The following is a 47,798-nucleotide window of genomic DNA, read 5'->3' on the forward strand; positions in this document are numbered from 1 at the left end:
ATCTTATAAAGTATCTCATCTTTTTTCTATCAGGAGCATTGTTTTATATGTTGTATAATAATAAAACATTTAAACTATACCTATTTTTACTAATAGTAAGTTTTTTAATCATTAATCATGCTTTTGATTTGTCTGAATTTATTTCAGCAATAATCATGTTTTTATTATTTTTTTGCTTTATATACTATCCTGGGTCCTTACAATTTTTAGAAAACAGATTCATTATTAAAATTGGAGTGTCATCTTACTTTCTTTATCTTATTCACGACTATATTGGAGTAGTGTGGATTAAGAACATAGTTAGCTTTTTCTATCCAAACAGTTTTATCGCGCCAATCTTAATTATGATTGTAATGATTACTTTAAGTATTTTTTACACGCAAAAAGTAGAAACTAAGATTAGTAGATATTTACATAAATGTTTATTAAATAAGAATAATGACTAAGGTAGCTGTAATTTGTAATTATAAATTACTTCCGGAAAGAGTAGGAGGTATGGATTATTTTTTCTGGGATTTTGATAAGAAATGTAAAGAAAATAACATTGATATCGATTGGTTTTTTCCTAATAGTTCCAATCATGGGAATTATCCCAATCTAACTATTTACAGCAGTCAAGAACTAGCTCCTGAAAATAATTTTCTTTCTTTTTGCAAAGAACGTAAACCAGAGTACACGCATATCATTACTCATTTCGTAGAATTATGCACCTCTTTTTTTTATAAGGTAAAGAAAGTTTCAAATGCTGAGGTCATTGCTGTAGATCATAATCCAAGACCTTTAAACGGATATTCATTAAAAAAGAAAATAAATAAAAGACTCAAAGGAATTCTATTCTCAGGATATATTGATGTTTTTGTTGGGGTATCCAACTATACTGTAAAAGAAATTTTAAATGACTTTGGAACTCATATAAAAGCAAAAACGATCACGATTTATAACGGAGTAATTATAGATTCAATTTTAACAAGAGCCAACAGAGCTAACACTCAACCCGTTTTTTTAGTTGCTTCTCACCTTAGAGAATCTAAAGGAATTCAGGATTTAATTGAAGCAGTATATCTTCTGTCTGCTGAAATAAAAAAGGAGATTAAAATAGGGGTATATGGCGAAGGACCTTATGAACAGCATTTATTAGAAAAAGTTAAAGAATATAAAGTACAGGATTGTTTCATTTTTATGGGTAGTAAACCTAATTTAAATGAAATTTTTTCGCAGTACGATTATATGTTGCAGCCGACCCATATGGAATGTTTTAGCCTGTCAATTCTGGAAAGTCTTGCGGCAAACGTTCCTGTAATTACGACTAATGTAGGTGGAAATACCGAAGCAATAACCTCAGGAGAAAATGGATATATTTTTGAGACCAAAAATGTAAAAGCACTGGCAGGAATTCTTGAAGATGTTTATTCAGGGCGCAAAAAGATATCCATTAATACAAGAGAATTAATTGCTAATTCCTTTTCTTTGCCGAAAATGGTCGAAAATCATTTTGCACTACTCAAACAAAATGGATTAAAATTTTAAATTACTGTAAACAAAAATATGTTTTTTAATTCCTTAGCATTCGCTATTTTTTTGCCAATCGTTTTCTTTCTATACTGGTTTGTATGTAATAAAACAAAAAAAGCTCAAAATGCTTTATTAATTATCGCAAGCTACTATTTCTATTCCTGTTGGGATTGGAGATTTTTATTTTTACTCATTTTCTCAACTTTTTTAGATTATTATACCGGGATTCAAATCGAGAAAGGGAAATCAGAGCAAAGTCGAAAGTTTTGGTTTTGGCTCAGTATTTCAGTTAATTTAGGGTTTTTAGGAATTTTTAAATACTATAACTTTTTTGCCGCATCTTTTTCAGAATTATTAAATTCGGGGGGATTCAAAGCAAGTCCGATATTGTTAAATGTTATTCTCCCTGTTGGAATTTCATTCTATACTTTTCACGGACTATCTTATGTTATTGATATCTATTACAAACGTATAAAGGCCGAATACAACTTTGTTGATTATTCATTGTTTGTGAGTTATTTTCCATTACTTGTTGCCGGACCAATAGAGAGAGCAACGCATTTACTGCCTCAGGTAAAAGTTAAGAGAGAGTTTAATTTTCAAATCGCCAAAGAAGGTGTGTATCAAATCATTTGGGGATTGATCAAAAAAGTAGTTATTGCAGATACATGTGCTACTTATGCCAATGCTGTTTTTGACAATTATTCTTCCATGAATTCATTGTCGCTTATCTTAGGGGCCATATATTTTGCATTTCAAATTTATGGTGATTTTTCAGGATACTCTGATATTGCATTGGGAGTTTCAAAATTGTTTGGATTAGATTTACTTAGAAATTTCAATTATCCCTATTTTTCAAGGGATATTGCAGAATTTTGGCGTCGCTGGCACATTTCTCTTTCCTCATGGTTTCGAGATTACCTGTATATTCCGTTGGGAGGAAGTAAAGGAGGTATTTGGATGAAAATCAGAAATACGTTTATCATTTTTATAGTAAGCGGATTTTGGCATGGAGCGAACTGGACTTACATCACCTGGGGATTTGTAAATGCCATATACTTTCTACCATTGCTGTTATCCAACAGTAACCGCAATAATATAGACGAGATTAAACTTAGTTTTAATACTGATTCTGTAAAAGTGATATTCAATATTCTTTTTACATTTTTTATCACTTGTATAGCCTGGGTGTTTTTTAGAGCAAAAACAATTACGGATGCTGTATCCTACTTAAAGCGAATGATTTTTAATGGGGATTTTTATTCTCAATATCTTGATAACGAGCGTTACAATTATGAGGTATTGCCTATGATCGTATTATTTGTTTTGGTCGAATGGAATAACAGAACCAAAGAAGAGCCTCTTTCAGGAAAAAGAAGTATGTTGAGGGTGATTTTGGCCCTAGGTGCTATACTGGCATTTGGAACTTATTCAGATTACAAAGAATTTATATATTTTCAATTTTAATGAAACGATTTTGAATTTATACAGCCAAAATCTTAATAGCGGTAATTTTGATTGCCGTAATACTGGATGGTTTGTATACCGCTATTTTTTTTCAATCTAAGAACAGAGGGAAGGTAGAGTCTGTTTTTAATTCTGAAGCCTGTAAATATGATGTTGTAATTTTAGGTTCTTCGAGAGCCAACAATCATTTTGTTTCTCAGATGTTTGAAGAGAAAGGATTGAAAACATTTAACTATGGTATGAGCGGAGGACATTTGTTTGAAGCTTCATTGATGTTAAAATTAATGATCGAACGAAAATATGAAATCAAAAACGTAATTCTTGAAGCCGATTTGAATCTTTCTAATGATCAGGAATCAGATGGAGTTTCTGCAAAGTTTTTACCTTATATGCATAACTCAAAGCTTATAAAAGATCATTTCTCCGGTCAGAAAAATTTTAACGAACTGTATTACATCCCTTTTTACAGATACATAAAATTTGATTCAAAAATTGGCTTTAGAGAAATTTACAATATAGCAGGAGGCAAAGCAACAAATGCATTAGATAACTTAGGATATTATCCATTGGTAAAACACAAAAATGGGAATATGAAAAATAATATTGTTAATCTAAATCCTTTGCCTAAAAATAAATACTACGAAGAAATCAAAAATATTTGTAAAGCCAATAATATAAATTTTATTGCGGTAATGACACCAATGTGTGAGAATGTGGTAGGTATGAATTATTTTGATAAAGTTAAAAAAGCATATCCGGAAATTCATAATTATGAGAATGTTGTGGTAGAAAATAAATATTTTTCTTCCTGCGGACACATGACAGATGCAGGAGCAAGAATATTTACCACGCGAATCTTAAAAGACTTTTTCAATCGATAAATTATGAAAATAGCTTTTTTAACACCAGAATATCCTCACGCTGCTACTGGAAACTCAGGCGGTTTGGGAACAAGTATTAAAAGCTTAGCGATTGGACTTTTAGAAAAAGGAGTTTCGGTTCGTATTTTGGTATATGGTCAGCATAAAGATGATATTTTTATGGATAACGGGATCATTATCCAACAAATAAAAAATAAGAAATTAAAAGGATTATCGTGGTTTCTGACCAGAAAAAAAATAGAGAACATAATCAATCAGTTATTTTCTGCTAAAGAAATTGACTTAGTAGAAACGGCAGACTGGACAGGAATTACTTCTTTTATTCAGCCTCAAAAATGTCCGGTTGTAATACGACTACACGGATCTGATACCTATTTTTGTCATCTGGATAATCGTCCTGTAAAATGGATTAATAAGTTTCATGAAAAAAGAGCTCTGAAAAAAGCAACAGCCCTGTTATCGGTAAGCCAATTTACAGCAGATACAACAAATCAGGTTTTTGGTCTGAGTAAAAAATTTATAGTGATTCCCAATCTTGTTGATCTAAATTTGTTCCAGCCTTCAAACAATTCGGTCCCTGATGATAAAAGCATATTTTATTTTGGGAGTCTGATTAGAAAAAAAGGACTTTTAGAATTGCCTTTAATTTTTAATGAGGTGGTAGAGAACGATCCCGCAGCAAAACTCATTTTAGTAGGGAAAGATGTTCCGGATATTATTTCCGGTAATTTGTCGACCTGGCAAATGATGCAGGATCTTTTTTCAGAAAGAGCCAAAGCAAATGTTTCTTATTTAGGAAGTGTTTCTTATTCCGAAATTAAGAAGAAGATTGAACAGGCTACAGTTTGTATATTTCCTTCGTTTGCAGAAGCTTTTCCGGTTTCCTGGCTTGAAGCTATGGCGATGCAAAAAGCAATTGTGGCGTCTGATATTGGTTGGGCAGGAGAAGTGATTATTGATGGAGAAAGTGGTTTTTTAGTTGACCCAAAGAACCATAGTTTGTTTGCAACCAAAATTCTTCACTTTCTTGATAATTCAATGTTGACAAAAGTGACAGGAGAAAAAGCAAGAAGCAGAGTGGAACAATTTTTTAGCACCGATAAAATAACAAATGACAATATTAATTTTTATAAAAAAATAATAAATCCGGAATAGAGAAATGGAATTGAATGAGTTTAGAACAAGTAGTGGAGAGATTATTCTTTACAATGGGCAACCTGACTTAGAGAAACTGGAAGTTTTGTGTTCTGGCGCCGGAGATATTTGGCATAGTTCATTTGAACAAGGTTATAAAAATGCTTTCCCGGAATTGGTTTATCAAACGGCTACTTTTTTTTGGTATATCAATGATTTTGATAATCTGGACGAGTGCGTGAGCTGGCGGATTAATTCAAATGCATTTGCCATTCGAAAATCTGTCTGGGAAACTTTAGGCGGGTTTGATCCTGAATATCAAAATCATCAAATTCAGGCATTAGATTTTGGGTATAACGCATTACGGAATTCTGCTGCAATTCCACTTTATATAAAAGGTTTATTTACGGATAATATCAAAGAGAGAATTAATATAACAGCAAAAGACAGATACATTTTTTTTAGAAAAAACTTTAAAAAAGAACATTCATTATTCATGCTTTATCGGGAAGGTTTCTGGAAGACGAAAGAATGGAATGCTTTTTTTTATGCTGCGAAAAATTTTAAGAGAAGCTCTGAAAAACCAGTTATTAAACCCCGTGAGTTAAATTGTATCGAAGGTAAACCATCTGTTAGTTATATCATTCCAACAATGATGCGCCAGGATTTTACCTTGCAATTGTTAGAAGATTTGAGCGTGCAGAGTTATCCCGTTGCACAAGTAGTGGTACTCGATGCAACTCCCGAAGCGCTTAGAAATGAAAAATTGTATTCTGAAAAAGATTTTCCTTTTGAGTTAATTGTTAAATGGCAGCAAACAAAAGGAAGCTGCAGAGCCCGTAATGAAGCTATAGAGTTGTGTACGGGTGAATATATCGTTTTTGGAGATGACGATGTTCGTGTACAGTCAAATTTCATTGAAAATCATATCAGGTTAATGCAAACCTATAAAGTGAGTGTCTGTAATGGCTTAGATGTCAGAGCAGATAATGAACAACAGGAATTAAAAGATTTAGAAGTTAAACTTGAAAAATTAGGAGAGAAAAGATGGAAATCTGGTGCATCCTCAACTTTTAGTAATGCCAATTCTTGTGTGAAAACTGAATATGTCAGAAAGCTAACAGGCAACGATATTAACTTTGATGGAGGTTATGGTGAAGATACTGATTTTGGAATATCGTTAGCTAAATTAGGACAAGTGGTTATTTTAAACCCTTTTTCTCCAAATTTGCATTTAAAGCCACCTGCTGGCGGGTACCGTTTTTGGGGGAGTCAGGCTAAAATCACAGGGAAAAAGAGAAAAACACAGCCATGGGAATTAGATACTCCGGTAAAGACAATTCGTCCCGTACCAAGTCCGACAATTATGTACGGTATTGTAAAGCATTTTACTCCTCAGCAAGTAATCGAGTACAAGTACAAATATTTTTTTCTATACCTCTTTAAAGGTTCCAAAAAAGGTCTTTTGTATCGATTTTTTAGAATTCCGTACAAAAATCTTCAGTTTAAAAAATCACTATTTTATGCTAAGAAATTAAACGATTTGGGAGTCAGATATAAATAAAACATGAAATTTTCCTTAATCATTTGTACTTATATGCGTCCTCAGCCTTTGCTGGAGTTATTGCAATCCGTAAAGACACAAACTTTATATCCGGATGAAATTTTAATTATTGACGGTTCATTAAATAAGGAATCAGAAATTATTTTAAGTCAGAATTCATTCCAAAATTTAAAGTACTTTTTAGTCGATGATCAAAATCGCGGACTCACCAGACAAAGGAATTTTGGTATTGGTAAAGTTGGTCAGGATATGGAAGTTGTTTGTTTTTTGGATGATGACACAATTCTGGAATCAGATTATTTTGAAAAAATATTACAAACCTATAGTGCGTTTTCGGATGCTATGGGCGTAGGAGGTTATATTACGAATGAAGTAAAATGGGAAAAAGCAACAGAAAATTACATTCCTCAGATTAATGAATTTTATTTTGACGGGTGGAAACGCAAAGATGGGAGTAGATTTGTTTTGCGAAAAAAACTTCATTTAGACAGCAATTGTCTTCCCGGTTTTTCTCCTTTATTTTCACACGGCAGAAGTATTGGTTTCTTACCACCCAGTGGTAAAACATATGAAGCTGAGCAATTAATGGGAGGTGTTTCTTCCTTTAAAAAAATAGTTTTTGAGAAGCTGTCATTTTCGACCTATTTTGAAGGATATGGTTTATATGAAGATGCTGATTTTACTTTAAGAGTTGCAAAAATTGGCAAACTTTATGTAAATACAGCTGCAAGATTAGGTCATTTTCATGCCGAAACAGGAAGACCCAACCGGTATTATTACGGAAAAATGGTCGTTAGAAACGGATGGTATGTCTGGCGTGTTAAAAACCCCAATCCGAATTTTAAGGATAGATGCAAGTGGAATGCAATTACATTACTTTTGATCTTAATTAGATTTAGTAATACATTTACCTCAAATAATAAAAAGGCCGCTTTTACAGAAAGTCTTGGCAGAATTTTAGGCTGGTTTAGTTTAATTTTTAATAAACCTGGAGAATAAAATAGTTAGATGAATCTATTTCAACTTATAAAGTCAGATTATAGGAAGTACCGCAAGTATGGCGGTCATTTCTTTGTAATTGTATTTTTTACTCAGGGCTTTTGGGCTACTTTTCAGTATAGGATCGCCCATTATATTTATACTAACATTGCCTGGAAATTATTTAGACTTCCTCTGTTGTTCTCTACTTTAATGTGGCAAAAAACTATTGAAATTCTCACAGGGATTTCTATAGCATCTTCTGTAAAAATTGGACATTCCTTTTACGTAGGTCATTTTGGGGGTATTATTATCAATGCAAAGGCTATTATTGGGGATAATTGTAATATCTCACAAGGGGTTACTATTGGAGTATCAGGTCATGGTGAAAAGAGAGGAACACCAATTTTAGGGAATAATGTATACATTGGAGCTAATGCAGTAGTTGCCGGTAAAATTACTATTGGTAATAATGTACTCATTGGTGCCTGCTCGATGGTTAAAGATTCTTTACCAGAGAATGCTGTTGCAATGGGGGTTCCGGCGGTAATCATTTCTCAAAACGGTTCAAAAGGATATATTTAATGAAATTATTAATTGTCTCATCGGCGCCATTAATTTATAAAAACCAAATTCCATTTGCTTATAGTCCTTATGTGAAGGAGCTAATCGTTTTAGAACAGTTTAGCGATGATTTTATTTTCTGCTGTCCGGTTTGGGAAAAAGACAGAGGGCTTTTAATTACTGAAATCCCTTTTACTTTTAAAAAGCATTTTCAGCTTAAAGATTTTAATTTAAGTTCTTTTTCAAATATTCTGAAATCCTTTTTTTTCAGTTTTTATAATATTTTGGTTCTATTTAAAGCAATGAAAAATGCAGACCATATTCATTTGCGCTGTCCCGGAAATATAGGTTTGTTGGCATGTTTTGTTCAGGTGTTTTTTCCAAATAAACCTAAAACAGCTAAATATGCGGGTAATTGGGATCCTAAAAGTAAACAACCTTACAGTTATAAAATTCAAAAATGGGTTTTAAACAATACTTTTTTGACTCGAAATATGAAAGTTTTGGTATATGGAGAATGGAAAAATCAGTCGCAAAATATTAAGCCTTTTTTTACGGCGACCTATGCTGACGCAGAAAAAGAAAGTGTTAAAAAAAGAAGCTTTGAAAATAGGATAGAATTTATTTTTGTAGGAAGTCTTGTTATAGGGAAAAATCCTTTATATGCCATACAATTAGTTCATGAATTATTAGAAAGAGGATATAATGTAGTGTTAAGTTTATATGGTGAAGGGGCTGAAAGAAATTCTTTAGAAAAGTATATCGAAATCAATAATTTAGAAAACGAGATTGTTTTACATGGAAATCAGGATCTGGAAACAGTAAAAAAAGCCTATCAAAAAAGTCACTTTGTCATCTTGCCATCAAAGAGCGAAGGCTGGCCAAAAGCAATTGCTGAAGGAATGTTTTGGGGATGTGTGCCTATTGCAACAAAAATATCCTGTGTTCCCTTTATGCTCGATTATGGTAACAGAGGCCTTTTGTTAGAAATGGATTTCGAGAAAGATGTTAATCAAATAAGCGGAATACTGGAAAATCAAATGCTCTTTTTTAACAAAAGTAATTTAGCTGGCAAGTGGTCACAAAATTATACGACCGATGTTTTTGAAGCCGAAATTAAAAAACTCTTGTCAAAATGAGAATCGTACAAATAATAGACTCCCTGGAAGCTGGCGGAGCAGAACGTATGGCTATTAATTATGCCAATTCGTTATCAAAAAACATATCGTTTTCTGGTTTAGTTGTTTCCCGTAAAGAAGGATTGTTGGTCAATCAAATAGATCAAAAAGTTTCTTATTTGTTCCTGAAGAAAAAAAAAACAATAGATCTTCAGGCTGTTTTTAGGTTACGAAAGTATTTAAAGAAGAATAAAGCAGATCTGATTCATGCTCACAGTTCCTCGTTTTTTATTGCCGTTTTAGTGAAATTGACGTTGCCCAAAATCAAAATTATATGGCACGACCATTATGGTATTTCGCAAGATCTGTCTGCCCGGAAAAATTTAAGCTTAAAAGCAGGCTCCTTTTTCTTTACAGGTATTATTGCAGTAAATTCAGCTTTGAAAGACTGGGCTAAATCTTATTTATGGTGTTCAAACATTGTTTATTTCCCTAACTTTATAATTGATGCTGTTTCTACTGAAAAACAAATTTTAAGCGGTGTAGCAGGCAAGCGAATCATTTGTGTAGCGAATTTACGCCCGCAAAAAAATCACGATTTATTAATTGATGCTGCCAATTTGATTAGAGACAAATTCGCTGATTGGACATTTCATTTATTCGGTAAAGATTTTGATGACACCTATTCAGAAAAACTGAAAAAAAAGGTCAGTGATCTAAAACTTCAGGAAACAGTTTTCTTTTATGGAACAAGCGGTAATGTTAGCTCAGCATTACAACAATGCGAAATAGCTGTTTTGCCATCACTTTCAGAAGGGCTTCCTTTGGCTGTCTTAGAATATGGTTTGCATAGAGTACCCGTTGTGGCAACCAATGTAGGTGAAATCTCAAAAATAATTGCCTCTGAAAAAGAAGGATTAATAGTAGAACCTGATAACTTAAAAGAGTTTACCGTAGCAATCGAAAAATTAATAGTATCTGGTAAATACAGAGATGAAATGGCTTTAGGATTGTACAATAAAGTTCAGTTAAATTATAGTGAAAGTGCGATTGTAAAAGAATATCTTTTATGGTTAAAATCTTTACCTACTTTTGCATCTTGAAACAATAGACATATAAATGAAAAATAAAAAAGAATATTACATTCTTCTGCTTCTAATTCATGCAGTAATTGCCGTGGTCGTTTTTGCCATACCTTTTTTATCGAAAATATATGCGCTTTTAATTCCTGTTGTCGGTCTTTTTATTGTTTACCGGACTAAAAATGCAAACAATGAAGTACTGATAGTAGCGGCATATTTAGTTGGCGTTGAGGTTTTTCTGCGGATGACCGGAGGGAATTTTAACAATGAATATGTTAAAGTCAATGTCATTTTTTTCATGCTGTTGGGTATGATATACCGTAATTTCTCGACAAATGCCTTTATATATTGGTTTTTTTTGATTTTGCTGATCCCGGGTATCTTAATAACATCTACCACTTTTAATCCTTCTATAGATGTTAAAAAATCATTGGTGTTTAATTTATCAGGCCCCTTATGTTTAGCAATATCTTCAATCTATATGTTTAAAAGAAGAATTTTGTTCCCGGATTTGCAAAAAGTGTTAGTTGCAATGGGATTACCCATATTGAGCACAACAGTATATTTGTTTTTATTTAACCCTAGCGTTAGAGATGTAGTCACCGGAACACAATCTAATTTTGAAACTTCCGGAGGATTTGGTCCTAATCAGGTTTCTACCGCTTTGGGTTTAGGGATGTTTGTGTTTTTTACACAATTGATATTGTTTTCAAAATCGAAAATGAAAATTATTTTAAACGGAGTTTTGCTAATATTTGTGACCTATAGAGGTATTGTTACTTTTTCAAGAGGAGGAGTTCTAACAGCAGTGGTTATGATTGTTTGTTTATTATTCTTGCTATATAAGTACTCAAATCTACGAGGGAAAAATAAATTCGTACTGGTTTTTATTCTTACGGGATTAATAGGTATGGGAGTTTGGGCGTACTCTTCTTTTCAGACCAAAGGACTTATAGAAAAACGGTATGCCAATCAGGATGCTAGAGGACGGGATAAAAAAGACCGTTTAGGAGGAAGGGAGCAAATTATGAATGAAGAGTTTGCCCTTTTTAGCGATAACCCCATTTTAGGAGTTGGAGCAGGTATGGGGAGATATGCTAGGGCAGAAAGATTTAGAGATGACGCTGCTTCCCACAACGAAATCACCCGTATGTTGAGTGAACATGGTTTGTTTGGAGTTTTTGGACTGATAATACTATTTCTGACCCCTTTTGTTGTCTATATAAGTAACAAGCAGCATCTCTACTTTTTATCATTTTTTGCCTTTTGGCTGTTAACGATTAATCATGCTGCCATGCGTACCGCAGCACCGGCTTTTGTATATGCACTATCATTACTTTTTGTGCAGGTTAAAATTCCTGAAAAAGCAGAAAATTCCGTCGATTAAGTTCTTTTTTTTATAATATATTCGCCTCAAGTTTAAGCCCCTAACAAACTTATTAAATGTTTTCAAACCATAAAATGCATTTCGAAATTTCGGAAAGAAAAGTATTACTTCTTCTTTTTGATGTTGTTTTTATTTTATCCGCATTATACTTGTTAAGTTTAGTATTTCATTATAACTATTTTGTTTTTGATAAAAGAAATTTTCCCGGTATACTTTTATTTCTGACTTATGTATACACTTTTGGTGTAATATTCGAAATGTACAATTTACAGGTAGCCAGTAATCAGTTGCAAATTCTTCAAAGTGTAATTTTTACGGCCACAGCTTCAAGCCTGGCGTATTTGTTTACTCCAATTTTATCTCCGGAATTACCTAAGCAGCGATTAATTATTGTAATTTTTTATTTTACGATACTTGTTACATTGTTATTGTGGCGTTTGTTTTATGTTTATTTTTTGGCGTCACATCGTTTTTCTCAGAATGTAGTTTTAATATGTGATCAGAATCAGGTGGAAGAATTGGTTTTAGGACTTGAGAATGTTGACCCGCATTATAAAATTATTGGTTTTGTAAATTCAGACGCAATTTCAGAAGAAGATTCAAACTTTCATTATGTAAAAGAAGTCAAAAAGAAAGATTTAGAAGAGTTTGTAGCTCGTAATAGGGTTTCGGAGATTGTCATTGCTTCTCAAAAAACAGATGGAATCACAGCCGATTTATACCAGCAATTGCTTCATTTATTAGAATCAGGAAATATCATCAGAGAGTATACTCAGGTTTACGAAAGTAAAACACAGCGTATTCCGGTGCACTATATAGCCCGCGATTTTTATAGATTCTTTCCCTTCAGCAGAAATAATAGTAATAAATTATACTTGTTTTCTGTTCGTTTCATCGAGTTGTTGTTCTCCATTACAGGGCTGTTGGTTTGTTTTCTGTTTATCCCTGTTATTCTTGTTACAAATTTGTTAGCGAATAAAGGGACTTTGTTTTACACGCAGGAACGCGTAGGTAAAAACGGAGTTGTTTTTAAAATCTATAAGTTTCGAACTATGGTAGAAAACTCGGAGTCTAATGGGATTGTTTTCGCTACTTCAAATGATAAACGGATTACGCCTTTCGGTAAAATGATGCGCAAATCAAGAATCGATGAATTGCCACAGTTTTTTAATATTTTAAAGGGTGATATGGCCGTAATAGGGCCAAGACCTGAGCGACCATTTTTTGTGGCAGAAATAGCCCGTATAATGCCTTTTTACGAAACAAGACACGTTGTGAAACCAGGACTTACCGGTTGGGCGCAAGTAAACTATTCTTACGGAGAATCTATAGAGGAGAGTTTGATCAAACTGCAGTACGACTTATACTACATCAAGCACAGAAGTATCTTTTTAGATTTGAGCATTACTTTTAAAACGATTACTACCGTTCTGTTTTATCGCGGACAGTAAATTAGATAATAATAGGAATACGTTTTTTATTTCGAATAGCGACTCTCACCAAAACAAATCCACTAGTTATGATCATGGGCAGAACAATAAAGAAGTGTGCTTTGTTGATCATGAAAATGGTATAAACGATCAAAAAAAGTAAATGTAGAACTGCGAATCGATACGACCATCTTTTGTTTTTTAAGAGCGAAAAGAGGATTAATACCAATAAAAGCGGACTTAATAAAAGTACATTATAGTTCATTGCCAGTTCCTGATGAAGGGAATAAAAACCAACCGTAATAAAAAAGATTCCTATTAACGATAAGATAAAAAGATATATTTTATCTACCACTTTATGGTGTGCCAAAACTACAAAAGCCAGTAGCAGGAGGTAAGTGTAAATATTATTCCACCATGAGCTTGGAATCTCTTTTTCAAAACTTAGCAGCGTTTTGCTTTTACTTACTAAAGGCTGGTTTTGAAAAGTAGTTTTTTCTAAACTGTTTTTTAATTCAAAGGGTAAAAAGATTTTCGTACCTGCCTGGTCTACTTTAGTTCCGAAAATAATACTGGTTCCCAGCTGCTCATAAAAATGATCTTTGAAGTAAGGAAACAGAATAGATCGGTAGGTTTCAGCCGTATCTCCTTTTTTAGTTACAATATTTGCATTTAAAGATTTATTGATGACATCTACCACCATCGAAGTACAGTTTTTGTCGATAAATTTATAGGTATAATATCGTTCTTCAGAGAATGCGGCTGCATTTAAATTGTCAAAAAGTTTTTGTTTTAAATCTGGAGAGATCAAAAGTTCCTGCTCGAAAACACTTCTTTTTTCGTTAGTATAATCGTTTATAAACTCAGGAAACGATCTTACGCTGACAAAATACTGTAAATCGCCCTTTGCGAATTTAGCGACAAAATTGGGTGTTCTAAAATCAAAATTACCATAATTATAAACAACATCAATAGTGTTCGCCGGATCGGCGACGCGAATGGCAGTATGACCAAAATAAGAGTAGCTTTCATTACCCAGTCCGCAGGTAATAACACTTATTTGAGCTTCTTTTGATAAGGGCACGTTTTGGCTGTAACCCAAAAAACTTAATAATAATAGTAAACTAAAAAGTGTTTTTTTGAAAAGGACATTTTTCATAATTTAAAATTTTAAGAAGTTTAAGAGTTAACAAATATTATCTAAAGATACCTAAATCTACTTTTAATGAAAAAATATTAGAGTATAAAGCGGTACTTTGATTTCCTAAATCAGTCAGGGCATAATCGACCTGAATGCCTTTGTATTTAAAACCAAGACCAATGTTTGGTTGAAAATTTAACTTTTCGGTATTGTCCAACTGCGTTACATTTTGAAAATTTCCTGCTCCGGCTCTTAAAAATACAAGATCAGTATAACCAAACTCAAACCCCAAAGCAGGATCTATACTAACGACTTTTGAGGAAATAATATCATTGGTTTGCTCGAAACGCATGTTTAAATTGGTAGCGACCAAAAGACTGTAATCGCCGTGAAACTCAATTTTTTTAGAAACTCCCAGTTGAGCTTTTGGTAACGTAATTTCGGTACTTTCTGGTAATTCGTTGTTTTCTCCCGGAATGGCATTGGCAATTTTCTTGTATTCCTCTTCATCAATATTCCAAACATTATAAGTAGTGGTAATATCGCGAAGCATCAAACCAAAGTTCCATCCATTTCTTTCAAATTGAAGACCAAAGTCAAAGCCAAAGCCCCAGGAATTGGCAAATTTTCCAATAACCCTTCTGATTACTTTTGCATTTACACCATACTGAAAGCCATCTACAGGTAATTTTCTCGCGTAAGAAAAAGTAAAACCATAATCGGCAGTAGAGAACAGTCTGATTCGGTTGTAATCTATATTTCCCTGATTGTCGATCAATTGAGTGGTGTCCATGATGTCATCAACTCCAAAACGAATCATCGAAATTCCCCAGGCACTTCTATCATCAATCGGACTGGCATATCCAATGTAGTCGTATTGTGCAATATTGGCAAAGTAATTGGCGTGCATCAACGAAATTTGATGATCCTCAAGATGAGTAAGACCAGCCGGATTCCAATAAACGGAATTGACATCATTTGTAGAAGCGACAACAGCACCCGACATTCCTAAGGCGGCTGCATCAACGCCAATATTCATAAACTCATTCGAATATTTTCGAACGGTTTGTGCATACTGTAAGGTGCAACTCCACAATAATACAAATACAAAGATTTTCTTCAACGGATATATTTTAGCAAACCGGAGTCTGTTTTAATTTTTATCAAAAATATAATATTTTACTCATCTAATTGAAATTATTGTAAAACTTAAATTTTTCATGAGAAAATGCTTATGAAGCTTTTGAAAGGCGAGAATTTTAATAGAAATTTTTGCTATTAATGTCGCTTATTTATACGAAATTTGCCCTTCACCATTTGTTAAAAATATAAATCATGAACATTAAAAAACACATTCCTAATTTAATCACATTAATCAACTTGTTCTGCGGCTGTATTGCTGTTGTTTTTGTTTCTCAAGATAACTTTTTAATGGCTTTTTGCATGGTTTCCTTAGGGATCTTTTTTGATTTTTTTGATGGTTTTTTTGCCCGATTGTTCAAAGTTTCAAGTCCGCTTGGATTGCAGTTAGATTCGTTAGCAGATATGGTAACCAGTGGTGTTGTTCCGGGTTATGTAATGTACAGTTTGTTCTTAAAAAGTGCTGACCCGAACAATGAAGTTGCCTTAACAATCGTTCCTTTTCTTGGATTTATTGTAACATTAGGTTCTTGTTACCGATTGGCTAATTTTAATATTGATACACGTCAGACTGATTCGTTTATAGGTTTGCCAACTCCGGCGAATGCGCTTTTTGTTTTAAGCCTTCCATTGGTTATTGATTTCTCGGATTCATTGATAATATTTGAAATGTTAACCAATCATTGGGTTCTTTTGGGGATTACTTTATGCAGTGCTTATATTTTAAATGCCGAAATTCCATTGTTTGCCTTAAAGGTTAAAAAGTTTACGGTAAAGGATAATGTTTTGCAAATTGTATTTTTATTGATTTCTCTGGTTTTGGTGGTGTTGTTACAGTACATGGCCATTCCGTTAATTATTATTATTTATGTGTTGCTTTCAATAGTGAATAATATCTTTTTGAAAAAGTAGTTTTATTGGAATGGCAAGAAAAACGACTACCCGAAGAACTTCTAACTCCCGTAGATCGAAACCTCAGAGGTCGATTTTAGCGAGCGGACTTCGTTTTATTATTTACTCTTTTTTAGTACTGCTTTTTTTCGCAACAGTTTATCATTATCGTGATGGATTGGCTTATTATCTTGGCTTTAAATCAAATAAAGTTCTGGAAGAGGATGCGGTAGAAAAACATCTTTCTGATGTTAGAAATGTTCAGGTTCTGGAAAATCACAAAGGAAAAGTAATCGGTATTGATGTTTCTGAATTTCAGGGAACCGTGCATTGGAGTGATGTTGAGGTTTTGGAAGAAAAATATCCGGTTCAGTTTGTTTTTATCCGGGCTACAGCAGGAAATAATAAAGTAGACCGACAATTTATGCACAATTGGTTAGGTGCGAAAAAACATAAAATTATTCGAGGGGCTTATCACTATTACCGTCCCAATGAAAATTCGATAGAACAGGCAGATTTGTTTATTAAAACAGTAAAATTACAAAAAGGGGATCTGCCTCCGGTTTTAGATATCGAAAGATTACCTAAAAATCAGTCATTAGACAGTTTGAAGAAAGGATTAAAACGTTGGTTGAATAAGGTTGAAGCGCATTACCAAGTGCGTCCGATTATTTATACCGGAGAGCGTTATTATGGTGATTTCCTGAAAGAAGAATTTGGAGAATATTTATTCTGGATTGCGAACTATAATTTCTATAGAGAGAAAATTGAAGACGATTGGTTATTTTGGCAATTTACCGAAAAAGCATCTTTGCCAGGAATTAAACACACTGTAGATGTAAATATCTATAACGGTGATTTAGAGCAATTACAGTTTATAACAGTGGAGTAAGAGTTCAGTCTTAGTGGTGGTTTATTTCAATAAAACTAAAACGATCATTATTAATAGCGGCAATAAAAGTAAAACGGAGTAAGGATTGGCGAAGTTTATGGTGTAGCCCATCCATTGAATTCTTTTTGGAGGGAGTAATCGTTTGTCTTTTGGGTTGTAGTAAAAACAGCCCAAATACCAATTGCTTGGGTCTTTATGCCAATTGTCGTAATCTTCCTGAGTTGGTTTCGGTTCTTCTGATTTCATGCTAATTGTAAAATTTAAAAAAAAATGGTAAAAAGTGATTTACATTTCGCTTTTTACCATTCACATATAACTTCTTAAAATTCAAGTTTCTTTTTACGAAGTTCAAAATTTTGTCCCAGATAAACACGACGAACCATTTCGTCTTCCACTAATTCTTCCGGAATTCCGGCTTTTAAAATTCCACCTTCAAACATTAAGTATGTTTTATCGGTGATGGCTAAAGTTTCCTGAACGTTGTGGTCGGTAATTAAAATTCCGATGTTTTTATTTTTCAACTGTGCTACAATTCTCTGAATGTCTTCAACCGCAACCGGGTCAACTCCTGCAAAAGGTTCATCCAGTAAAATGAATTTTGGATCGGTTGCCAGAGCACGTGCAATCTCAGTACGACGACGTTCTCCTCCTGAAAGTAAATCTCCACGGTTGGTACGAATGTGTTCTAAGCTGAATTCTTCAATTAAACTTTCCATTTTGGCGATCTGCGCTTCTTTCGATAGCTTAGTCAATTGTAAAACACTTAGAATATTGTCTTCAATGCTTAATTTTCTAAAAACAGAAGCTTCCTGTGCTAAATAGCCAATTCCTTGTTGAGCACGTTTGTACATAGGATAATCGGTAATATTCAGATCGTCCAGATAAATGTTCCCTGAATTAGGTTTAACCAATCCTACAATCATGTAAAACGAAGTCGTTTTTCCGGCACCGTTAGGTCCCAAAAGACCTACAATTTCTCCTTGATTAACTTCAACGGAAATTCCTTTTACAACACTGCGTCCTTTATAGGTTTTTATTAAATTATCGGCTCTTAATTTCATTTTTTTTAATTAGATAATTTGGAAATTAGATAATTAGATAATTAAAACTAACTCAATTCAATTTATAAATTTGATGAGACAAATTAAAAGTAAAATAATCAATCAGATAAATGAATTAACAAATTATTGCATTTTCAAAAGGATCTAATTGAATAGGTGCAAAATAAATAATTAGAGCATTTGAAAAAATTATCACATTATCAAATTGCCACATTTTCTAATTATCTTTTTCTTCTAAAGCTTCCCAAAATTCGTATGCTCTTCTCAAATGTGGAATTACGATGGTTCCGCCAACTAAAGTTGCGATCCCCATAGCTTCCATCATTTCTTCTTTCGTAACGCCTTCTTTATGGCTGGTTTCAAGATGGTATTTTACACAATCATCACAACGCAAAACGGCTGAGGCTACTAATCCTAAAAGCTCTTTTGTTTTAACATCAAGAGCTCCGGGCGCATAAGCATTTGTATCAAGATTGAAAATCCTTTTTACAATTTTATTATTGTCAGCCAGCAATTTTTCGTTCATTTTAGAACGGTAATCATTAAATTCTTTTATGATATCAGACATTTTCTTTCATTTTATTTCGATAAACAATCTTAGAAATCAGGATGCTCACTTCGTAGATAAGCAACATTGGTATCGCTACTATAGTTTGACTCACTACGTCAGGAGGTGTTACAATCGCCGCGATAATCAAGATGATAATGACTGCGTATTTCCAGTACTTTCTTAAGAATTCAGGGGTTACTAATCCTAATTTGGTTAAAAAGTAAATGGCAATTGGCAGTTCAAAAAAGATAGCGCTTCCCAGTATACTTGTTTTCACCATTCCCATATAAGAGTCTAATGTGAATTGATTTTTTACAACATCACTCACAGAAAAAGTGGCAACGAAATTTACTGACATTGGGATCACGACGAAATATCCAAACAGTACCCCTAAAAAGAAAAGTAAAGAGGAGGTGAAAATAAATACTTTGGCATTTTTTCGCTCTTTTTCATATAAAGCGGGACTGATAAACTTCCAGATTTCCCATAAAATATAAGGGAAACTCAAAATAAAACCGGCTAAAAGACACATCCATACAAAGATATTTACCTGACCTTCCATTTCTGTATTTTGGATAATGAAATTCAGCTGTGTGATACAGATGCTGTCGGCAAAGCCTAGTTGGTGTGATAAATCACAGAACCAAACATAAGTAAAAAAAGTAGGTCGGGTTGGACCAAGAATGATTTTATCAAATAAATAGTCACTTATAAAATAGGTCACAAATGCCATTATCATAGTGGCAATTGTACTTCTAACCAATAACCATCTTAATTCTTCAAGATGATCCAGAAATGACATCTCGCCAAGGTTTTTTTTTGCCATTATACGATTCCTTCTTTTAAAATGTCATGTAAATGTAGTACACCTTTGTACTCTCCATTGTCAGCAACAATAAGCTGTGTTATCGAAAAATCTTCTAAGATATTCAAAGCGTCAACCGCCATTGTTTCAGAAGACACTACTTTAGGATTTTTAGACATAATATCTTTTGCAGTTAAATCAGCGATAGTATCTACGTCATTTAGCATTCTTCGGATGTCTCCGTCAGTAATGATTCCGATAATTTTATCATTTTCGATTACCGCAGTTACACCCAGTCTTTTTTCAGAGATCTCAAAAATCGCTTTTTTGATTGAGGTATCAGGAGTAACCATTGGTTTTAACGAATGCTCAATCATGTCTTTAACACGAAGTAATAGTTTTTTTCCTAAAGCTCCGCCAGGATGATAAACCGCAAAATCTTCAGGTTTAAAATCGCGCATTTCCATCAAACAAACTGCTAAGGCATCTCCCATAACAAGTTGAGCAGTGGTACTGCTGGTTGGTGCCAGATTGATTGGGCAGGCTTCTGTTTCTACAGTTGTGTCTAATACATAGTCAGAGCCTTTAGCTAAAAATGAAGTTACATTTCCTGTCATTCCAATCAGGATGTTTCCGAAACGTTTTAACAGAGGAACCAGCACTTTTATTTCAGGACTGTTTCCGCTTTTTGAAATACAGATTACGATGTCTTCATTTTGAAGCATTCCCAGATCACCATGAATGGCTTCTGAGGCATGTAGGAACATAGAAGGTGTGCCGGTTGAGTTAAAAGTAGCGACCATTTTTTGAGCAATAATGGCGCTTTTTCCGATGCCTGTAACGATCAATCGGCCTTTAGTTTCGTAAATGCGTTGGACAGCTTCGTAGAAATTTTCGTCCAGAAAATCAATTAGCTTTGTAATTGCTTCACTTTCAGATAGTATGGTTTTTTTGGCGATCGCCAATATATTTTCTTTTGTGATCAAAACAGAATATTTAAAATTTGTATGTATAAAAGAAAGTTGTATCTTTATGTGTTGCAAATTTATACAAAATATCCATTAATATAAAGAATGAATTCAAACGAAATTGAAATACACAAGGAATTAAAGAAGTATTTCGGCTTTAGCCAATTTAAGGGCTTGCAGGAGCAAGTCATTACGAGTATTTTAGAGAAGAAGAATACTTTTGTAATTATGCCAACTGGCGGTGGAAAGTCTCTTTGTTATCAATTACCCGCTTTAATTCAGGATGGAACGGCCATAGTTGTTTCTCCTTTGATTGCTTTGATGAAAAATCAGGTTGATGCTATTCGAAGCCTTTCGTCAGAAAACGGAATTGCCCATGTGTTAAATTCCTCTCTCACCAAAACAGAAATTGCCCAGGTTAAAAAAGACATTACTTCAGGTTTGACTAAACTTTTGTATGTAGCGCCTGAATCGTTGACAAAAGAAGAGTATGTGGCTTTTTTACAAAGCGTATCCATTTCCTTTGTAGCGATTGATGAAGCGCACTGTATTTCAGAGTGGGGTCATGATTTCAGGCCGGAATACCGTAATCTGAAAAATATAATCAAACAATTAGGAAAAGTACCCATTATTGGACTTACCGCCACTGCAACCCCAAAAGTTCAGGAGGATATATTGAAAAATCTTGAAATGGCCGATGCAAATACTTTCAAAGCGTCGTTCAACAGACCGAACTTGTACTACGAAGTTCGAACAAAAACAAAAAATATAGAGTCGGATATTATTCGATTTATTAAACAACATAAAGGCAAATCCGGAATTATTTACTGCCTAAGCCGTAAAAAAGTAGAGTCTATTGCCGAAGTTTTACAAGTTAACGGGATCAGTGCTGTGCCGTATCATGCAGGTTTAGATGCTAAAACCCGTGCCAAACATCAGGATATGTTTCTGATGGAAGATGTTGATGTGGTTGTGGCAACTATTGCATTCGGAATGGGGATTGACAAACCGGACGTTCGGTTTGTAATTCATCATGATATTCCAAAATCACTGGAGAGTTATTATCAGGAAACAGGTCGTGCTGGTCGTGACGGAGGAGAGGGACATTGTCTGGCGTACTATTCCTATAAAGATGTGGAGAAGTTGGAGAAATTCATGTCCGGGAAGCCAGTAGCAGAACAAGAGATTGGATTTGCTCTTTTGCAGGAAGTAGTAGCGTATGCCGAAACTTCAATGTCACGCAGAAAGTTTCTATTGCATTATTTTGGTGAAGAATTCGACAGCGAGACCGGAGAAGGCGCAGATATGGACGACAACGTTCGTAATCCTAAAACAAGAATTGAAGCCAAAGAGCAGGTTGTTAAATTGTTGGAAATTGTTCGGGATACCAAGCATATTTATAAGTCAAAAGAAATTGTGTTTACCTTAATTGGCCGTGTAAATGCTGTAATTAAAGCACACAAAACAGATGCCCAATCGTTTTTTGGGTCGGGTTCTGACCACGATGAGAAATATTGGATGGCCTTGCTTCGACAAGTTTTGGTAGCAGGTTATCTGTCAAAAGATATTGAAACTTATGGTGTAGTGAAAATCACAAAAGAAGGTTTGAACTTCATTAAAAAACCGGTTTCATTTATGATGTCTGAAGATCATGAATACAGTGAATCTGAAGATGAAGCAATTGTAACTGCAGGAAAATCGTCAGGAACAGCCGATGAAGTCTTAATGGGCATGCTGCGCGAATTGCGTAAAAAAGTAGCTAAGAAATTAGGAGTTCCTCCGTTTGTTGTTTTTCAGGACCCTTCACTTGAAGATATGGCTCTGAAATACCCAATCACTTTAACGGAGCTATTTAATATTCATGGTGTAGGTGAGGGGAAAGCTAAAAAATATGGTGGTGATTTCGTTTCTTTAATCAGCAGATATGTTGAGGATAATGATATCATTCGCCCGGATGATTTAGTAGTCAAATCTACAGGAGTCAACTCCGCTAATAAATTATATATCATTCAAAACATCGACAGAAAATTGCCGCTAAGTGATATCGCTTCTGCAAAAGGACTTTCGATGGACGCTTTGATCAAAGAAATGGAACAAATCGTTTATTCGGGTACCAAGCTAAATATCAAATACTGGGTTGATGACATGCTGGATGACGATCAGCAGGAAGAAATTCACGATTATTTCATGGAATCGGAATCGGATAAAATCGAGGATGCTCTTAAAGAATTCGATGGTGACTATGATATTGATGAGTTGCGTTTGATGAGAATTAAGTTTATTAGTGAGGTTGCAAACTAGGTTGTTTTATGAAGTTTTTAAAAGCTATTTTTATTTTTGTCGTATTGATATCTACCAAATCGTTTGCAACTGCTCAGGTTTCAGATTGTTTGATTATTGATAAAGATACATTGCGAATTCAGTCAAATCCATTAGAAGAATATTTCAAGATACATCCTATTCCTGAAAATTTAATAACTACCGTCTCTAGTGCAAATTGGAGAGGTTATATCGCCTATTTTAAGTTTTTGGAAGGAAAACTGGTTGTTGAAAATATATATAAGGAGGATTACAAGAAGAATAGTAAAGGCGAAAGCGATTTTTTCTTGACTTCTATTTATAAAGCTATTTTTGGTGAAAACAAAAATTTTGAATGTAACTTTTATTCTGGTCTTCTAATTTGTCCTTCAGGAAAAATGTTGCAGTATGTTCATATGGGATATAGTTCTATATTTGAAAATTATACTTTGATAGAACTAAAAGATGGAGTAAACGTAAAATCTAAAAAATTAACCGCCGAAGAATTTGTGGATTTTAAAAAGAAATATTTTAAATATTATAAAAAGACTGACGAATACAAACAAAAAGCAAAAGAATTTAAAGAAATCACGGTTGAAAGTGATAAGGTTTTAAACAAATTGACACTTGAAAACTCAAATAGTAATAATAAAGAAAATAAATATTTAAAGCAAAAAGAAGCTGATTACAAAGCCGATAAGAAAGTGGAATCTTTTATGTTTATTTTTTCAAACGATTATATGAAAACAATTGAAATCCCTCTAAACTAATTATATGAAAAAAACATCATTTTTATTTACATCACTTGGTCTTCTGCTATTGGCGATGTTAATTTTTAGTTTTTCGACAGAAAGTAAAGAACAAGATTCTAGATTAATTGGAGTCTGGAAAGGTTTTGAAGTTGAAAAACAGATTGAAGGCATAGAAAAGCACTGGATACAACAAAGATTTGAAAACGGTACCTATGTGATTATGTTTACTACAAAAGAGGATTGCCAAATAGAAACTTTTACTGAAAAAGGGAAATGGTGGACAGAAAAAGGAAAATTTTATGAATTGTCTTCGAGTGCAAAAAATCCAGAAGTGTATAGTTATGAAATAAAGAATGATGAAGTAGTAGAATTTAAAAGCATAAAACTTTCAGGAGAGAAAAAGGATACCTATATATTTAGCGATTATAAAATTAATTTCTAATTGCTGTAAAATAAAAAAAAACTCAAGATATAAATTCCAAATTCCAAGCTGGTTAAGCAATTGGAATTTGGAATTTATTTTTATTGGAATTTCATCCCAAAAATTAGAATTTTATCCTTCAAATACTTCCCCCCGATGCGGCTTCAAAGCATCTCTTACGGGAATCATATTTTCATCGGTAACGACCATAAAAGCGATCGCATGCATATCGTTTATTATTGAAAACCCCGTAATGTTCAACGGAAGTTTTTCGATGGCGATATATTCTTTTAAGTGAATTTCATGATGTTCAGCTGTTTTAGCAGAAGCCGGCCCACGGAAATCCCAAATTAGTTTTATTTTTCTGGACATTATTTATAGGTGCAAAGTTTCAAAGAGGCAAAGGTACAAAGGTTAGTTTGAAAATTCACTTTGAAATTGTCTTATTGTCCGTTCGAGCGAAGTCGAGACCCCTTATCAGTCCAAGCGGAGTCGAGACCCCTTGTCAGTTCGAGCGAAGTCGAGACCCCTTGTCCGTTCGAGCGGAGACGAGAACCTTTGTCGGTTCGAGCGAAGACGAGAACCCTTGTCAGTTCGAGCGAAGTCGAGAACCTTTGTCGGTCCAAGCGAAGTCGAGACCCTTTGTCAGTTCGAGCGAAGTCGAGAACCTTTGTCGGTCCAAGCGAAGTCAAGACCCCTTGTCCGTTCGAGCGAAGTCGAGAACCTTTGCTACATTTTGACTTCACTCAATGTAAAAGAACGTTATCATCCTAGTTCAGATAAAATTTTCAATTGATGTATTTTCATTTCAAAATAGTACTTTTGCATGTTCTTTTCATAGAAAGAAAAGCTAATTTGAATAAATAAAATACAATGCCAAGAGAACTTTTACTTCAGGTAACACCGGAAATAGCAGCAAACGAATTGTTGTTGAAAGACCATTTGTCTAAACAAATAAAAGTTTCTCCCAAAGAAATTCAACACGTTTCGATTTTGAAACGATCTATTGATGCGCGTCAAAAAGCGATCAAAATCAATTTAAAAGTTATTATCTATTTGCAGGGCGAACCTTTTCAGGAAACTAAAATAGAATTGCCTGTATATAAGGATGTTTCGTCTGCACAGGAAGTAATTGTAGTTGGAGCAGGTCCGGCAGGGCTTTTTGCGGCACTTCAATTAATAGAGTTAGGTTTAAAACCAATTGTACTGGAGCGCGGAAAGGATGTACGTGGACGTCGTCGTGATTTAAAAGCAATAAATCGTGAACATATCGTTAACGAAGATTCTAATTATTGTTTTGGTGAAGGTGGAGCAGGAACCTATTCAGATGGGAAATTATACACACGTTCTAAAAAGCGTGGAGATGTAACCCGAATCTTAGAATTGCTTGTTGCTTTTGGAGCTTCTGAAGACATTTTGATAGAAGCGCATCCACACATCGGAACCAATAAATTGCCAAAAATTATTGAAGATATTCGAAATAAAATCATAGAGTTTGGTGGTCAGGTTTTATTTGATACACGCGTTACTGATATTTTGGTAAAGAATAATGAAGTTGAAGGTGTCGTTACTCAAAACGGCGACAAGATTTTGGCCAATAAATTAATCCTGGCGACAGGACATTCGGCACGTGATATTTTTGAGTTATTAGACAAAAAGAAAATTTTTATAGAAGCAAAACCATTTGCTTTAGGAGTTCGTGCAGAACATTCACAGCAATTAATTGACAGTATTCAGTACAGTTGTGATTATCGAGGAGAGCATCTGCCTCCGGCACCATACTCTATTGTAAAACAGGTCAACGGTCGCGGAATGTACTCGTTTTGCATGTGCCCGGGTGGTGTAATTGCACCTTGTGCAACGAGCCCGGGTGAGGTGGTTACTAATGGTTGGTCACCTTCGAAACGAGATCAGGTTACGGCAAATTCAGGAATTGTAATCGAATTAAAGTTGGAAGATTTTAAGCCTTTTGCAAAGTTTGGAGCTTTGGCCGGAATGGAATTTCAAAAAAGTATCGAACAAAAAGCATGGCATTTGGCAGGGCAGACTCAAAAGGTTCCTGCTCAGCGAATGATCGACTTTACACAGAATAAAGTTTCAGCTGATATTTCGAAAACTTCTTACGTTCCCGGAACAACATCGGTTGAGATGGGGCAGGTTTTTCCGGGATTTTTGTCGCAAATTTTACGTGAAGGCTTTAAAGAATTTGGAAAATCAATGCGCGGTTATTTAACCAATGAAGCAATTTTGCATGCTCCGGAAAGCCGCACGTCATCACCAGTTCGAATCCCTAGAGATCCTATGACTTATGAGCATTTGCAAATTAAAGGCTTGTACCCGTGTGGAGAAGGTGCCGGATATGCCGGAGGTATTATTTCTGCAGCCATTGATGGAGAAAAATGCGCTTTAATGATTGCTGAGGCTTTAAAATAGAATGTTTTTTATGTGTTTTAACACGTTCGGTATAATTAGCAAAAAAATGATTTAACACATAGTCCCGAAGCATCGGGATATGTGTAAAAAGAGAACTAAAAAAGAAATACATTTCTTTCACAGAGAAGGCTATGCCTATTTAAATAAAGTGAAACGCCTTTTTTATAGATATAGTGTTTATGTTTCTATGTGTTAAAATTAATTCACCCAAGGGGTTAAAAGTAGTATGTTTGTAAAACCTGTTTTTAACTTTATACTATAGTATTTTTTATGAAAAACTTCTTTTCTAACTTCTTTGGAAGAAATAACAATCCGGAATCAATCGTTTCTTTTGATGTTCTGGATTCTATCTATACTTATCTGCAAAATGAGTCAAGTCGAGTGGATTTTAAAATGAAAGGAATTCACGACACAGTTTCTGCAACGATGTATTCTTTTCCGGATTCATTTGATCATGAAGAAGGCAGGGCTGAAATAAAAAAGAGCGGATTTAAAAATTCACATGAAGTTTTAAACGAATTGTATAAAAAGGTGAATATTGCTCCACTTTCTGATGATGAAATGCTGGAGGAACCTGTTTGCAATTATCTTCATATTGAGTTTTACTCGGAGCCTTCATTAGAGATGAAAAAACATTTGAAGCACGTTTTGCAAAATTTTATTATCTTCTTTTGTTGTACCAATAGTATGGAGACGAATGATTTTAGGCTGCTGTATTCAAACAGTTATTTTTATGACTATACTAAAGGATTTTTGGAAGCCGAACCAATTGATATCGAAGCGCCAAAGAATCAACTTCAGGAAATAGGTTTTAATGATTTCAAAACAGTACTTCAGGGAATTTGCGAATACATGGGCATCGAGTTGGCACCAACAGTTATTCGTCCTTCTGCCGAAAGTTTAATGCCGGATGAGGTTTCAGTCGGGCATTTTAGAGAGTTTTTGCAATTGCTTTCTCGAGGAGATATGGAAGAAGAGTTATTGAAAGATCAGTCTCAGACGCTTTTTGATAACTTTGGATTGGAGGAAGAGGATGAAGAATATGATTACGAATTCGACTTTTTTGAAGGAATAAATTCCTGGCACAGCGACTGGAAATTTGATCCGGAAGATGCTGAATATTTCATCTCAGAAATGATTGGTGAAGATTTTACTTTTGAATATCCTGAAGAAACGTACAGTCATGATTTGTTTCCGTATATTCAAGAGGAATTGGCAAAACAAGATTTAGAATTAATGAGTTACGATACGCAAGGTGATAGTTATTTGTTTTTTGTAGCTAACAAAAAGGATGTAACCCGACTATTAGAATTGTCCGAAATAACCGAAATGGGAATTGACAGGTTGATTTAAGAGGAATCTTTAGGGGTTTGCGTTAAAAAAAATGCTACGAATTCACGAATTTTATTTTAAATGATTCGTGAATTCGTGGCAAAAAAATTAAGGAATCAGAATAATTTTTCCGGTGCTTTTTCGGCTTTCGAGATAATCGTGGGCTAGTTTTCCTTCTGATAATTTGAAAGAAGTTGGTTCGGAAAGTTTGATTTTTCCGTCAGAAATCCAGTGGAACAATTGCATTGCTCTTTTGATTCTTTCTTCTTTGGAATTTAAATAGCTCCATAAATCTCCCCCGGTTAAAGTTTTAGAACCGTCCATTAACATTCTCGGGTCTACCGGTTCCGGATCACCGCCTGCCATTCCGAAGAAAACAACTTGTCCACATTCTTTCGTAACTTCAAAACTCTCAGTTAAAGTGCTTCCGATACTGTCATAAACAACATCGACGCCTTTTGGAGTCATTTCGAAGACTTGCGATTTCCAGTTTTCGTTGTAAAGGAAAACACGATCAGCACCTTGTTCAAATGCTACTTTTGCTTTTTCTGAAGATGAAGTCAAGCCAATTACTTTTGCGCCTAAAAGTTTGCTGATTTGTGTTAGAATTTGTCCAACTCCCCCGGCTACAGCGTGAATCAATACTGTTTCATCTTTTACGGTTTTGTGACTGTCGGTCGCTAAGTAATGCGCTGTTAAACCTTGTAGTAAAACAGCTGCTGCAGTTTCAAAAGAAATCGTATCGGGTAAAGGTAAAACGTGGTTGATGTTTACCGCGACTAATTCTGCATTTGCAAAAGGAACATCGGCGAAAGCTACGCGATCACCAACTTTGTATTCGGGATGATTGTTAGGGTCTGTTACAATTCCGGCACCTTCGTAACCGGCAATAAAAGGAGGGGTTCCTTTTAAATGATAGTTCCCTTTTCGTCTGTAAACATCGGCAAAGTTTAATCCGATGGCTTTCATTTCGACTAAAATCTCATCGTTTTTTAATTGTGGATTCGGAATTTCAATGTATTCCAAAACATCAGAATTTCCGAAAGAAGAAAAGGTAAGTGCTTTCATTTTTACATTATTTTGAGAATACAAATTACGGTAAAATTAGTTTGCAGTTTTAAAAGAGTTCTTAAAGATGTGTTTTGGGGAGAAAAGGTAATAAAAAAACCGTCCACGAGAGTGAACGGCAACTTGTATTAACCTTTATAAACAAGTATTATTTCTTTTTGAGTTTGTCTTTAAAAACCTTTTCAAATTTTTCTATTTTGGGCTGAATGACCATTTTGCAATAGGGTTGGTTCTTATTGTTAGCATAATAATTTTGATGATAATCCTCAGCTTTGTAAAAAACTTTAAAGGGTTCTATTTTTGTTACAATAGGGCTGCTGTAGACTTTTGCTTTGTTCAGTTCGGTAATAATACTTTCTGCGGCCTTTTTTTGTTCGTCATTTTTGTAAAAAATAACAGATCGATATTGCGTACCAACATCTGCCCCTTGTCTGTTTAAGGTTGTTGGATCGTGAACGGTAAAGAAAACTTTGAAAATTTCATTGATATCCGTAACGCTTTTATCGTAAGTAATCTGGACTACTTCGGCATGCCCCGTTGTTCCTGTGCAAACCTCTTCATAGGTTGGATTAGCGACTTTTCCTCCTGAAAAACCGGAGACTACAGATTTTACCCCTGCCAGATTTTCATAAACGGCTTCAACGCACCAATAACAGCCACCTCCAAGTGTAATTGTTTCCAGATTTGAGGAGCTTTTTGTTTTGCTGTTTTGTGCAAATCCATTTATGGACAATGCAAATAGACTAATTAAGAATAAGTTCTTCATTTTTAGTTTTATTTAGTATCGGGAATAAAGTCAAGTGCAATCGAATTCATGCAGTAGCGTTTTCCGGTTGGTGGAGGTCCGTCATCAAATAAATGACCTAAGTGTCCGCCACAACGTTCGCATAGTGCTTCAATTCTTTCCATACCAAGGGAGTTGTCATTTTTGTAAACAACACTTTTTTTGTTGTCTTGTTCGAAGAAACTAGGCCATCCGCAGCTGCTGGCAAATTTAGCTCCCGAGCGAAAAAGTTTATTGCCGCAGGAAGCGCAATAATAAGTTCCTTTTTCATCTGTTTTCCAGTATTTTCCGGTGAAAGGTCTTTCGGTGTCCGCTTCGCGCATTACAGCATAAACATCTTCAGGGAGTACTTTTTTCCATTCGGCATTGCTGACGTTGAGTTTAGTTGTGTCGGTATTGGAATAATAAGGATTTCCGGGCTTGCTGATTTTGTTTTCCATGGCCGTCGTTGTTGTATTTTGTTTTTTTGCATTTTGCCCGCATGCTTGTAGTATAAAGAGCGGAATTAAAAAGCAAAGGCTGAGAAATTGAGTTTTTGTTTTCATTGTTAGGAATGCTTTAATTCTGTATTTCAAAGATACGGCTAGATTTCGCCTGGAAATGTCGCGTAGTTTACAATTCAGATTTTTTTAAGTATGTTTTAACTTTTATTATTTACGTAAAACAAAGGAATTCAGTTTTAAGGCTTGTATTTAAAGAGTTTTGAAGATTAATTGGTTTGTATTTTGTTGATAGCTAGTTTTTTGTGTGATTCTAAGCTCGTTAAACTTTTCACAATCTCTTTCAGGATTTTCAAGCCATTTCTTTTTTCGTATTTTTGTTTGATCAATAAGCCCTATGATAGAAGAAAAAGTAATACTAGTAAACCAACAGGATGAACAAATTGGCTTAATGCCAAAATTGGAAGCACATGAAAAAGCGATGTTGCATCGTGCTTTTTCGGTTTTTGTCTTAAATGATAAGAATGAAATAATGTTACAACAACGTGCTCATCAAAAATATCACTCACCTTTACTTTGGACAAATACATGCTGTAGTCATCAGCGTGAAGGAGAGACAAATGTCCAGGCCGGAAGCAGGAGACTTTTTGAGGAAATGGGGTTTAAGACAGATTTAAAGGAACTCTTTCACTTTATTTATAAAGCTCCTTTTGATAATGGCTTGACAGAACACGAGCTCGATCACGTTATGATTGGATATTTTAATGATGATCCGGCGATCAATACAGATGAAGTGGAGGATTGGAAATGGATGAAAATAGAAGATGTAAAAGAAGATATTCAACAACAGCCCGAAATTTATACCGTATGGTTTAAAATAATATTTGATGAATTTTATCATTATTTAGAAGACCATAAACTTTAAACTAAACCAACCACCAACCAAAATGAAAGTAACCATATCTAGAAAAGCACATTTTAATGCTGCACATCGATTGTACAGGAAAGATTGGACATTTGAAAAGAATGATGCCGTTTTTGGAAAATGCAATAACCCCAATTTTCATGGTCATAATTATGGTTTAACAGTAAGTGTTACAGGAAAAATTGACCCCGAAACCGGTTTTGTTCTGGATGTGAAAGTATTAGCGGATATCATACGTGAAGAAGTAGAGATTCCGTTCGATCACAAAAACCTGAATCTGGATGTTCCGGAATTTCAGGATTTGAATCCAACAGCGGAGCATATTGCTGTTGTGATATGGAATAAAATTAAAAAGAGAATTCAACCCGATTTTGATTTAGAAATTGTTTTGAATGAAACCGACCGCAATTTTGTAACTTATAAAGGAGAAGAATAAATGTCATTAAAAATAGGAGATATAGTTCCGAATTTTACTGCTAAAGATAATCATGGAGAAGTTTTCGAAAGCCAAAGTGTTTTGGGACGAAAGCCGCTCGTGATTTATTTTTACCCAAAAGACAATACACCGGGATGTACGACAGAAGCTTGTAGTTTTAGAGATCAATACGAAGATTTCAAGGACTTGGGCGCTGAAGTTATTGGTATAAGCAGTGATACTGTAAAGTCGCATCATAAATTTGCCAACAAACATCAATTGCCTTTTATACTATTGTCTGATCAGGATAAAAAATTACGACATCTTTTTGGGGTGCGTAACACACTATTTGGCCTTTTGCCGGGAAGAGTTACTTATATTATCGATAAGAATGGAGTAGTTATTCTGATTTTTGATAGTATGAATGCGGCAAAACATATTCAGAAAGCAATGGAAACGATTAAAGAGCTAGTATTGTAGAGTAGAAAAGGTACTCGTTTCAAGCTGAGATAAATGCATTTCTTTTAAATGGAAATGCTTCAATTTTAGAAATTTACATTTCATAGCGCGTAATAAAAAGATTATATGTACTTTTGCAGTCGCAAATTTAAATTAAAATAAAAATGGCAAACGTTAAAAACTTAAAGAAAGACATCAATTTCGTATTAGGAGATATTATTGAGGCAATTTACTTATTTGAAATGTCAACAACAGGAAATCCTACTCCTGAAACGAACGCTTTGGTTGATCAGGCTATCGCTGCATTTGATACTTTGATCACAAAAGTAAACGCTAAGAATGTTGAAAACAAAAAAGCGCACTTCAAGCAAATCAATATCGAATTGGAAGAAACTGCTAATCAATTGATTGCTAAAATCAACGAATTGTAAGCAAAAAAAAGCATAAAAAAGTGCAGATTTATTTTGGAAAAACGAAAAACCGACTTATATTTGCACCCGTAATGAGACGCCAGCGTAGCTCAGTTGGCTAGAGCAGCTGATTTGTAATCAGCAGGTCGTGGGTTCGAGTCCCTCCGCCGGCTCAACGTGAAACCATCACTTTTTAGTGGTGGTTTTTTTTTGCTCTTAAGTGAAATTAATAGAGATTCGAGTTTTTGTGAAATGAATCTGCATATGGTTTTTTGACCGCAAAGAGCGCAAGGTTTTACGCAAAGTACGCCGGTGTAGTATTGGAAGCGTCTATAAGAAATCTGTGCGAAACTCGCTGGGAATTAAACGAAATACCCTGGAAGCTGTCTTTTTTGTATCTGACCTATTTTTGATGGAGGTGTTTGTAATGCTATTTTTCTTATGTTTGTTACTTAACCAAAAAACATATTAATAATGGAAGAAACATCAGTTTTTGAAAAATTTGAATTGCAGCTTGACCAAACTGCTAAAGACTTTTTAAAGGAAACCGCCAAATGGGCTTATTTCCTGTCTATTTTAGGATTCGTAGGAATTGGGTTGATGGTTTTAATTGCCGTTTTTGCAGGAACTATTTTTTCGGCTATGGGAAATAGCATGTCGGGAATGGGAGGTCTTGGAGGCTCTTTTGGAGCGTTAATGGGATTTGTCTATGTTTTTATTGCGGCGATCTATTTCTTTCCGGTTTATTATTTGTACAAGTTTGCTGTAAATACAAAGAGAGCTTTTAGAGAGAATGATTCAGAGTTGTTGACCAGTTCTCTGGGGTATCTTAAATCACACTATAAATTCATCGGTATTTTCATGCTGGCTATTCTTGCTTTATACGGACTTGTATTTGTATTTGGAATTTTGGGTGCTCTGCTTGGAAGATAGGGGGGGAGATGAAATTTGATATAAAAAAAATGTCCTGAATAGTCAGGACATTTTTTGTTGGATTTTATTTTTGTTGCTCTTTCTTGATGTCGGAAACGTATTTTGTTAGTTTTTTACCGTATAATGAATTGGCTACTTTTGGCGTCATTGATTTCTGAATCGTGTCCAAAAACTTAACATTGATATCGTAAATCTCAGCTAAAGCAATGTAAGGAGCGATTTCGTGATCTTTGTTGTTTAGGGCAAAGTTAGTAGCGTATAAATACTTTCTTTTGATGTTAGATTCCTGTTTGGTGTTAATACTGTCAATGGCTTTCTGGTCTTGTCTTTTTACAGCCTTAAATCTCGATTCTACCATAGCAAGGCTTTCTTCATTAAAACGGGAATTTATCTTTTTATACTCATCGTACAATTCCTGATTTTTAGATCCGGTAATTTTTGCACCATAAATAAAATTATCGAGGTTCGTGTCGATGTTGATGTTCCCAGGTTCTGCGAAAAACATAACATTGTTGTCTAGTGAATTGGTTACTCCGCGATCCAGGAATAAATATAACATTTCAGGAGATTCCAGTTTTATGTTTGTTTCAAATGCAGAATTTCCGTCTATTTTAATGCTGTCAATAGCAACAAGTGATGTGTCAACGATTCTTTGAATATATAAAGTTCCGTTTTTTAATCCTTTTATGTTTCCTGTAAGGTGCAAACCGTCAGTTGATTCTTTTTTGCTGCAGGATGCCAATAGGGCAAGAGTAACAAAAGCAATAATTGATTTTTTCATTGGTTTTTTAGATTTTGCTGCAAAATAAAGAAAATAGTTTGAATGTACTGTGGTGGCATTCAAATTTTGCCAAAAAATAAATCCCAATCTATTTCTAAATTGGGATTTGATCTTTTTAGGAATAAAGAGTATTACATGGAGAGATTAAATGTAGTTCCGTTTTCGTTTGTGTAAGTGAATTTTTTGTCGCAATCATTATTGCCATAATCAACCACTCCGTTTAGTAAGTTGCCCTGAATTTTTAGTTTTCCTTTGGAAATAAAATCGCAAGTATATTTTTTAATTAATGATTCCTGAACGGTTAAGGTTAATACGGCTCCGTTTGAGCTGGTGATGGTGTGGTTTCCTTCAGTCATTTCATATGTATTGTCTTCCAGAACGTAAGGAGTATCGACACCTGCAGTTTGTTTTACAGTCCAGTTTCCTGAGTTAAGATAAACTCTGCCTTCTAAATCAGTGAACTTTCCGTTGGTCACTTTTCGGCTCCATTGTGGTACAGTTGCCACAGTTGTTGTGTTGGTGTATTCTATTGTTCCTTCCAGTTTTATGCCGTTAAAAGAATAGTCGATTCTTTCGATGGTTATTTTACTTCCGGTAGTAATTATCGGTCCTGAAAGCGTGATTTTTAATTTCCCTTTTCTGTTGATCAGATTGTCAGTGCATCCGGTTCCGTAATCAACTGTGAAAACTTTCGGATAAGAGGTTGGGCTTTGTTGTGTAATTGTAATTGCGCCACAGATTCCCGGTGTTGTCTCGTTTGATTTTGCTGAGGAAGTGTTTTTTGTTGTAACGATTAACCCGGTTTTGATGTCCATATCGTTAATGGCATCGATGGTAAGAGAAGCTCCAACTGACGTGACATCAGATTCAGGTTGTTTTTTTGTGTCATCATTGCCAGAGCAGGAAAATTGTGTTAGTGCTGTTGTACAAATGGTTAGGAGTAAAAACACTGTTTTTTTCATAGTAGTTTTTGTTTTTTGATTAGATTAAAAGGCGATCAAATGTAACGAAAAAAATGAAATACAATAAAAAAATCCGCTTGGATTCAGTGGGGCTTAATTGAAGCTTGTTTTTCTAAAAATAAAAAGCCCCGCAAGTTTACTTGCAGGGCCTAAATTCTAATTTTGAAAACTTCTCTTGCTAAAAGTTTTATTTAATCATTTCAAAACTTCTTTTTACGAAAGCGGTTAAAGCTTCTCCTTTTAATAAGTTTTGTGACAATTTTGCTAAGTCTAAAGCTTGTTTTACCAAGTGTTCCTGATGTGTTTTGTCTTCTGTGTTCAGGATGCTTGACGCTAAGTCTGAATTGGTATTTACAATCAAATTGTACATTTCCGGCATATTGCCCATTCCGAACATTCCGCCACCACCTGACTGACTCATTTCTTTCATTCTTCGCATGAATTCAGGTTGGGTGATGATAAATGGAGCCGCCTGACTGTCCATTGCTTCCAGTTGTACAGAGTATGCTTTAGGGATGTAAGTTTCTAAAGATGTTTTTAAAGTTTCTTTTTCTTCATCTGACAATTTAGAAATGGTGTTTTCTTCTTTCTTGATTAAATTATCAATGTGATCAGAGTCTACACGTACAAAAGTTAAATCACTATTGTCACTTTCAATTTTTTGAATTAAGTGTGAGATAATAGGTGAATCTAAGAGTAATACTTCATATCCTTTTTCTTTTGCTGTTTCAATATAAGAATGCTGTGCATCTTTGTTTCCGGCATAAAGGACGATCAGTTTCCCGTCTTTGTCAGTTTGATTTTCTTTTAATTTTTCTTTTAATTCTTCCAGAGTAAAGTAGGTATCATCAACTGTTGGGTACAACACAAACGCACCGGCTTTTTCGTAGAATTTATCTTCAGAAAGCATTCCGTATTCTAAAACGATTTTAATGTCGTTCCATTTTTGTTCAAAATCAGCACGATTTTCATTGAACAAAGCTTTTAGTTTATCAGCTACTTTACGAGTGATATAGTTTGAGATCTTTTTAACAGCGCCATCAGCTTGTAATCCTGAACGGGAAACGTTTAATGGAATATCCGGAGAATCAATAACACCTTTTAACATCGTTAAAAATTCAGGTACAATTCCTTCTACATTATCTGTAACGTAAACCTGGTTTTGGTACAATTGAATTTTGTCTTTTTGAATCTGCATGTCCGAACCTAACTTAGGGAAGTACAAAATTCCGGTTAGGTTAAAAGGGTAGTCTACATTTAAGTGAATGTTGAACAACGGCTCCTCAAACTGCATTGGATATAATTCTCTGTAAAAGTTTTTGTAGTCTTCGTCAGATAATTCAGTTGGTTGTTTCGTCCATGCCGGATTTGGATTGTTGATGATGTTGTCGATTTCAACCGTTTCATTGACATAATCTTCAGGAGCATCTTCCGGTTTTGGAAGTGTTTCTGTTCTGGTTCCAAATTTAATTGGCACAGGCATAAACTTGTTGTACTTGTTCAATAATCCACTGATTTTTGAATCTTCTAAAAATTCAAGAGAATCTTCAGCAATGTGCAGGATGATTTCAGTACCACGTGAAGTTTTATCAGCAGGTTCTAAAGTAAACTCAGGGCTACCGTCACATGTCCAGTGAGCTGCAGGTTCATCTTTGTATGATTTTGTAATGATTTCTACTTTTTCTGCAACCATAAAAGCGGAATAAAAACCAAGACCAAAGTGACCAATAATTCCTGAATCTTTAGCAGAATCTTTGTATTTGTCAAGGAATTCTTCAGCTCCTGAAAAAGCAACCTGATTGATGTATTTTTCCACTTCGTCAGCAGTCATTCCAAGACCCTGATCGATAATGTGGATTTTTTTTCCTTCTTTATCTACTTTGATTTCGATAACCGGATTTCCGTATTCTACTTTAGCTTCGCCAATACTAATAAGATGTTTTAGTTTTAAAGTAGCGTCAGTTCCGTTGGAAACAAGCTCACGTAAGAAAATTTCGTGATCGCTGTATAAGAATTTTTTGATTAAGGGAAAGATGTTTTCTACCGAAACATTAATTTTACCTGTTGTCATATTTTTTTATTTTTTAGTTTAATGTGATGATTTTCATTTCTTCAAATAGAATACCAATTGTTTTTTGGGTGACAAAATGGCGCAAGTGTTAATTTTGAAAGAAAATAATTAGATTCTGAAACCCGAGATATCCCTATGAATTGTATCTTTGTGGTATAATAATTGTTAAACGTGTCAGTATTAACTCTAAAAAAAATGTACGAAATGAAGAAAATTATTTTCATTTGCATGATGGCCGCGATGTTTTTTGCGTGTAAATCAGCTTCGTCTACAACAGCTTCAAATGGAGCACCCACACTATCGACTAAACTTGACAGACCTACTCAGGTAGCTATTAAAGGAAATTGGGTTTTAACCAATGTTTCTTATCCTGGTTCTGAATATATCAAGGTAAATTCTTTTGATCTTGCAGATTCTAAATGCTTCATCGGAAGTACGTGGAATTTCATTTCAAATAACAACAAAGGGTCAATGGCTTTGACAGCAGCAAGCTGCACCGGATTTAATTCACCAATTGTTTGGAGTGTTAATAATCAGGGAATGTTTGTTCTTAAAATTTTGGATGCTGGGATAAAAGCTAAAAAGGTAAGAGATGGATACCTATTAAAAGTTGCAGGTTTGACTGATAATTCATTTCAGTTGATCGATAACATTAACGTAGGTGGACAAACAAAAGATGTAGTGTACCAATTTCAAAGAGCCAATTAAAAATAAAAATATAAAAAGATGAGAAAGATAACCGTTTTAAGTTTGAGTTGTTTGCTAGTAGTAGCAAGTTTTTTTACAAGCTGCGATTCAGTAAAAAATGCAAATAACACACAAAAAGGTGCCGGAATTGGAGTAGTTGCGGGTGGTATCATAGGTGCTGTTTTAGGAAATAACCTAGGAAAAGGTGGAAATGCTGCTTTGGGAGCTGCAATTGGAGCTGCTGTAGGTGGAGGAACTGGTGCTCTTATTGGAAACAAAATGGACAAACAAGCCCGTGAAATTGATCAGGCTTTACCAGGTGCAAACGTAGAAAGAGTAGGAGAAGGAATTCACTTAACTTTAAATGAAAATGCAGTACGTTTTGATACTAATAAATCTTCTTTGACGCCTCAGGCTAAAGCAAATTTAGATAAACTGGTACCGGTATTTAACGAGTATGGAGATACTGATATTCAAATTTTTGGATATACTGATAATACAGGAAGACCGGAATACAATTTGACACTTTCAGGACAAAGAGCTGCTTCGGTACAGGCTTATTTAGTTTCAAAAGGATTAAAATCAAGCCGTTTCAAAACTTCAGGCTTAGGTATTGTTGATCCAATTGCGACAAACGACACACCGGAAGGAAGAGCACAAAACCGTCGTGTAGAGTTTTCTATCACTGCAAACGACAAAATGGTAAATGATGCTAAAGCTCAGGCTGGAAAATAGTTTCAATCTACAATAAAATTTCTTAAAAGCTGTTTCATAAATTGAAGCAGCTTTTTTTGACTTTAGAAATTAAACATTGTAAATTTGAACTTTCAAATATAACCCATGCTCGACATTCAAAATATCTCTTTTTCGTACACCGAAAACCCTGTTATAAAAAACGTTTCTTTTACCATAAATAAAGGTGAGAATATTGCCATTATTGGGGAAAGCGGCTGCGGAAAAAGTACACTTTTAAAACTTATGTACGGTTTGTACAACCTGGATGAAGGCAAGATTTTTTATAATGAAAAACCTGTTTTGGGACCAAAGTACAATTTGATTCCCGGAATGCCATTCATGAAATATCTGGCTCAGGATTTTGATTTGTCTCCTTATGAAACAGTTGCGGAAAATGTTGGGAAGTTTCTTTCGAATGGTTTTGCAAACATGAAAAAACTGCGTGTTCAGGAATTATTGGAGATGGTAGAAATGGAGCAGTTTTCAAACGTGAAAGCTAAATTTTTGAGTGGGGGTCAACAGCAGAGAGTGGCGCTGGTGCGAGTTTTGGCTTTAGAACCCGAAGTGATTTTATTGGATGAGCCGTTCAGTCAAATTGATGCTTTCAGAAAAAATGCATTGCGCCGAAATTTATTTCGCTATTTGAAGCAAAAAGGAATTACCTGCATTATTGCTACACACGATAGTACGGATGCTTTGTCATTTGCTGATGAAGCGATTGTAATGCGTAACGGAGAGGTCCTCATTAAAGACAACCCAACAAAAATTTATGAAGACCCTGAAACGAAATATGTAGCCTCACTTTTTGGAGAGGTCAACGAAGTTCCTACTCATGTTTTGGTTCCTTACGAAGATCAAATGCATAAAACTCTAGTTTATCCACATCAGTTTAAAATGGTTACAGAGTCTAATTTACCGGTAAAAATCAGAAGAACTTATTTTAGAGGGAATCACTATCTCATCGAAACGGTTTATAAAAGACAATTAATCTTTTTTGAAAGTGAAATTGACCTGCCTCTCGAACAGGAAATATTTTTAGGTTTGAATTATCTATAAATAACGCGAAAAGAGATTTTTAAGCGTTTCCGTTTAGTTTTTTTGTAGCGGGCACATAAAAAAGTAGGAAAATTCATTTATATTAAAGATATTTGCTCTTTAATACTTTTCTTATGATCTTTGACAAAAGAGATGATAACTCTAAAATAGAAAGAATTAGTTATCTAAGGCTCCGAAAAGCGATTGGAGTTTTGGCCGGTTTTTTACCATTGACGTTTATAACGGCTTCTTTATTGAGTCGACCAGATTATTTAACTCTTCAGGTGTCTTTTAGTGCATATTACTACACAAACTTAAGAGATATATTTACTTGTAGTCTCAGTGTACTGGCGCTTTTTTTAATTACTTACAAAGGATTTGGAAGTTCTGTATGGTGGAAATTCTGGAAAAATGACAATTTTCTTTCTAATCTTGCAGGGATTGCATTTCTTTTAGTAGCGCTATTTCCTACTAATCCGACTCATGGCAAAATAAAGATTTATTCTCTTATTCCAGCTGATTTACCGTTTTTAAGTCAGATACACAATTATCTCGCTGTAATAGCTTTTACTTGCCTGGCTATGATTTCTATTTTTGTATTTACGATAGGACAGAAGGAAAATAAAAACATTCCCATTCATTTTTTAAATGAGAATTACCTCTATATTGTATGCGGGTTATTGATGGCTTTAAGTTTTATTGTTTTGTTGCCATTATTGCAGCATTGGCATGTAAAGCAGGCTACGCTTATCAGTGAAACATGTGCATTTATTAACTTTAGTATTTCATGGTTGGTGAAGGGCCGGGTAATGGGGTCTAAAGGCAGACTTGGAAGAATAGTATACCGCGAGAATAATCAATAACCGAATAATTTGTAAAGGGGACTAAAATTAAGAGAACAGGAATATAGCGTTATAATTCTTAGGCTTAAATTATCTATAAAATAATAGCCCTAAACTTATGAATTAGGTTTAGGGCTATTATTTTAAACCCGACAGGTTTTAAAAACCTGTCGGGTTTGTTACTTATAAAAGTCTTTAGTTTTTTAAGTATTTTTCTAAAAACTGATCTTGTTCCCAAAGTAAGTGTAAAATGTTTTCTTTGGCAACATAACTATGTGCTTCTTTTGGTAGAATAACCATTCTTGCGGTTGCTCCTAAGCCTTTCAAAGCCTGATAGTAACGCTCTGTTTGTAAAGTGAAAGTTCCTGGATTATTGTCGGCCTCACCATGAACTAACAAAAGTGGTGTTTTCATTTTGTCGGCATTCATAAAAGGAGACATTTTAGTATACACTTCCGGAACCTCCCAGTAATTACGTTGTTCTGTCTGGAATCCAAAAGGAGTCAGCGTTCTGTTATAAGCACCGCTTCGGGCGATTCCACAAGCAAAAAGGTTGGAGTGAGTCAGTAAGTTGGCCGTCATAAAAGCACCATACGAGTGACCTCCAATAGCTACTTTTTTACGGTTAATGTATCCTAAAGCATCAACAGCATCAATTGCAGCTTCAGCATTGGCTACTAATTGTGGCATAAAGTTATCATTAGGTTCTGTAGTGCCTTCACCAATGATAGGGAAAGCAGCATCATCAAGAACAACATACCCTTTGGTTACCCAATACACAAACGATCCGTAATAAGGAGTTGTGAATTCATTTGAATTTTGAGTCGATTGTCCGGCACTGTTTCTGTCTTTGTATTCAGCTGGATAAGCCCAGATTAATAAAGGTAACTTTTCTTTTTTTGCTTTGTCGTAACCGGCTGGTAAATATAAAGTTCCTGAAAGTTCAAGACCATCTTTACGCTTGTATTTGATCACTTCCTTACTCACATTTTTAATGCTTTCAAACGGGTTTCTGAAAGAAGTTATTGGTGTTAAGCTGTTTTGTTTTTTGATATTTCTAAAGTAATAATTCGGATATTCACTCTTAGACTGAATTTGTACCAAAACTTTCCCTGCTTTAAAATCTTCAATTTCAAGTAAATCTTCTTTTTTGTCTTTGTACGGTGAGGTATAAATACGTTTGGATTGTAACGTTTTTAGATTGAATTCATCAATAAAAGGAAATTGTCCTTCTTTTGTATATCCATCTCCAATACGATAAGCGTTGTCTTTTTCAATCGCCAGAACATATTTGTTGTATTCGTTCTTTCTGGTTTCAAAAACTCCCGGATCTGAGTAAACATCCTGTTGGTTTCTGTCTGTAATTACTTTTGGCTGTTGAGCTGGGTTTGCCGGATTGATCAGGTAGGTTTTGGTGTTACGAGTGTCGTACCATTGATCTGTTAGAAAAGCCACATTGTCATTACCCCAAATAATATCGTCGTAACGCTGTGGAACTTTTGCTAAAGAAGTTGCTTCGCTTGTAAAAGGAGCGTTCCAAAGAAAAACTTCATCTCTAAAATCAACCTTATTGGCAGGATCACCTTCATCTAAAGCCACAACATAAGATAAGGTTGCAGGTTTATCATTTCTCCATGCCATTTCTCTTTTTCCTTTTCGAACAGCCATAAAACCTTTTGGTATTATTTCGTTTAACGGAACTTCATTAACTATTTTGATCTCTTTTCCTCTCGCATCATAAACAATAGTTCTGGATGGGAATCGGTATAAAGGAACTACGTAAGAAAATGGTTTTTGAATCGTGGTCAGCATAATATAATTACCGTCTGGCGAAATTCTCTCTCCGTAATACATTGCAGCTTCTTTAAACAATGTAGCATTTCCGTTAAGATTAACTTTGTAAAGTTCAGAAGTGGTGATGTTTTCAAAATTAATTTCGTCACTTTGATTTTTTAACATATCAGGAAACGTTCTGTTTTGAGATTTTGTTCCTGCTGTATTAGAGATAATTGGACCGGTTGGTAAATCATTTTTAGGATCCAATAATGGTTTTCTGTTTTTTGGAAGCATTTTTACCAAAATAGTCTCATTGTCTAAGAACCAGCTAAACGGATTTCCTAAATTGGCATTAACAGTTGCCTCAGTAAGTTTCGTTGCTTTTGCAGTTTCAACATCCAGAAACCAAAGTTCGACACCTGAATTTGTGGTGTGAGAGAACACTATTTTCTTGTCATTTGGAGACCAAAGGATGTTGCTTATTTTTGGATTTTGAGGTAATCCCGAAACCTGAACTTCTTCTTTACCGCTAATTTTTCTTAGCTTTAAATTTGTCGTATAAGTTACAGAGCTGGAAATGTTTGTTACCGGATTAATTCTTAAACCTCCTAAGCGAAGTTCGTCCTGGTTTAAATCATCGAGTGTTTTGTATGTACTCCTGTACATTAATAACATATTCTCCTTTTTAGTATCCATCGATACTGTAGGAGCTTTTTCGTAATCGGCTAAATCTAAGATAGATTTTGATGGTTTTTGGTAAGTGAGATTTTCTTGTGCAAAGGCAAAAAAGCCAATGTTAAGAAACAAAAGTAATGTAACCTTTAATTTCATAATGTGAATTTTAGGAGTTTAGAGTTTGGTATTCCTATATGTTTGACTAAAATACTTCAAACTTGTTACATTTTAGGTGTTATTTTTGATACTTTTCACATTTTTCAGGCAAAAACTGTTTTTTCAGAATATAAACTGTCAGAATCCTATTTATAATTAAAGTATATTGAATTGCCAATTACGAAAAAAACACTAATTTGGACGTTAATGTTTTAAAGTATACTTAAATTTGCATTACAATTTTTTAACAAATAATAAAACAATATGTATCATTCAAAAATAGCGGGCTTAGGATATTATGTCCCTTCAAATGTTGTGACCAACGATGATTTGTCTAAGATAATTGATACCAATGATGAATGGATTCAGGAGAGAACTGGAATTCAGGAGCGTAGACATATTATTCGTGGGGAAGATACCACAACTACAATGGGTGTAAAAGCAGCTAAAATTGCTATAGAACGTTCTGGCGTCGCCAAAGAAGATATTGATTTTGTAGTTTTTGCTACCTTAAGTCCGGATTATTATTTTCCAGGACCCGGAGTTTTGGTACAGCGTGATTTAGGATTACGTACTGTAGGAGCACTGGATGTTAGAAATCAATGTTCTGGTTTTGTTTATGCGTTGTCGGTTGCCGATCAATACATCAAAACCGGAATGTATAAAAATATCCTGGTAATTGGTTCAGAAGTACATTCGACAGGATTGGATATGACTACTCGTGGCCGTGGAGTTTCGGTAATTTTTGGAGATGGAGCAGGAGCGGCAGTTGTAAGCCGTGAAGAAGATTTGACAAAAGGAATTTTATCAACGCATTTGCATTCTGAAGGACAACATGCCGAAGAACTAGCTTTACAGGCACCGGGAATGGGAGCGCGCTGGGTAACTGATATTATAGCAGATAATGATCCTAATGATGAGAGTTATTATCCGTACATGAATGGACAGTTTGTATTTAAAAATGCTGTGGTTCGTTTTGCTGAAGTAATCAATGAAGGATTAGAAGCAAATGGTTTACAGGTTTCAGATATTGATATGTTGATTCCTCATCAGGCGAATTTAAGAATTTCACAATTCATTCAAAATAAATTCAAATTGAGTGACGACCAGGTACACAATAATATTCAGAAGTACGGAAATACTACTGCAGCCTCTATTCCGATTGCTTTGACTGAAGCATGGGAGCAAGGAAAAATCAAATCCGGAGATACAGTTGTACTGGCTGCCTTTGGTAGTGGTTTTACCTGGGCAAGTGCAATCATTAAGTGGTAAATTAATTCATCTTGCATTATATTTCATAGCCTGCTCTTTTTTAGAGCAGGTTTTTTTGTGCACTGCATTGTCCGGCTGAGCGAAGCCGAAGCCTTAACGGTTTGTGAGCCTTCGACTCTGCTCAGGGTGATATTTAGGTTTCAAGAGGATAGCGACAACGTTTGTCCCGCTGAGCGGAGTCGAAGCCTTTATGGTTTGTGAGCCTTCGACTCCGCTCAGGGTGACATTTGTACTTCAAGAGGATAGCGACAACGATTGTCCGGCTGAGCGGAGTCGAAGCCCACGTTCCAATAGGCAAATCAGTTATATTATAAGCATATGTTTTTTAAAAGATTTTTCTTACTTTTAGTTAGGTTTAATTAAAAGGTATATGTTATGAAATTGTATTATGTCTATATCTTGAAATGTTCTGATAATAGTTATTACACCGGAGTTACAAATAATATTGAAAGAAGATTCAATGAGCATAAGTCGGGTTTAAACAAGGGGTGTTATACTTTTAGTAGAAGACCTTTGGAACTCGTTTTTTACACTGATTTTAAGTATGTGCTTCAGGCCATTTCATTCGAAAAACAAGTAAAGGGGTGGAGTAGAAAAAAGAAAGAAGCTATTATAAACGATAGATGGGATGATTTAAAACAACTGGCTGAATGTTTTAATGAAACGAGTCATAAGAACCACGTTAATAAGAAACTTTAGTGGTAAATAAGCCTTCGACTCCGCTCAGGGTAACATTTAGGTTTTAAGAGGATAGTGACAACGATTGTCCGGCTGGCGGAGTCGAAGCCTTAACGGCTTGTGAGCCTTCGACTCCGCTCAGGGTGACATTTAGGTTTCAAGAGGATTGCGACAACGATTGTCCGGCTGAGCGGAGTCGAAGCCTTAACGGTTTGTGAGCCTTTGACTCCACTCAGGGTGACATTTGGGTTTCAAGAGGATAGTGACAAAGTTTGTCCGGCTGAGCGGAGTCGAAGCCTTTGTGGTTTGTGAGCCTTCGACTCCGCTCAGGGTGACATTTAGGTTTCAAGAGGATAACGACAACGCTTGTCCGGCTGAGCGGAGTCGAAGCCTTAACGGTTTGTGAGCCTTCGACTTCGCTCAGGGTGACATTTAGGTTTCAAGAGCATAGCGACAACGCTTGTCCGGCTGAGCGGAGTCGAAGCCTTTACGGTTTGTGAGTCTTCGACTTTGCTCAGGGTGACATTTGGGTTTCAAGAGGATAGCGACAACGCTTGTCCGGCTGAGCGGAGTCGAAGCCTTTACGGTTTGTGAGTCTTCGACTCCACTCAGGGTGATATTTAGGTTTCAAGAGGATCGCGACAACGATTGTCCGGCTGAGCGGAGTCGAAGCCTTTATGGTTACTCTAACCTTTGATTTGCTTTGATCGTTCAGTTTTTAATTTATATTTTTGTTTGGCGTCATCAAGCTGGTGCCACTTTTAAATCAATCAAATGAAAAAAAATCAACTGGAGATAGCCTGTTTCAATTACGAATCGGCGATAATTGCACAAGACAATGGAGCAGACAGAATCGAATTATGCGATGATATGCGACTTGGCGGGACAACGCCAAATTTGATAACAGCAGAAAGAGTTCGGGAAAAACTAACCATTAAAATGCACGTTATTATCCGGCCTCGTGGTGGTGATTTTGTTTATACCGAAGAAGAGGTCCAGGAAATGAAACAAGATATTAAACAACTTAAAGCACTGGGAGTTGATGGTTTTGTTTTCGGGATTTTAAATCAGGATGGCAGTGTTAATAAAAAGCAGAATCTGGAACTGGTGCAATTGGCCAGCCCACTTTCCTGTACTTTTCATCGTGCTTTTGATGTTGTGAATTCGATCGAACAAGGATTGGAAGAGGTGATTGCATGTGGTTTTCAAACGATACTGACTTCAGGACGTGGGAAGAATGTTGAAGAAGGAATTTTGGATTTACAATTGATTCAGAAATTAGCGGGTGACCGAATTGAAATCATGCCCGGAGGAGGTTTGCGCTCTTCAAACATTAAATTGCTTCAGGAAAAATTGCAGCCTACTTTTTATCATTCGTCTGCGATTACAGATCAAACCGAAAAAGCAAATCCTGAGGAAATAAAAGAATTAAAAAACTTCCTGTAAACGGAATCTATAAAATAAAGGTCGGGTTTTAAAGGCAGGGTTACGTTCGGACAAATGTTATGTTTTGTTAAGTCACGGACTAGATAGATTAAAATGATTTTTAAATAGTGTTTTTTTTGAAAGAATTATCTTATATTTGATATGCGAAACGATTAAATATAAATTATGTACAATTCATCAAATTTAAAAATCAAAGATAAAGCCTGGCGAAGAGTAGGTGCAAGTCCTATACCTTCAAACTATGTTTGTCGTTTCGCAGCATCGTCAGGCCTCTTTTTAAAAAATATAAGTTTATGCGAAACGACAAACGAACAACAATCAGACGCCCGGATGTGCGTAGTCTGAAAATTCAACCCAAAATGAGATTTAATGAATACAGTCAGAAAAAAGTTCCTGAGATCAAACTCTGCGGAAACTGGCTACAGAAACTTGGCTTCGAATTTGGAGGAAGAGTAATTGTGACTTGTATGCCTAATCTGGTGATTATTCGACCGATCGAACAGTAAAATCAAAAGGGATCAATTAAGTTAACAGAAAATAGAATTCAACAAAAAAAGTCCGGAATTTGTAAACTCCGGACTTTTTATTTTTAAATAAATAATTAAACTTTAGTGATGAATACGGTATTAAAGAACTCCACCGCTACTGCCAATATTGCTCTCTTCTCTATTTTTACGGTTCATACCGTTAATTTTTGCTCCTCCAAAATTGTAGGTCAGACCTAAATAAACCGTTTGACTTTCCCAGGTGCTCAGTCCTGAGTGCGGGTAAGGATATTGTGTGTCGAAAGAATATTTCATAGTATCGAAAACATCATTAAAACGAAGGCTGATATTCATTTTATCGTTCAATAAAGTATAACGCGTGCCTATGTCCATTTTGTACATTTGGTGGCTGTTGCCCTGAAGACCGTCACTTGGCCCATTGTAAAGACCAAATAGTAAAAAGCTCATGCGTTTGTTGACTTTAAAATTAGAGCTTATTCTACTGGTTAAAGCAGAAACTGTAATTTTTCGATCGATTGGCGTTCCTGTGTTTGTGATCGGGTTTAATGAAAAAACAATACCTCGTTGATTGATACTTGAATAGTCAATCGACGGCGAGATATCCCACCATTTTGTGATTTTATAATTAAAAGAAGCTTCAAATCCATAAGCCGTATTATGATCAAAATTGGTATAAGATACGATTAGTTTGTTGCCCACTGCCTCATTATAATCCGTATCTATGACTCTGCTGATCTGATCGTTGATCCCCCTGACATAAATTCCCAAATTTAAACTCCCTTTTTCTAAGGTCTTAGTGTAATTTATCTCTACAGAATTAGTGAATTGAGGTCTTAATTCAGGATTCCCCAATGTCGTTACCATAGGAGTAGAAAACTCACGAATAGGTTTTGTCTGTTCTAAACTCGGACGGTCTACACGACGGCTGTAGCTCAATTGTA

At 35.0% G+C, this 47,798-nt stretch carries 47 protein-coding genes and 1 tRNA gene; 32 read left to right on the forward strand and 16 right to left on the reverse strand.

Annotated elements, in window-relative coordinates; translation table 11 throughout:
* Positions 1-438 precede the first annotated feature (438 nt).
* The 11 genes from JO950_RS09585 to JO950_RS09635 are packed head-to-tail and all read left to right on the forward strand — an operon-like array spanning position 439 to position 13,138.
* On the forward strand, positions 439-1,527 hold the full coding sequence (locus JO950_RS09585; RefSeq protein WP_202702440.1) for a glycosyltransferase family 4 protein: 1,089 nt from the start codon (positions 439-441) through the stop codon (positions 1,525-1,527).
* Between the two features lie 18 nt (positions 1,528-1,545).
* A complete protein-coding gene (locus JO950_RS09590; protein ID WP_202702441.1) occupies positions 1,546-2,979 on the forward strand; it encodes an MBOAT family protein in 1,434 nt (477 codons plus the stop codon).
* 14 nt (positions 2,980-2,993) lie between these two features.
* The gene (locus JO950_RS09595; protein ID WP_237732328.1) at positions 2,994-3,860 is read left to right on the forward strand and encodes a hypothetical protein; all 867 of its coding nucleotides are present in this window, start codon (positions 2,994-2,996) and stop codon (positions 3,858-3,860) included.
* Between the two features lie 3 nt (positions 3,861-3,863).
* Positions 3,864-5,015, forward strand: coding sequence for a glycosyltransferase family 4 protein (locus JO950_RS09600; RefSeq protein ID WP_202702442.1), 1,152 nt, complete (start codon positions 3,864-3,866; stop codon positions 5,013-5,015).
* 4 nt (positions 5,016-5,019) lie between these two features.
* The gene (locus JO950_RS09605) at positions 5,020-6,558 is read left to right on the forward strand and encodes a glycosyltransferase family A protein (protein WP_202702443.1); all 1,539 of its coding nucleotides are present in this window, start codon (positions 5,020-5,022) and stop codon (positions 6,556-6,558) included.
* Between the two features lie 3 nt (positions 6,559-6,561).
* Complete coding sequence (locus JO950_RS09610) at positions 6,562-7,557, forward strand: glycosyltransferase family 2 protein (RefSeq protein WP_202702444.1); 996 nt, start codon at positions 6,562-6,564, stop codon at positions 7,555-7,557.
* 9 nt (positions 7,558-7,566) lie between these two features.
* A complete protein-coding gene (locus JO950_RS09615; RefSeq protein WP_202702445.1) occupies positions 7,567-8,121 on the forward strand; it encodes a serine O-acetyltransferase in 555 nt (184 codons plus the stop codon).
* Positions 8,121-9,239: a glycosyltransferase gene (locus tag JO950_RS09620; RefSeq protein ID WP_202702446.1), complete on the forward strand. Its 1,119-nt coding sequence runs from the start codon at positions 8,121-8,123 to the stop codon at positions 9,237-9,239. Before JO950_RS09615 ends, JO950_RS09620 begins: the two co-directional genes overlap by 1 nt.
* Positions 9,236-10,321, forward strand: coding sequence for a glycosyltransferase (locus JO950_RS09625; protein WP_202702447.1), 1,086 nt, complete (start codon positions 9,236-9,238; stop codon positions 10,319-10,321). The genes JO950_RS09620 and JO950_RS09625 overlap by 4 nt, the downstream gene beginning before the upstream one ends.
* Before the next feature lie 16 nt (positions 10,322-10,337).
* Positions 10,338-11,687 (forward strand): O-antigen ligase, encoded by a 1,350-nt coding sequence (locus JO950_RS09630; protein WP_202702448.1) that lies wholly within the window; start codon positions 10,338-10,340, stop codon positions 11,685-11,687.
* Positions 11,688-11,743: 56 nt separating this feature from the next.
* Positions 11,744-13,138, forward strand: coding sequence for a sugar transferase (locus tag JO950_RS09635; RefSeq protein ID WP_202702449.1), 1,395 nt, complete (start codon positions 11,744-11,746; stop codon positions 13,136-13,138).
* A gap of 1 nt (position 13,139) precedes the next feature.
* Here the strand turns inward: JO950_RS09635 and JO950_RS09640 are convergent, their stop codons facing one another.
* Together JO950_RS09640 and JO950_RS09645 are read right to left on the reverse strand one after the other, a co-directional pair.
* Positions 13,140-14,276, reverse strand: a complete 1,137-nt coding sequence (locus JO950_RS09640) for a DUF4105 domain-containing protein (RefSeq protein ID WP_202702450.1) — start codon at positions 14,274-14,276, stop codon at positions 13,140-13,142.
* A 37-nt stretch (positions 14,277-14,313) separates the two neighbouring features.
* Positions 14,314-15,297, reverse strand: a complete 984-nt coding sequence (locus tag JO950_RS09645; protein WP_202702481.1) for a PorV/PorQ family protein — start codon at positions 15,295-15,297, stop codon at positions 14,314-14,316.
* Between the two features lie 296 nt (positions 15,298-15,593).
* Here JO950_RS09645 and JO950_RS09650 point away from each other — a divergent pair, with 296 nt between their 5' ends.
* Positions 15,594-16,310, forward strand: coding sequence for a phosphatidylcholine/phosphatidylserine synthase (locus tag JO950_RS09650; RefSeq protein WP_202702451.1), 717 nt, complete (start codon positions 15,594-15,596; stop codon positions 16,308-16,310).
* Positions 16,311-16,320: 10 nt separating this feature from the next.
* Entirely contained in the window at positions 16,321-17,181 is an 861-nt protein-coding gene (locus tag JO950_RS09655; protein ID WP_202702452.1) for a glycoside hydrolase family 25 protein, read from the forward strand.
* Between the two features lie 21 nt (positions 17,182-17,202).
* On the opposite strand, the gene JO950_RS09660 is transcribed toward JO950_RS09655, so the two are convergent.
* The 5 genes from JO950_RS09660 to JO950_RS09680 form a co-directional block, all read right to left on the reverse strand.
* On the reverse strand, positions 17,203-17,427 hold the full coding sequence (locus JO950_RS09660) for a DUF5808 domain-containing protein (RefSeq protein WP_202702453.1): 225 nt from the start codon (positions 17,425-17,427) through the stop codon (positions 17,203-17,205).
* Between the two features lie 74 nt (positions 17,428-17,501).
* Entirely contained in the window at positions 17,502-18,242 is a 741-nt protein-coding gene (lptB, locus tag JO950_RS09665; RefSeq protein WP_202702454.1) for an LPS export ABC transporter ATP-binding protein, read from the reverse strand.
* A 217-nt stretch (positions 18,243-18,459) separates the two neighbouring features.
* Positions 18,460-18,810, reverse strand: a complete 351-nt coding sequence (locus JO950_RS09670; RefSeq protein ID WP_202702455.1) for a carboxymuconolactone decarboxylase family protein — start codon at positions 18,808-18,810, stop codon at positions 18,460-18,462.
* The gene (gene tatC / locus JO950_RS09675; RefSeq protein WP_202702456.1) at positions 18,803-19,618 is read right to left on the reverse strand and encodes a twin-arginine translocase subunit TatC; all 816 of its coding nucleotides are present in this window, start codon (positions 19,616-19,618) and stop codon (positions 18,803-18,805) included. The genes JO950_RS09670 and tatC overlap by 8 nt, the downstream gene beginning before the upstream one ends.
* Entirely contained in the window at positions 19,618-20,583 is a 966-nt protein-coding gene (locus JO950_RS09680) for an SIS domain-containing protein (protein WP_202702457.1), read from the reverse strand. The genes tatC and JO950_RS09680 overlap by 1 nt, the downstream gene beginning before the upstream one ends.
* An 87-nt stretch (positions 20,584-20,670) precedes the next feature.
* Between JO950_RS09680 and recQ the strand changes: the two genes are divergently transcribed.
* The 3 genes from recQ to JO950_RS09695 are packed head-to-tail and all read left to right on the forward strand — an operon-like array spanning position 20,671 to position 24,057.
* The gene (gene recQ / locus JO950_RS09685; RefSeq protein WP_202702458.1) at positions 20,671-22,866 is read left to right on the forward strand and encodes a DNA helicase RecQ; all 2,196 of its coding nucleotides are present in this window, start codon (positions 20,671-20,673) and stop codon (positions 22,864-22,866) included.
* An 8-nt stretch (positions 22,867-22,874) separates the two neighbouring features.
* A complete protein-coding gene (locus tag JO950_RS09690; protein WP_202702459.1) occupies positions 22,875-23,633 on the forward strand; it encodes a hypothetical protein in 759 nt (252 codons plus the stop codon).
* Between the two features lie 4 nt (positions 23,634-23,637).
* Positions 23,638-24,057, forward strand: a complete 420-nt coding sequence (locus tag JO950_RS09695; RefSeq protein WP_202702460.1) for a hypothetical protein — start codon at positions 23,638-23,640, stop codon at positions 24,055-24,057.
* Between the two features lie 111 nt (positions 24,058-24,168).
* On the opposite strand, the gene JO950_RS09700 is transcribed toward JO950_RS09695, so the two are convergent.
* Positions 24,169-24,408, reverse strand: a complete 240-nt coding sequence (locus JO950_RS09700; protein WP_017494914.1) for a hypothetical protein — start codon at positions 24,406-24,408, stop codon at positions 24,169-24,171.
* A 501-nt stretch (positions 24,409-24,909) separates the two neighbouring features.
* On the opposite strand from JO950_RS09700, the gene JO950_RS09705 reads away from it, so the two are divergent.
* Both JO950_RS09705 and JO950_RS09710 read left to right on the forward strand, forming a co-directional pair.
* A complete protein-coding gene (locus JO950_RS09705; RefSeq protein WP_202702461.1) occupies positions 24,910-26,469 on the forward strand; it encodes an NAD(P)/FAD-dependent oxidoreductase in 1,560 nt (519 codons plus the stop codon).
* Positions 26,470-26,739: 270 nt separating this feature from the next.
* A complete protein-coding gene (locus tag JO950_RS09710) occupies positions 26,740-27,822 on the forward strand; it encodes a hypothetical protein (RefSeq protein ID WP_202702462.1) in 1,083 nt (360 codons plus the stop codon).
* Between the two features lie 87 nt (positions 27,823-27,909).
* Here JO950_RS09710 and JO950_RS09715 read toward each other — a convergent pair whose 3' ends face one another.
* The 3 genes from JO950_RS09715 to msrB all read right to left on the reverse strand — a co-directional run bounded on the left by JO950_RS09715 (position 27,910) and on the right by msrB (position 30,198).
* Positions 27,910-28,869, reverse strand: a complete 960-nt coding sequence (locus JO950_RS09715; RefSeq protein WP_202702463.1) for a quinone oxidoreductase — start codon at positions 28,867-28,869, stop codon at positions 27,910-27,912.
* Positions 28,870-29,017: 148 nt separating this feature from the next.
* The gene (gene msrA, locus JO950_RS09720; protein WP_202702464.1) at positions 29,018-29,635 is read right to left on the reverse strand and encodes a peptide-methionine (S)-S-oxide reductase MsrA; all 618 of its coding nucleotides are present in this window, start codon (positions 29,633-29,635) and stop codon (positions 29,018-29,020) included.
* A gap of 8 nt (positions 29,636-29,643) precedes the next feature.
* Complete coding sequence (msrB, locus tag JO950_RS09725) at positions 29,644-30,198, reverse strand: peptide-methionine (R)-S-oxide reductase MsrB (RefSeq protein WP_202702465.1); 555 nt, start codon at positions 30,196-30,198, stop codon at positions 29,644-29,646.
* A gap of 292 nt (positions 30,199-30,490) precedes the next feature.
* On the opposite strand from msrB, the gene idi reads away from it, so the two are divergent.
* The 6 genes from idi to JO950_RS09755 all read left to right on the forward strand — a co-directional run bounded on the left by idi (position 30,491) and on the right by JO950_RS09755 (position 33,235).
* Positions 30,491-31,018, forward strand: coding sequence for an isopentenyl-diphosphate Delta-isomerase (gene idi / locus JO950_RS09730; protein WP_202702466.1), 528 nt, complete (start codon positions 30,491-30,493; stop codon positions 31,016-31,018).
* Positions 31,019-31,040: 22 nt separating this feature from the next.
* Positions 31,041-31,454, forward strand: a complete 414-nt coding sequence (locus JO950_RS09735; protein WP_017494907.1) for a 6-carboxytetrahydropterin synthase — start codon at positions 31,041-31,043, stop codon at positions 31,452-31,454.
* Positions 31,455-31,913, forward strand: coding sequence for a peroxiredoxin (locus JO950_RS09740; RefSeq protein WP_202702467.1), 459 nt, complete (start codon positions 31,455-31,457; stop codon positions 31,911-31,913). It abuts the gene before it with no gap.
* Between the two features lie 143 nt (positions 31,914-32,056).
* A complete protein-coding gene (locus JO950_RS09745; protein WP_202702468.1) occupies positions 32,057-32,323 on the forward strand; it encodes a hypothetical protein in 267 nt (88 codons plus the stop codon).
* A gap of 78 nt (positions 32,324-32,401) precedes the next feature.
* A tRNA-Thr gene (locus JO950_RS09750) sits at positions 32,402-32,475 on the forward strand.
* Between the two features lie 301 nt (positions 32,476-32,776).
* Positions 32,777-33,235 carry a hypothetical protein gene (locus JO950_RS09755; protein ID WP_202702469.1) on the forward strand — a complete coding sequence of 153 codons (459 nt, stop codon included), beginning with the start codon at positions 32,777-32,779 and terminating at the stop codon, positions 33,233-33,235.
* A 64-nt stretch (positions 33,236-33,299) separates the two neighbouring features.
* Here JO950_RS09755 and JO950_RS09760 read toward each other — a convergent pair whose 3' ends face one another.
* The 3 genes from JO950_RS09760 to htpG all read right to left on the reverse strand — a co-directional run bounded on the left by JO950_RS09760 (position 33,300) and on the right by htpG (position 37,049).
* Entirely contained in the window at positions 33,300-34,016 is a 717-nt protein-coding gene (locus JO950_RS09760) for a DUF4369 domain-containing protein (protein WP_202702470.1), read from the reverse strand.
* A gap of 131 nt (positions 34,017-34,147) precedes the next feature.
* Positions 34,148-34,978, reverse strand: a complete 831-nt coding sequence (locus JO950_RS09765) for a hypothetical protein (protein ID WP_202702471.1) — start codon at positions 34,976-34,978, stop codon at positions 34,148-34,150.
* A gap of 187 nt (positions 34,979-35,165) precedes the next feature.
* Positions 35,166-37,049, reverse strand: a complete 1,884-nt coding sequence (gene htpG / locus JO950_RS09770) for a molecular chaperone HtpG (RefSeq protein WP_202702472.1) — start codon at positions 37,047-37,049, stop codon at positions 35,166-35,168.
* A 204-nt stretch (positions 37,050-37,253) separates the two neighbouring features.
* On the opposite strand from htpG, the gene JO950_RS09775 reads away from it, so the two are divergent.
* The 4 genes from JO950_RS09775 to JO950_RS09790 all read left to right on the forward strand — a co-directional run bounded on the left by JO950_RS09775 (position 37,254) and on the right by JO950_RS09790 (position 40,369).
* A complete protein-coding gene (locus JO950_RS09775) occupies positions 37,254-37,757 on the forward strand; it encodes a lipocalin family protein (RefSeq protein ID WP_026109809.1) in 504 nt (167 codons plus the stop codon).
* 18 nt (positions 37,758-37,775) lie between these two features.
* Positions 37,776-38,471: an OmpA family protein gene (locus JO950_RS09780; RefSeq protein ID WP_202702473.1), complete on the forward strand. Its 696-nt coding sequence runs from the start codon at positions 37,776-37,778 to the stop codon at positions 38,469-38,471.
* Positions 38,472-38,576: 105 nt separating this feature from the next.
* Complete coding sequence (locus JO950_RS09785) at positions 38,577-39,527, forward strand: ABC transporter ATP-binding protein (protein WP_202702474.1); 951 nt, start codon at positions 38,577-38,579, stop codon at positions 39,525-39,527.
* Between the two features lie 113 nt (positions 39,528-39,640).
* Complete coding sequence (locus JO950_RS09790; protein WP_202702475.1) at positions 39,641-40,369, forward strand: hypothetical protein; 729 nt, start codon at positions 39,641-39,643, stop codon at positions 40,367-40,369.
* A gap of 174 nt (positions 40,370-40,543) precedes the next feature.
* Here JO950_RS09790 and JO950_RS09795 read toward each other — a convergent pair whose 3' ends face one another.
* Complete coding sequence (locus JO950_RS09795) at positions 40,544-42,955, reverse strand: prolyl oligopeptidase family serine peptidase (RefSeq protein ID WP_202702476.1); 2,412 nt, start codon at positions 42,953-42,955, stop codon at positions 40,544-40,546.
* Positions 42,956-43,219: 264 nt separating this feature from the next.
* On the opposite strand from JO950_RS09795, the gene JO950_RS09800 reads away from it, so the two are divergent.
* From JO950_RS09800 to JO950_RS09815, 4 genes are all read left to right on the forward strand, one after another.
* A complete protein-coding gene (locus JO950_RS09800) occupies positions 43,220-44,227 on the forward strand; it encodes a 3-oxoacyl-ACP synthase III family protein (RefSeq protein WP_017494896.1) in 1,008 nt (335 codons plus the stop codon).
* A gap of 375 nt (positions 44,228-44,602) precedes the next feature.
* Positions 44,603-44,926 (forward strand): GIY-YIG nuclease family protein, encoded by a 324-nt coding sequence (locus tag JO950_RS09805; protein ID WP_202702477.1) that lies wholly within the window; start codon positions 44,603-44,605, stop codon positions 44,924-44,926.
* Between the two features lie 753 nt (positions 44,927-45,679).
* Positions 45,680-46,351 carry a copper homeostasis protein CutC gene (locus tag JO950_RS09810; protein WP_202702478.1) on the forward strand — a complete coding sequence of 224 codons (672 nt, stop codon included), beginning with the start codon at positions 45,680-45,682 and terminating at the stop codon, positions 46,349-46,351.
* Positions 46,352-46,644: 293 nt separating this feature from the next.
* Positions 46,645-46,857 (forward strand): SymE family type I addiction module toxin, encoded by a 213-nt coding sequence (locus tag JO950_RS09815; RefSeq protein WP_202702479.1) that lies wholly within the window; start codon positions 46,645-46,647, stop codon positions 46,855-46,857.
* A 120-nt stretch (positions 46,858-46,977) separates the two neighbouring features.
* Here the strand turns inward: JO950_RS09815 and JO950_RS09820 are convergent.
* Positions 46,978-47,798, reverse strand: an 821-nt coding sequence (locus JO950_RS09820; protein WP_202702480.1) for an outer membrane beta-barrel family protein, incomplete at its 5' end; no start/stop codon positions are given.

Origin of the sequence: Flavobacterium sp. UGB4466 (assembly GCF_903469665.1) — a bacterium.
In the GTDB taxonomy this organism is placed as follows: domain Bacteria; phylum Bacteroidota; class Bacteroidia; order Flavobacteriales; family Flavobacteriaceae; genus Flavobacterium; species Flavobacterium lipolyticum.

Excerpts from the sequence above, each read along its gene's own strand:
- JO950_RS09585 (WP_202702440.1), top strand. The coding sequence starts at position 439 with ATGACTAAGGTAGCTGTAATTTGTAATTATAAATTACTTCCGGAAAGA.
- JO950_RS09590 (WP_202702441.1), top strand. The coding sequence starts at position 1,546 with ATGTTTTTTAATTCCTTAGCATTCGCTATTTTTTTGCCAATCGTTTTC.
- JO950_RS09600 (WP_202702442.1), top strand. The coding sequence starts at position 3,864 with ATGAAAATAGCTTTTTTAACACCAGAATATCCTCACGCTGCTACTGGA.
- JO950_RS09605 (WP_202702443.1), top strand. The coding sequence starts at position 5,020 with ATGGAATTGAATGAGTTTAGAACAAGTAGTGGAGAGATTATTCTTTAC.
- JO950_RS09610 (WP_202702444.1), top strand. The coding sequence starts at position 6,562 with ATGAAATTTTCCTTAATCATTTGTACTTATATGCGTCCTCAGCCTTTG.
- JO950_RS09615 (WP_202702445.1), top strand. The coding sequence starts at position 7,567 with ATGAATCTATTTCAACTTATAAAGTCAGATTATAGGAAGTACCGCAAG.
- JO950_RS09620 (WP_202702446.1), top strand. The coding sequence starts at position 8,121 with ATGAAATTATTAATTGTCTCATCGGCGCCATTAATTTATAAAAACCAA.
- JO950_RS09625 (WP_202702447.1), top strand. The coding sequence starts at position 9,236 with ATGAGAATCGTACAAATAATAGACTCCCTGGAAGCTGGCGGAGCAGAA.
- JO950_RS09630 (WP_202702448.1), top strand. The coding sequence starts at position 10,338 with ATGAAAAATAAAAAAGAATATTACATTCTTCTGCTTCTAATTCATGCA.
- JO950_RS09635 (WP_202702449.1), top strand. The coding sequence starts at position 11,744 with ATGTTTTCAAACCATAAAATGCATTTCGAAATTTCGGAAAGAAAAGTA.
- JO950_RS09640 (WP_202702450.1), bottom strand. The coding sequence starts at position 14,276 with ATGAAAAATGTCCTTTTCAAAAAAACACTTTTTAGTTTACTATTATTA.
- JO950_RS09645 (WP_202702481.1), bottom strand. The coding sequence starts at position 15,297 with ATGAATATTGGCGTTGATGCAGCCGCCTTAGGAATGTCGGGTGCTGTT.
- JO950_RS09650 (WP_202702451.1), top strand. The coding sequence starts at position 15,594 with ATGAACATTAAAAAACACATTCCTAATTTAATCACATTAATCAACTTG.
- JO950_RS09655 (WP_202702452.1), top strand. The coding sequence starts at position 16,321 with ATGGCAAGAAAAACGACTACCCGAAGAACTTCTAACTCCCGTAGATCG.
- JO950_RS09660 (WP_202702453.1), bottom strand. The coding sequence starts at position 17,427 with ATGAAATCAGAAGAACCGAAACCAACTCAGGAAGATTACGACAATTGG.
- lptB (WP_202702454.1), bottom strand. The coding sequence starts at position 18,242 with ATGAAATTAAGAGCCGATAATTTAATAAAAACCTATAAAGGACGCAGT.
- JO950_RS09670 (WP_202702455.1), bottom strand. The coding sequence starts at position 18,810 with ATGTCTGATATCATAAAAGAATTTAATGATTACCGTTCTAAAATGAAC.
- tatC (WP_202702456.1), bottom strand. The coding sequence starts at position 19,618 with ATGGCAAAAAAAAACCTTGGCGAGATGTCATTTCTGGATCATCTTGAA.
- recQ (WP_202702458.1), top strand. The coding sequence starts at position 20,671 with ATGAATTCAAACGAAATTGAAATACACAAGGAATTAAAGAAGTATTTC.
- JO950_RS09690 (WP_202702459.1), top strand. The coding sequence starts at position 22,875 with ATGAAGTTTTTAAAAGCTATTTTTATTTTTGTCGTATTGATATCTACC.
- JO950_RS09695 (WP_202702460.1), top strand. The coding sequence starts at position 23,638 with ATGAAAAAAACATCATTTTTATTTACATCACTTGGTCTTCTGCTATTG.
- JO950_RS09700 (WP_017494914.1), bottom strand. The coding sequence starts at position 24,408 with ATGTCCAGAAAAATAAAACTAATTTGGGATTTCCGTGGGCCGGCTTCT.
- JO950_RS09705 (WP_202702461.1), top strand. The coding sequence starts at position 24,910 with ATGCCAAGAGAACTTTTACTTCAGGTAACACCGGAAATAGCAGCAAAC.
- JO950_RS09710 (WP_202702462.1), top strand. The coding sequence starts at position 26,740 with ATGAAAAACTTCTTTTCTAACTTCTTTGGAAGAAATAACAATCCGGAA.
- JO950_RS09715 (WP_202702463.1), bottom strand. The coding sequence starts at position 28,869 with ATGAAAGCACTTACCTTTTCTTCTTTCGGAAATTCTGATGTTTTGGAA.
- msrA (WP_202702464.1), bottom strand. The coding sequence starts at position 29,635 with ATGAAGAACTTATTCTTAATTAGTCTATTTGCATTGTCCATAAATGGA.
- msrB (WP_202702465.1), bottom strand. The coding sequence starts at position 30,198 with ATGAAAACAAAAACTCAATTTCTCAGCCTTTGCTTTTTAATTCCGCTC.
- idi (WP_202702466.1), top strand. The coding sequence starts at position 30,491 with ATGATAGAAGAAAAAGTAATACTAGTAAACCAACAGGATGAACAAATT.
- JO950_RS09735 (WP_017494907.1), top strand. The coding sequence starts at position 31,041 with ATGAAAGTAACCATATCTAGAAAAGCACATTTTAATGCTGCACATCGA.
- JO950_RS09740 (WP_202702467.1), top strand. The coding sequence starts at position 31,455 with ATGTCATTAAAAATAGGAGATATAGTTCCGAATTTTACTGCTAAAGAT.
- JO950_RS09745 (WP_202702468.1), top strand. The coding sequence starts at position 32,057 with ATGGCAAACGTTAAAAACTTAAAGAAAGACATCAATTTCGTATTAGGA.
- JO950_RS09755 (WP_202702469.1), top strand. The coding sequence starts at position 32,777 with ATGGAAGAAACATCAGTTTTTGAAAAATTTGAATTGCAGCTTGACCAA.
- JO950_RS09760 (WP_202702470.1), bottom strand. The coding sequence starts at position 34,016 with ATGAAAAAATCAATTATTGCTTTTGTTACTCTTGCCCTATTGGCATCC.
- JO950_RS09765 (WP_202702471.1), bottom strand. The coding sequence starts at position 34,978 with ATGAAAAAAACAGTGTTTTTACTCCTAACCATTTGTACAACAGCACTA.
- htpG (WP_202702472.1), bottom strand. The coding sequence starts at position 37,049 with ATGACAACAGGTAAAATTAATGTTTCGGTAGAAAACATCTTTCCCTTA.
- JO950_RS09775 (WP_026109809.1), top strand. The coding sequence starts at position 37,254 with ATGAAGAAAATTATTTTCATTTGCATGATGGCCGCGATGTTTTTTGCG.
- JO950_RS09780 (WP_202702473.1), top strand. The coding sequence starts at position 37,776 with ATGAGAAAGATAACCGTTTTAAGTTTGAGTTGTTTGCTAGTAGTAGCA.
- JO950_RS09785 (WP_202702474.1), top strand. The coding sequence starts at position 38,577 with ATGCTCGACATTCAAAATATCTCTTTTTCGTACACCGAAAACCCTGTT.
- JO950_RS09790 (WP_202702475.1), top strand. The coding sequence starts at position 39,641 with ATGATCTTTGACAAAAGAGATGATAACTCTAAAATAGAAAGAATTAGT.
- JO950_RS09795 (WP_202702476.1), bottom strand. The coding sequence starts at position 42,955 with ATGAAATTAAAGGTTACATTACTTTTGTTTCTTAACATTGGCTTTTTT.
- JO950_RS09800 (WP_017494896.1), top strand. The coding sequence starts at position 43,220 with ATGTATCATTCAAAAATAGCGGGCTTAGGATATTATGTCCCTTCAAAT.
- JO950_RS09805 (WP_202702477.1), top strand. The coding sequence starts at position 44,603 with ATGAAATTGTATTATGTCTATATCTTGAAATGTTCTGATAATAGTTAT.
- JO950_RS09810 (WP_202702478.1), top strand. The coding sequence starts at position 45,680 with ATGAAAAAAAATCAACTGGAGATAGCCTGTTTCAATTACGAATCGGCG.
- JO950_RS09815 (WP_202702479.1), top strand. The coding sequence starts at position 46,645 with ATGCGAAACGACAAACGAACAACAATCAGACGCCCGGATGTGCGTAGT.